The sequence below is a fragment of the Klebsiella sp. WP4-W18-ESBL-05 genome (assembly GCF_014169075.1).
In the GTDB taxonomy this organism is placed as follows: Bacteria; Pseudomonadota; Gammaproteobacteria; order Enterobacterales; family Enterobacteriaceae; genus Kluyvera; species Kluyvera ascorbata_B.
Genome location: NZ_AP022057.1, coordinates 1486315 through 1542060 on the forward strand (window position 1 = coordinate 1486315; position 55746 = coordinate 1542060).

At 55.6% G+C, this 55746-nt stretch carries 58 protein-coding genes, 7 tRNA genes and 1 riboswitch (2 of these 66 cut by a window edge); of the genes, 38 read left to right on the forward strand and 27 right to left on the reverse strand.

Annotated elements, in window-relative coordinates:
* From cydA to pnuC, 20 genes are all read left to right on the forward strand, one after another.
* Nucleotides 1–582: the final stretch of a cytochrome ubiquinol oxidase subunit I gene (gene cydA, locus H7R58_RS07135; RefSeq protein WP_106924638.1), read on the forward strand. The gene continues 987 nt to the left of window position 1, outside the view; only the last 582 of its 1569 coding nucleotides appear in the window; its start codon lies beyond the left edge, outside the window; it ends in the stop codon at nt 580–582.
* 15 nt (nt 583–597) lie between these two features.
* A complete protein-coding gene (cydB, locus tag H7R58_RS07140; protein ID WP_106924637.1) occupies nt 598–1737 on the forward strand; it encodes a cytochrome d ubiquinol oxidase subunit II in 1140 nt (379 codons plus the stop codon).
* Between the two features lie 14 nt (nt 1738–1751).
* The gene (gene cydX, locus H7R58_RS07145; protein ID WP_006177208.1) at nt 1752–1865 is read left to right on the forward strand and encodes a cytochrome bd-I oxidase subunit CydX; all 114 of its coding nucleotides are present in this window, start codon (nt 1752–1754) and stop codon (nt 1863–1865) included.
* Complete coding sequence (ybgE, locus tag H7R58_RS07150; RefSeq protein ID WP_106924636.1) at nt 1865–2161, forward strand: cyd operon protein YbgE; 297 nt, start codon at nt 1865–1867, stop codon at nt 2159–2161. The genes cydX and ybgE overlap by 1 nt, the downstream gene beginning before the upstream one ends.
* Nucleotides 2162–2306: 145 nt before the next feature.
* A complete protein-coding gene (ybgC, locus tag H7R58_RS07155) occupies nt 2307–2711 on the forward strand; it encodes a tol-pal system-associated acyl-CoA thioesterase (RefSeq protein ID WP_035892730.1) in 405 nt (134 codons plus the stop codon).
* Nucleotides 2708–3409: a Tol-Pal system protein TolQ gene (tolQ, locus tag H7R58_RS07160; protein WP_074398837.1), complete on the forward strand. Its 702-nt coding sequence runs from the start codon at nt 2708–2710 to the stop codon at nt 3407–3409. The genes ybgC and tolQ overlap by 4 nt, the downstream gene beginning before the upstream one ends.
* A 3-nt stretch (nt 3410–3412) precedes the next feature.
* Entirely contained in the window at nt 3413–3841 is a 429-nt protein-coding gene (tolR, locus tag H7R58_RS07165; RefSeq protein WP_064548352.1) for a colicin uptake protein TolR, read from the forward strand.
* 88 nt (nt 3842–3929) lie between these two features.
* Nucleotides 3930–5222 (forward strand): cell envelope integrity protein TolA, encoded by a 1293-nt coding sequence (gene tolA / locus H7R58_RS07170; protein WP_182934683.1) that lies wholly within the window; start codon nt 3930–3932, stop codon nt 5220–5222.
* Between the two features lie 132 nt (nt 5223–5354).
* Entirely contained in the window at nt 5355–6647 is a 1293-nt protein-coding gene (gene tolB, locus H7R58_RS07175) for a Tol-Pal system beta propeller repeat protein TolB (RefSeq protein ID WP_106924634.1), read from the forward strand.
* A 34-nt stretch (nt 6648–6681) separates the two neighbouring features.
* Nucleotides 6682–7203, forward strand: a complete 522-nt coding sequence (gene pal / locus H7R58_RS07180; protein WP_106924633.1) for a peptidoglycan-associated lipoprotein Pal — start codon at nt 6682–6684, stop codon at nt 7201–7203.
* A 9-nt stretch (nt 7204–7212) separates the two neighbouring features.
* Nucleotides 7213–8010 carry a cell division protein CpoB gene (gene cpoB, locus H7R58_RS07185; RefSeq protein ID WP_106924632.1) on the forward strand — a complete coding sequence of 266 codons (798 nt, stop codon included), beginning with the start codon at nt 7213–7215 and terminating at the stop codon, nt 8008–8010.
* A gap of 165 nt (nt 8011–8175) precedes the next feature.
* Nucleotides 8176–8251: transfer RNA gene (locus H7R58_RS07190), tRNA-Lys, on the forward strand.
* Nucleotides 8252–8388: 137 nt separating this feature from the next.
* Nucleotides 8389–8464, forward strand: a tRNA-Val gene (locus H7R58_RS07195).
* A 2-nt stretch (nt 8465–8466) separates the two neighbouring features.
* Nucleotides 8467–8542, forward strand: a tRNA-Lys gene (locus H7R58_RS07200).
* A gap of 50 nt (nt 8543–8592) precedes the next feature.
* Nucleotides 8593–8668: transfer RNA gene (locus H7R58_RS07205), tRNA-Val, on the forward strand.
* A gap of 3 nt (nt 8669–8671) precedes the next feature.
* Nucleotides 8672–8747: transfer RNA gene (locus H7R58_RS07210), tRNA-Lys, on the forward strand.
* A 44-nt stretch (nt 8748–8791) separates the two neighbouring features.
* Nucleotides 8792–8867 (forward strand) — tRNA-Lys (locus H7R58_RS07215).
* Nucleotides 8868–8897: 30 nt separating this feature from the next.
* Nucleotides 8898–8973 (forward strand) — tRNA-Lys (locus H7R58_RS07220).
* Between the two features lie 304 nt (nt 8974–9277).
* On the forward strand, nt 9278–10321 hold the full coding sequence (gene nadA / locus H7R58_RS07225) for a quinolinate synthase NadA (RefSeq protein ID WP_182930660.1): 1044 nt from the start codon (nt 9278–9280) through the stop codon (nt 10319–10321).
* 24 nt (nt 10322–10345) lie between these two features.
* Nucleotides 10346–11065 carry a nicotinamide riboside transporter PnuC gene (pnuC, locus tag H7R58_RS07230; RefSeq protein ID WP_182929270.1) on the forward strand — a complete coding sequence of 240 codons (720 nt, stop codon included), beginning with the start codon at nt 10346–10348 and terminating at the stop codon, nt 11063–11065.
* Here the strand turns inward: pnuC and zitB are convergent.
* Nucleotides 11062–12006 (reverse strand): CDF family zinc transporter ZitB, encoded by a 945-nt coding sequence (zitB, locus tag H7R58_RS07235; RefSeq protein WP_182929269.1) that lies wholly within the window; start codon nt 12004–12006, stop codon nt 11062–11064. The two genes, pnuC and zitB, sit on opposite strands and share 4 nt — an antisense overlap.
* A 332-nt stretch (nt 12007–12338) precedes the next feature.
* On the opposite strand from zitB, the gene aroG reads away from it, so the two are divergent.
* Nucleotides 12339–13391, forward strand: a complete 1053-nt coding sequence (gene aroG, locus H7R58_RS07240) for a 3-deoxy-7-phosphoheptulonate synthase AroG (RefSeq protein ID WP_106924628.1) — start codon at nt 12339–12341, stop codon at nt 13389–13391.
* A 114-nt stretch (nt 13392–13505) separates the two neighbouring features.
* Here aroG and gpmA read toward each other — a convergent pair whose 3' ends face one another.
* The 7 genes from gpmA to modE form a co-directional block, all read right to left on the reverse strand.
* Complete coding sequence (gpmA, locus tag H7R58_RS07245) at nt 13506–14258, reverse strand: 2,3-diphosphoglycerate-dependent phosphoglycerate mutase (protein WP_035892201.1); 753 nt, start codon at nt 14256–14258, stop codon at nt 13506–13508.
* Between the two features lie 250 nt (nt 14259–14508).
* Nucleotides 14509–15549 carry a galactose-1-epimerase gene (gene galM, locus H7R58_RS07250; RefSeq protein ID WP_106924625.1) on the reverse strand — a complete coding sequence of 347 codons (1041 nt, stop codon included), beginning with the start codon at nt 15547–15549 and terminating at the stop codon, nt 14509–14511.
* Complete coding sequence (gene galK, locus H7R58_RS07255) at nt 15543–16691, reverse strand: galactokinase (protein WP_182929268.1); 1149 nt, start codon at nt 16689–16691, stop codon at nt 15543–15545. The genes galM and galK overlap by 7 nt, the downstream gene beginning before the upstream one ends.
* Nucleotides 16692–16693: 2 nt before the next feature.
* Nucleotides 16694–17740 carry a galactose-1-phosphate uridylyltransferase gene (gene galT / locus H7R58_RS07260; protein WP_106924623.1) on the reverse strand — a complete coding sequence of 349 codons (1047 nt, stop codon included), beginning with the start codon at nt 17738–17740 and terminating at the stop codon, nt 16694–16696.
* A 10-nt stretch (nt 17741–17750) separates the two neighbouring features.
* Nucleotides 17751–18767 (reverse strand): UDP-glucose 4-epimerase GalE, encoded by a 1017-nt coding sequence (galE, locus tag H7R58_RS07265; RefSeq protein WP_106924622.1) that lies wholly within the window; start codon nt 18765–18767, stop codon nt 17751–17753.
* A 261-nt stretch (nt 18768–19028) separates the two neighbouring features.
* On the reverse strand, nt 19029–20498 hold the full coding sequence (gene modF, locus H7R58_RS07270) for a molybdate ABC transporter ATP-binding protein ModF (protein WP_106924621.1): 1470 nt from the start codon (nt 20496–20498) through the stop codon (nt 19029–19031).
* A gap of 67 nt (nt 20499–20565) precedes the next feature.
* Complete coding sequence (gene modE, locus H7R58_RS07275; protein WP_106924620.1) at nt 20566–21354, reverse strand: molybdenum-dependent transcriptional regulator; 789 nt, start codon at nt 21352–21354, stop codon at nt 20566–20568.
* Nucleotides 21355–21484: 130 nt separating this feature from the next.
* Between modE and H7R58_RS07280 the strand changes: the two genes are divergently transcribed.
* The 4 genes from H7R58_RS07280 (at nt 21485) to modC (ending at nt 24335) form a co-directional block, all read left to right on the forward strand.
* Nucleotides 21485–21634: an AcrZ family multidrug efflux pump-associated protein gene (locus H7R58_RS07280; protein WP_072129149.1), complete on the forward strand. Its 150-nt coding sequence runs from the start codon at nt 21485–21487 to the stop codon at nt 21632–21634.
* Nucleotides 21635–21810: 176 nt separating this feature from the next.
* Nucleotides 21811–22584, forward strand: coding sequence for a molybdate ABC transporter substrate-binding protein (gene modA, locus H7R58_RS07285; protein WP_106924619.1), 774 nt, complete (start codon nt 21811–21813; stop codon nt 22582–22584).
* Nucleotides 22584–23273: a molybdate ABC transporter permease subunit gene (gene modB, locus H7R58_RS07290; RefSeq protein WP_182929267.1), complete on the forward strand. Its 690-nt coding sequence runs from the start codon at nt 22584–22586 to the stop codon at nt 23271–23273. The genes modA and modB overlap by 1 nt, the downstream gene beginning before the upstream one ends.
* Before the next feature lie 3 nt (nt 23274–23276).
* Nucleotides 23277–24335: a molybdenum ABC transporter ATP-binding protein ModC gene (modC, locus tag H7R58_RS07295; protein WP_182929266.1), complete on the forward strand. Its 1059-nt coding sequence runs from the start codon at nt 23277–23279 to the stop codon at nt 24333–24335.
* Here modC and H7R58_RS07300 read toward each other — a convergent pair whose 3' ends face one another.
* Nucleotides 24336–25154, reverse strand: coding sequence for a pyridoxal phosphatase (locus tag H7R58_RS07300; RefSeq protein ID WP_182928310.1), 819 nt, complete (start codon nt 25152–25154; stop codon nt 24336–24338).
* A gap of 117 nt (nt 25155–25271) precedes the next feature.
* Between H7R58_RS07300 and pgl the strand changes: the two genes are divergently transcribed.
* Nucleotides 25272–26267 (forward strand): 6-phosphogluconolactonase, encoded by a 996-nt coding sequence (pgl, locus tag H7R58_RS07305; protein WP_182929265.1) that lies wholly within the window; start codon nt 25272–25274, stop codon nt 26265–26267.
* Nucleotides 26268–26310: 43 nt separating this feature from the next.
* On the opposite strand, the gene H7R58_RS07310 is transcribed toward pgl, so the two are convergent.
* The 12 genes from H7R58_RS07310 to bioA all read right to left on the reverse strand — a co-directional run bounded on the left by H7R58_RS07310 (nt 26311) and on the right by bioA (nt 39085).
* On the reverse strand, nt 26311–27618 hold the full coding sequence (locus tag H7R58_RS07310) for a PTS sugar transporter subunit IIC (protein ID WP_182929264.1): 1308 nt from the start codon (nt 27616–27618) through the stop codon (nt 26311–26313).
* Nucleotides 27615–27974 carry a PTS sugar transporter subunit IIB gene (locus H7R58_RS07315; RefSeq protein ID WP_182929263.1) on the reverse strand — a complete coding sequence of 120 codons (360 nt, stop codon included), beginning with the start codon at nt 27972–27974 and terminating at the stop codon, nt 27615–27617. Before H7R58_RS07315 ends, H7R58_RS07310 begins: the two co-directional genes overlap by 4 nt.
* Before the next feature lie 13 nt (nt 27975–27987).
* Complete coding sequence (locus H7R58_RS07320; RefSeq protein ID WP_106924605.1) at nt 27988–28290, reverse strand: PTS lactose/cellobiose transporter subunit IIA; 303 nt, start codon at nt 28288–28290, stop codon at nt 27988–27990.
* On the reverse strand, nt 28287–29009 hold the full coding sequence (locus H7R58_RS07325; RefSeq protein ID WP_182934684.1) for a 6-phosphogluconolactonase: 723 nt from the start codon (nt 29007–29009) through the stop codon (nt 28287–28289). Before H7R58_RS07325 ends, H7R58_RS07320 begins: the two co-directional genes overlap by 4 nt.
* A complete protein-coding gene (locus tag H7R58_RS07330) occupies nt 29009–30388 on the reverse strand; it encodes a family 4 glycosyl hydrolase (RefSeq protein WP_106924603.1) in 1380 nt (459 codons plus the stop codon). Before H7R58_RS07330 ends, H7R58_RS07325 begins: the two co-directional genes overlap by 1 nt.
* 71 nt (nt 30389–30459) lie before the next feature.
* Nucleotides 30460–31209: a GntR family transcriptional regulator gene (locus H7R58_RS07335; protein WP_182929260.1), complete on the reverse strand. Its 750-nt coding sequence runs from the start codon at nt 31207–31209 to the stop codon at nt 30460–30462.
* A 201-nt stretch (nt 31210–31410) separates the two neighbouring features.
* A complete protein-coding gene (locus H7R58_RS07340; protein WP_182929259.1) occupies nt 31411–32694 on the reverse strand; it encodes a putative acyl-CoA thioester hydrolase in 1284 nt (427 codons plus the stop codon).
* Between the two features lie 195 nt (nt 32695–32889).
* On the reverse strand, nt 32890–33447 hold the full coding sequence (locus H7R58_RS07345; protein ID WP_223878907.1) for an MltR family transcriptional regulator: 558 nt from the start codon (nt 33445–33447) through the stop codon (nt 32890–32892).
* A 171-nt stretch (nt 33448–33618) separates the two neighbouring features.
* Complete coding sequence (locus tag H7R58_RS07350; RefSeq protein WP_182934685.1) at nt 33619–34770, reverse strand: mannitol-1-phosphate 5-dehydrogenase; 1152 nt, start codon at nt 34768–34770, stop codon at nt 33619–33621.
* A 52-nt stretch (nt 34771–34822) separates the two neighbouring features.
* Entirely contained in the window at nt 34823–36793 is a 1971-nt protein-coding gene (locus H7R58_RS07355; protein WP_106924598.1) for a PTS mannitol transporter subunit IICBA, read from the reverse strand.
* Nucleotides 36794–37248: 455 nt separating this feature from the next.
* Nucleotides 37249–37725: a kinase inhibitor gene (locus H7R58_RS07360; RefSeq protein ID WP_182934686.1), complete on the reverse strand. Its 477-nt coding sequence runs from the start codon at nt 37723–37725 to the stop codon at nt 37249–37251.
* A gap of 70 nt (nt 37726–37795) precedes the next feature.
* The gene (gene bioA / locus H7R58_RS07365) at nt 37796–39085 is read right to left on the reverse strand and encodes an adenosylmethionine--8-amino-7-oxononanoate transaminase (RefSeq protein ID WP_106924596.1); all 1290 of its coding nucleotides are present in this window, start codon (nt 39083–39085) and stop codon (nt 37796–37798) included.
* Nucleotides 39086–39168: 83 nt separating this feature from the next.
* Here bioA and bioB point away from each other — a divergent pair, with 83 nt between their 5' ends.
* From bioB to uvrB, 5 genes are all read left to right on the forward strand, one after another.
* Nucleotides 39169–40209 (forward strand): biotin synthase BioB, encoded by a 1041-nt coding sequence (gene bioB / locus H7R58_RS07370; protein WP_182929258.1) that lies wholly within the window; start codon nt 39169–39171, stop codon nt 40207–40209.
* Nucleotides 40206–41363, forward strand: a complete 1158-nt coding sequence (gene bioF / locus H7R58_RS07375) for an 8-amino-7-oxononanoate synthase (RefSeq protein WP_182929257.1) — start codon at nt 40206–40208, stop codon at nt 41361–41363. Before bioB ends, bioF begins: the two co-directional genes overlap by 4 nt.
* Nucleotides 41347–42102 (forward strand): malonyl-ACP O-methyltransferase BioC, encoded by a 756-nt coding sequence (gene bioC / locus H7R58_RS07380; protein ID WP_182929256.1) that lies wholly within the window; start codon nt 41347–41349, stop codon nt 42100–42102. Before bioF ends, bioC begins: the two co-directional genes overlap by 17 nt.
* Nucleotides 42095–42772, forward strand: coding sequence for a dethiobiotin synthase (gene bioD / locus H7R58_RS07385; protein WP_106924592.1), 678 nt, complete (start codon nt 42095–42097; stop codon nt 42770–42772). The genes bioC and bioD overlap by 8 nt, the downstream gene beginning before the upstream one ends.
* Before the next feature lie 638 nt (nt 42773–43410).
* Entirely contained in the window at nt 43411–45435 is a 2025-nt protein-coding gene (gene uvrB, locus H7R58_RS07390) for an excinuclease ABC subunit UvrB (protein WP_106924591.1), read from the forward strand.
* Nucleotides 45436–45742: 307 nt separating this feature from the next.
* Here the strand turns inward: uvrB and pmrB are convergent, their stop codons facing one another.
* Genes pmrB through yvcK form a run of 4 tightly spaced genes read right to left on the reverse strand, consistent with a single transcriptional unit; the run spans nt 45743 to nt 50121 of the window.
* The gene (gene pmrB / locus H7R58_RS07395) at nt 45743–46822 is read right to left on the reverse strand and encodes a two-component system sensor histidine kinase PmrB (protein ID WP_106924590.1); all 1080 of its coding nucleotides are present in this window, start codon (nt 46820–46822) and stop codon (nt 45743–45745) included.
* A gap of 3 nt (nt 46823–46825) precedes the next feature.
* On the reverse strand, nt 46826–47497 hold the full coding sequence (gene pmrA / locus H7R58_RS07400; RefSeq protein WP_182929255.1) for a two-component system response regulator PmrA: 672 nt from the start codon (nt 47495–47497) through the stop codon (nt 46826–46828).
* 10 nt (nt 47498–47507) lie between these two features.
* A complete protein-coding gene (gene eptA / locus H7R58_RS07405; RefSeq protein WP_106924588.1) occupies nt 47508–49139 on the reverse strand; it encodes a phosphoethanolamine transferase EptA in 1632 nt (543 codons plus the stop codon).
* Between the two features lie 58 nt (nt 49140–49197).
* Complete coding sequence (gene yvcK, locus H7R58_RS07410) at nt 49198–50121, reverse strand: uridine diphosphate-N-acetylglucosamine-binding protein YvcK (RefSeq protein ID WP_182929254.1); 924 nt, start codon at nt 50119–50121, stop codon at nt 49198–49200.
* A 230-nt stretch (nt 50122–50351) separates the two neighbouring features.
* Nucleotides 50352–50490: riboswitch (molybdenum cofactor riboswitch) on the forward strand.
* Here yvcK and moaA point away from each other — a divergent pair.
* From moaA to H7R58_RS07445, 7 genes are all read left to right on the forward strand, one after another.
* Nucleotides 50478–51467: a GTP 3',8-cyclase MoaA gene (gene moaA / locus H7R58_RS07415; RefSeq protein WP_106924585.1), complete on the forward strand. Its 990-nt coding sequence runs from the start codon at nt 50478–50480 to the stop codon at nt 51465–51467. (Overlaps the previous riboswitch by 13 nt.)
* Before the next feature lie 22 nt (nt 51468–51489).
* Nucleotides 51490–52002, forward strand: a complete 513-nt coding sequence (moaB, locus tag H7R58_RS07420; RefSeq protein ID WP_065355567.1) for a molybdenum cofactor biosynthesis protein B — start codon at nt 51490–51492, stop codon at nt 52000–52002.
* Nucleotides 52003–52005: 3 nt separating this feature from the next.
* Nucleotides 52006–52491 (forward strand): cyclic pyranopterin monophosphate synthase MoaC, encoded by a 486-nt coding sequence (gene moaC / locus H7R58_RS07425; RefSeq protein ID WP_182929253.1) that lies wholly within the window; start codon nt 52006–52008, stop codon nt 52489–52491.
* Nucleotides 52484–52729 carry a molybdopterin synthase sulfur carrier subunit gene (gene moaD / locus H7R58_RS07430; protein WP_106924583.1) on the forward strand — a complete coding sequence of 82 codons (246 nt, stop codon included), beginning with the start codon at nt 52484–52486 and terminating at the stop codon, nt 52727–52729. The genes moaC and moaD overlap by 8 nt, the downstream gene beginning before the upstream one ends.
* 1 nt (nt 52730) lies before the next feature.
* Nucleotides 52731–53183 (forward strand): molybdopterin synthase catalytic subunit MoaE, encoded by a 453-nt coding sequence (gene moaE / locus H7R58_RS07435; RefSeq protein ID WP_106924582.1) that lies wholly within the window; start codon nt 52731–52733, stop codon nt 53181–53183.
* Nucleotides 53184–53224: 41 nt separating this feature from the next.
* Nucleotides 53225–53929 carry a Bax inhibitor-1/YccA family protein gene (locus H7R58_RS07440; RefSeq protein WP_182929252.1) on the forward strand — a complete coding sequence of 235 codons (705 nt, stop codon included), beginning with the start codon at nt 53225–53227 and terminating at the stop codon, nt 53927–53929.
* A gap of 203 nt (nt 53930–54132) precedes the next feature.
* On the forward strand, nt 54133–54543 hold the full coding sequence (locus H7R58_RS07445) for a YbhQ family protein (protein WP_106924580.1): 411 nt from the start codon (nt 54133–54135) through the stop codon (nt 54541–54543).
* Here H7R58_RS07445 and H7R58_RS07450 read toward each other — a convergent pair.
* Nucleotides 54505–55611: an ABC transporter permease gene (locus H7R58_RS07450; protein ID WP_182929251.1), complete on the reverse strand. Its 1107-nt coding sequence runs from the start codon at nt 55609–55611 to the stop codon at nt 54505–54507. The genes H7R58_RS07445 and H7R58_RS07450 overlap by 39 nt on opposite strands.
* Nucleotides 55612–55700: 89 nt before the next feature.
* A protein-coding gene (locus tag H7R58_RS07455) for an ABC transporter permease (RefSeq protein ID WP_106924578.1) crosses the window boundary here: on the reverse strand, nt 55701–55746 show its 3' end. It continues 1088 nt past the right edge of the window; only the last 46 of its 1134 coding nucleotides appear in the window; its start codon lies beyond the right edge, outside the window; its stop codon occupies nt 55701–55703.

Sequence of the window (55746 nt, forward strand, 5' to 3'; positions counted from 1 at the left end):
CAGCTGCGCGCGGGCGCGACCGATCCGGCGGTACGTGCGCAGTTCAATGACGTGAAGAAAGATCTGGGCTATGGCCTGCTGCTGAAACGCTATACGCCGAACGTGGCTGATGCGACTGAAGAGCAGATCCAGAAAGCGACCAAAGACTCTATTCCGCGCGTTGCGCCGCTGTACTTCGCCTTCCGTATCATGGTGGCGTGCGGTGTGCTGATGCTGCTGATTATTGGCGCCTCCTTCTGGACTGTTATTCGTAACCGTATCGGTGAGAAAAAATGGCTGCTGCGCGCTGCGTTCTATGGCCTGCCGCTGCCGTGGATTGCCGTTGAGGCGGGCTGGTTTGTCGCTGAGTATGGCCGCCAACCGTGGGCTATCGGTGAGGTGCTGCCAACGGCGGTCGCCAACTCGTCGCTGACGGCGGGTGACCTGATCTTCTCCATGGTGCTGATCTGCGGTCTGTACACGCTGTTCCTGGTGGCTGAACTGTTCCTGATGTTCAAATTTGCCCGCAAAGGACCAAGCAGCCTGAAAACCGGTCGCTATCACTTTGAACAGTCCTCCGCGACTATTCAGCCGGCACGCTAAGACAGGAGTCGTCAAATGATCGATTATGAAGTATTGCGTTTTATCTGGTGGCTGCTGATCGGCATTCTGCTGATCGGTTTTGCGGTCGCCGACGGCTTCGACATGGGGGTGGGCATGCTCACCCGCTTCCTCGGTCGCAATGACACCGAGCGTCGAATTATGATTAACGCCATCGCCCCGCACTGGGACGGTAACCAGGTATGGCTCATCACCGCCGGCGGCGCGCTGTTTGCTGCCTGGCCGATGGTCTACGCGGCAGCCTTCTCTGGCTTCTACGTGGCGATGATTCTGGTTCTGGCATCATTGTTCTTCCGCCCGGTGGGTTTCGACTACCGTTCGAAGATTGAAGATAGCCGCTGGCGTAACATGTGGGACTGGGGTATCTTCGTGGGCAGCTTTGTGCCGCCGCTGGTGATCGGCGTGGCGTTTGGTAACCTGCTGCAGGGCGTCCCGTTCCATATTGATGAGTACCTGCGTCTTTACTACACCGGCAATTTCTTCCAGCTGCTGAATCCGTTTGGCCTGCTGGCGGGCGTGGTGAGCGTGGCGATGATCCTGACCCAAGGGGCGACCTACCTGCAGATGCGTACCGTGGGCGAGCTGCATCTGCGCACGCGCTCCGTTTCGATGGTGGCTGCGCTGGTTACGCTGGTTTGCTTCGCACTGGCAGGCGTTTGGGTCTACTACGGTATCGACGGCTACGTGGTGAAATCCGTTCTGGATCACACCGGTCCGTCCAACCCGCTGACCAAAGAAGTGGCGCGTGAAGCCGGTGCGTGGATGGTGAACTTCAACAACATGCCGGCGCTGTGGGCGATTCCTGCTCTGGGCGTGGTGCTGCCGCTGCTGACTATCCTGTGCACGAAAGCGGATAAAGGCGCGTGGGCGTTCCTGTTCTCCTCACTGACGCTGGCCTGCATCATTCTGACCGCTGGTATCGCCATGTTCCCGTTCATTATGCCGTCCAGCACGATGATGAATGCGAGCCTGACCATGTGGGATGCAACGTCCAGCCAGCTGACGCTGAACCTGATGACCTATGTCGCGATTGTCTTCGTACCGATTATTCTGGCCTACACCACCTGGTGTTACTGGAAAATGTTCGGTCGCATCACCAAAGAAGACATCGAACGTAACACCCACTCTCTGTACTAAGTAAGGAGCTGAATATGTGGTATTTCGCATGGATTTTGGGAACGCTTCTTGCCTGTGCATTCGGCGTGATCACCGCGCTGGCGCTTGAGCACGTTGAAGCGTCCAAAGCGGGTGAAGAAAAACACTGATGAAAAATGTTATCGCAATGTTGTATGCGATAATGGACAAGCGCCCCCTGCGGGCGCTTTCCCTTGTGATGGCCCTGCTGCTGGCAGGCTGCATCTTCTGGGACCCGTCGCGCTTTGCGGCGAAGACCAGCGAACTGGAAATCTGGCACGGTTTTCTGCTGATGTGGTCGGTGTGCGCGGGCGTGATTCACGGCGTGGGCTTCCGCCTGCGGTCGATTCACTGGCAGGGGATTTTTTGTCCGCTTATCGCCGAACTGGTGCTGTTTGCCGGGCTGATTTTCTTCTTTTCCCGCTGAAAATTTTCATCTGAAAACGATGGGCTTGCTTAAGCCCATAAAAATTTACTCTCCGTTTACTTCCCCCCATTCCAAAGCATCATTCCCGCGCGTATAGTAGCGAAGTTCAAAAACCCAAAATTTTTTTGCATTACTGGGACGTAAAGTGAATACAACGCTGTTTCGATGGCCGGTTCGTGTCTACTATGAAGATACCGATGCCGGTGGTGTGGTTTATCACGCCAGCTATGTCGCTTTCTATGAAAGAGCGCGCACAGAGATGCTGCGTCACCATCACTTCAGCCAGCAGGTACTGTTGGCTGAGCGCGTGGCCTTTGTCGTGCGTAAAATGACGCTGGAGTATTTTGCGGCTGCCCGACTCGACGATATGCTCGAAGTCCAGACAGAAATTACATCAATGCGCGGTACCTCAATGGTGTTCACGCAGCGAATAGTCAACGCTGAGAATAAGGTTCTGAACGAAGCAGAAGTCCTGATTGTCTGTGTTGATCCACTCATCATGAAGCCTCGTGCGCTTCCCAAGTCTATTGTCGCGGAGTTTAAGCAGTGACTGACATGAACATCCTTGATTTGTTCCTGAAGGCTAGCCTTCTGGTTAAACTTATCATGTTGATTTTGATTGGTTTTTCAATCGCCTCCTGGGCCATCATCATCCAGAGAACGCGCATCCTTAACGCGGCAAGCCGTGAGGCCGAAGCGTTTGAAGATAAATTCTGGTCCGGCATCGAACTGTCTCGTCTGTATCAGGAGAGCCAGGGGCGTCGTGAAAACCTCGCGGGATCGGAACAGATCTTCTACAGCGGCTTTAAAGAGTTTGCGCGTCTGCATCGTGCCAACAGCCATGCGCCGGAAGCCATCGTGGAAGGGGCATCGCGTGCGATGCGTATTTCGATGAACCGCGAGCTGGAAACGCTGGAAACGCACATTCCGTTCCTGGGTACCGTGGGGTCCATCAGTCCGTATATCGGTCTGTTCGGTACCGTATGGGGGATCATGCACGCCTTTATCGCGCTGGGCGCGGTAAAACAGGCTACGCTGCAGATGGTTGCGCCGGGGATCGCCGAAGCGCTGATCGCTACCGCTATCGGTCTGTTCGCCGCGATCCCTGCGGTTATGGCGTATAACCGTCTGAACCAGCGTGTGAATAAACTGGAGCTGAACTACGACAACTTTATGGAAGAGTTCACCGCGATTCTGCACCGTCAGGCTTTTACCGCCAGCACCGCCAGCGAGAGCAACAAGGGGTAAGCCATGGCCAGAGCACGTGGACGCGGACGTCGCGAACTGAAGTCCGAAATTAACATCGTTCCGCTGCTGGATGTGTTGTTGGTGCTGCTGCTGATCTTTATGGCGACAGCGCCGATCATTACGCAGAGCGTGGAAGTGGATCTTCCTGATGCCACCGAATCACAGGCTGTCAGCAGTAATGATGAACCCCCGGTCATTGTTGAAGTGTCCGGCGTGGGGCAATACAGCGTGAACGTTGGCCCGGAAAAGATGCCGCAGCTGCCGCCTGAACAGGTGGTCGCAGAAGCGCAGCGCCGTTTGCAGGCGAATCCGAAGACGGTCTTCTTAATTGGGGGCGCGAAAGACGTGCCTTACGATGAAATAATTAAAGCGCTTAACCTGTTACACAGCGCCGGGGTGAAATCGGTCGGGTTGATGACCCAGCCAATTTAACCGCCGACATACCGTATTTGCCGCAGGCCGGGAACGGCCTGCACCGTGTACGGTAGGGTAACGGGGGAACAGTTTTTGGGAACCGAGAGTGTCAAAGGCAACCGAACAAAACGATAAGCTTAAACGAGCGATAATTATTTCAGCAGTGCTGCACGTCATTCTGTTTGCGGCGCTGATCTGGAGTTCGTTCGATGAGCATTTAGACGCCGCGGCCGGCGGGGGCGGTGGGTCATCCATCGACGCGGTCATGGTCGATCCGGGTGCGGTCGTCGACAACTATAATCGCCAACAGCAGCAGCAGGCCAGTTCGAAACGTGCGCAAGAGCAGCGTGAAAAACAGGCTCAGCAGCAGGCCGAAGAGCTGCGTGAAAAGCAGGCTGCGGAACAGGAACGTTTAAAAGCGCTGGAAAAAGAGCGTTTAGAAGCCCAGGAAGCGGCTAAGCAGGCGCAGGAACAGCAGAAGCAGGCTGAGGAAGCGGCGAAGAAAGCCGCCGCCGACGCCAAAGCGAAGGCCGACGCACAGGCTAAAGAAGCCGCAGAAGCTGCCGCGAAAGCCGCGGCCGATGCCAAGGCGAAGGCCGATGCTCAGGCAAAAGCCGCCGCTGAAGCGGCGAAGAAAGCCGGTGCTGACGCGCAGAAAAAAGCGGAAGCTGAAGCGGCAAAAGCCGCCGCCGATGCGAAAAAGGTTGCCGAAGCTGCCGCCGCGAAAGCTGCCGCAGATGCAGAGAAGAAAGCGACTGCGGAAGCGGCGAAGAAGGCTGCCGCTGAAAAGGCCGCTGCTGAGAAAGCCGCTGCCGCTGAAAAAGCGGCCGCCGAGAAAGCGGCCGCAGCTGCGGAAAAAGCCGCTGCTGATAAAGCTGCCGCTGCCGCGAAAGCTGCTGCAGATAAGAAGGCTGCTGCAGAAAAAGCCGCTGCGGACAAGAAAGCGGCTGGCGAGAAAGCGGCTGCCGCGAAAAAAGCCGCCGCTGAAAAAGCGGCTGCCGCTTCGGGGGTTGATGATCTGCTGGGCGATCTGAGTTCTGGTAAGAATGCGCCGAAAGGCAACACCAGCGGTAGCGCCGGTGGCTCTTCTCCTGCTAAAGGTAACAAGCCGGGGCAGGGTGGGGCGTCGCAGGCTGAAATTGCGTCCTATATTGCGCAGGTTCAGGCCGCGATTAAAGGTCACCTGTACGACTGGGATACCTATAAAGGGAAGACCTGTACGTTACGCGTGAACCTGGCTGAAGATGGTACCGTGCTGAGCGTGAAACAGGAAGGTGGCGATGAGGCGTTCTGTCAGCAAATGCTGGCGGCAACCAACCGCATGACCAAATTCCCGAAACCGCCGTCACAAGCGGTCTGGCAGACCTTTAAAAATGCGCCGCTGGACTTTAAGCCTTAAGCATTATTTTTCGTCGCAGTACGTGAAAAATAAAGGCGGAATCGTTGCAGGGTTTTGGTAGTTTTGTGTATTTTAGTTTGTTAACATTCTGCTAAATTATCGTGGGCTTTCCGCCTGGATAAGGGAGAAATGATGAAGCAGGCATTACGAGTAGCATTTGGTTTTCTGATGCTGTGGGCAGCGGTGCTGCACGCAGAAGTACGTATCGAGATCACCCAAGGGGTGGACTCGGCGCGTCCGATTGGCGTCGTTCCGTTCCAGTGGGCCGGGCCGGGTGCTGCGCCTGAAGATATCGGCGGCATCGTGGGCGCTGACCTACGTAACAGCGGGAAATTCAACCCGTTAGATCGTTCTCGTCTGCCGCAGCAGCCGGGCAGCGCTCAGGAAGTTCAGCCGGCAGCCTGGTCTGCGCTGGGCATTGATGCTGTGGTTGTCGGCCAGGTAAGCCCGAACGCCGACGGCAGCTATAATGTTTCTTACCAGTTAGTCGATACCGGCGGTGCGCCGGGTACCGTACTGGCGCAAAACACTTACAAAGTGAACAAGCAGTGGCTGCGCTACGCGGGTCACACTGCCAGTGATGAAGTGTTCGAGAAGCTGACCAGCATCAAGGGAGCATTCCGTACCCGTATTGCCTACGTCGTGCAGACCAACGGCGGTCAGTTCCCGTACGAACTGCGCGTTTCTGACTACGATGGTTACAACCAGTTTGTCGTTCACCGTTCTCCGCAGCCGCTGATGTCTCCGGCGTGGTCTCCGGACGGCTCGAAACTGGCTTACGTCACCTTCGAAAGCGGCCGTTCGGCGCTGGTTATCCAGACGCTGGCAAACGGTGCGGTTCGCCAGGTGGCTTCCTTCCCGCGTCACAACGGTGCGCCGGCGTTCTCTCCGGACGGCAGCAAACTGGCGTTCGCGCTGTCTAAAACCGGCAGCCTGAACCTGTACGTGATGGATATCGGCTCCGGTCAGATCCGTCAGGTAACCGATGGTCGCAGCAACAACACGGAACCGACATGGTTCCCGGACAGCCAGAACCTGGCCTTTACTTCCGACCAGGCCGGTCGTCCGCAGGTGTATAAAGTTAACGTCAACGGCGGTGCTCCGCAGCGTATTACCTGGGAAGGTTCGCAGAACCAGGATGCTGATGTCAGCAGCGACGGTAAGTTTATGGTAATGGTCAGCTCGGCTAACGGCCAGCAGCACATTGCTAAGCAGGATCTGGTAGCGGGTGGCGTACAAGTACTGTCGTCAACGTTCCTGGACGAAACGCCAAGTCTGGCACCTAACGGCACTATGGTAATCTACAGCTCTTCTCAGGGGATGGGATCCGTGCTGAATTTGGTTTCTACAGATGGGCGTTTCAAAGCGCGTCTTCCGGCAACTGATGGACAGGTCAAATTCCCTGCCTGGTCGCCGTATCTGTGATAATAATTAATTGATTAGTAAAGGAATCATTGAAATGCAACTGAACAAAGTGCTGAAGGGGCTGTTGATTGCTCTGCCTGTTATGGCAATCGCGGCATGTTCTTCCAACAAGAACGCCAGCAATGACGGCAGCGAAGGCATGCTGAACGGCGCCGGCACTGGTATGGATGCGAACGGTAACGGCAACATGTCTTCTGAAGAGCAAGCGCGTCTTCAGATGCAACAGCTGCAGCAGAACAACATCGTTTACTTCGATCTGGACAAGTACGATATCCGTTCTGACTTCGCTGCAATGCTGGATGCGCACGCAAACTTCCTGCGTAGCAACCCGTCTTACAAAGTCACCGTAGAAGGTCATGCGGACGAACGTGGTACTCCGGAGTACAACATCTCCCTGGGCGAACGTCGTGCTAACGCTGTTAAAATGTACCTGCAGGGTAAAGGCGTTTCTGCTGACCAGATCTCCATCGTTTCTTACGGTAAAGAAAAACCTGCAGTACTGGGTCATGACGAAGCGGCTTACGCCAAAAACCGTCGTGCCGTACTGGTTTACTAAGAGAATTGCATGAGCAGTAACTTCAGACATCATTTATTGAGTCTGTCGTTACTGGTTGGCATAGCGGCCCCCTGGGCCGCTTTTGCTCAGGCGCCAATCAGTAGTGTCGGCTCAGGCTCGGTCGAAGACCGCGTCACCCAACTCGAGCGTATTTCTAATGCTCACAGTCAACTTTTGACCCAACTCCAGCAACAACTCTCTGATAACCAGTCTGATATTGATGCCCTCCGTGGACAGATCCAGGAAAGTCAGTACCAGTTGAATCAGGTGATGGATCGTCAAAAGCAGATCATGCTGCAAATTGATAGCCTGAACAGCGGTGGCGGTGCATCAGCGGCGCCGCAGACTTCTGGCGATCAAAGTAACGCAGCGGCGGCTACGGCTGCGCCAGCGAGCGGAGGGACCGCCTCTGCTGGCGTTCCGGCGCAAACGGGCGATGCGAATACCGATTACAATGCGGCGATCGCGCTGGTGAAGGACAGTTCCCGCCAGGACGATGCGATTGCGGCGTTTCAGAATTTCGTGAAAAAGTACCCTGATTCAACCTATCAGCCCAATGCCAACTACTGGCTGGGGCAGTTGAATTACAATAAGGGTAAAAAAGATGATGCGGCGTACTACTTTGCGTCGGTGGTGAAAAACTATCCGAAGTCGCCAAAGGCGGCAGACGCAATGTTTAAGGTTGGGGTCATCATGCAGGACAAAGGGGATACCGCGAAGGCAAAAGCGGTTTACCAGCAGGTTGTCAGCAAATACCCAGGTACCGACGGTGCCAAGCAGGCGCAAAAACGTCTTAGCGGGCTGTGATGCGTGAAGTAAGACCAGAAATCGTTTTATTTCTGGTCTTGCCGCATGAAACATAAGCACTTAAACGATCTTTGTCGAAATACTTGTTGCGCTGAATTCTGAATTCAGTAATATATGCCGCCGTTGCCAAGGGATATCAAACATCCTGAAAGCGACAAAAAAAGTGGGTCGTTAGCTCAGTTGGTAGAGCAGTTGACTTTTAATCAATTGGTCGCAGGTTCGAATCCTGCACGACCCACCAATCGCTAAGGTGGAACGCGATTGTAAAACGTGAAGGATAACGTTGCGTAAGCAACGGCCCGTAGGGCGAGGCGAAGCCGAGTCATCCTGCACGACCCACCACTAACTTAGTTAGTAAGCAGTATCCAGCGTAGTATCGGGTGATTAGCTCAGCTGGGAGAGCACCTCCCTTACAAGGAGGGGGTCGGCGGTTCGATCCCGTCATCACCCACCACCGGGTCGTTAGCTCAGTTGGTAGAGCAGTTGACTTTTAATCAATTGGTCGCAGGTTCGAATCCTGCACGACCCACCATTTCTATGATGGGTCTGGTGGAAGTAGTCAGTAGTATCCAGCGCAGTTTCGGGTGATTAGCTCAGCTGGGAGAGCACCTCCCTTACAAGGAGGGGGTCGGCGGTTCGATCCCGTCATCACCCACCACTCGGGTCGTTAGCTCAGTTGGTAGAGCAGTTGACTTTTAATCAATTGGTCGCAGGTTCGAATCCTGCACGACCCACCATCTTTAGATGGTCCGAGTAAAAATCTTTCAGGCTGCACCCGTATGGGTCGTTAGCTCAGTTGGTAGAGCAGTTGACTTTTAATCAATTGGTCGCAGGTTCGAATCCTGCACGACCCACCATCCTGAAATGATTAAGTTGTTCCCCATAAGGGGTCGTTAGCTCAGTTGGTAGAGCAGTTGACTTTTAATCAATTGGTCGCAGGTTCGAATCCTGCACGACCCACCAGTGTAAAAAGGCGCCCTAAAGGCGCCTTTTTGCTATCCAGCGTTTACGGGTAAGTTAAGGTGCAGGCGAGCGGTAGGCCGGATAAGGCGTTTACGCCGCCATCCGGCAATCTGCCGCTGGCCGCCGGATGGCGCTTCGCCTATCCAGCCTACAGCGAAATTTCCCGAAGAGTGACCCAAAATTCACCACGACTTTTCCACCGCAATCGGCTATCTTGTTTAGCATATAAAACATATTTCCGTGGTAATGGTGAATCCACATCTTAAACCACGTATTTCGTTAAGCCAGTAAAACGAGAAGCATGATGAGCGTGATGTTCGATCCTGAAGCAGCGATTTACCCGTTTCCGCCAAAACCAACGGCGTTGAGCAGCGATGAAAAACAATTTTATCGTGAAAAAATTAAGCACTTGCTCAAAGCGCGCAACGCGGTGATGGTGGCGCACTACTATACCGATCCAGAGATCCAGCAACTGGCGGAAGAAACCGGCGGCTGCATTTCCGATTCGCTGGAGATGGCGCGCTTTGGTGCAAAGCATGCTGCTTCCACGCTGCTGGTTGCTGGCGTGCGGTTTATGGGAGAGACGGCCAAAATCCTCAGCCCGGAAAAAACCATCCTGATGCCAACGCTCAACGCAGAGTGTTCGCTGGATCTTGGCTGCCCGATTGAAGAGTTCAACGCCTTCTGTGATGCACATCCGGATCGCACCGTGGTGGTCTATGCCAATACCTCCGCTGCGGTAAAAGCGCGCGCTGACTGGGTCGTTACTTCAAGTATTGCCGTTGAACTCATTGAACACCTCGATAGCCTGGGCGAGAAAATTATCTGGGCTCCGGACCGTCACCTTGGTCGCTACGTGCAAAAACAGACCGGTGCCGACGTGTTGTGCTGGCAGGGGGCCTGTATTGTTCACGATGAGTTTAAAACCCAGGCGCTGAGCCGTATGAAAGCGCTGTATCCGCAGGCTGCGGTACTGGTTCACCCGGAATCGCCGCAGGCGATTGTCGACATGGCCGACGCCGTTGGGTCGACCAGCCAACTGATCAACGCAGCCAAAACGCTGCCGAACCAGCAGCTTATCGTGGCGACCGACCGAGGTATCTTCTACAAAATGCAGCAGGCGGTACCAGATAAAGAGTTGTTTGAAGCACCGACCGCCGGGGAAGGCGCGACCTGCCGCACCTGCGCGCACTGCCCATGGATGGCGATGAACGGCCTGAAAGCTATTGCGGAGAGCCTCGAGAACGGCGGTGCGGCGCATGAAATTCACGTCGATGAGTCTCTCCGCCAGGGGGCGCTGATTCCGTTGAACCGTATGCTTGATTTTGCGGCTACACTACGAGGATAAACTGTCTAACACGCTGGAGTTGAAATGGATTTTTTTAGCACGCAGAACATCCTGGTCCATATCCCACTGGGGGCAGGGGGTTACGACCTGTCGTGGATTGAAGCCGTAGGTACCGTCGCTGGCCTGCTGTGCATCTGGCTGGCAAGCCTTGAGAAGATCGTGAACTATCTGTTTGGTCTTATCAACGTCACGCTGTTTGCGATTATCTTTTTCCAGATCCAGCTGTACGCCAGCCTGCTGCTGCAGCTTTTCTTCTTTGCCGCCAACCTCTACGGCTGGTATGCGTGGTCGCGGCAAACCAGTCAGCATGAAGCCGAGCTGCAGATTCGCTGGCTGCCGCTGCCTAAAGCGCTCGGCTGGCTGGCGGCGTGCGTGATTGCTATTGCATTGATGACGCTCTATATCGATCCCGTCTTTGCCGTATTGACGCAGGTGGCCGTTAACGTGATGCAGGGGCTGGGTATGAACGTGGCGATGCCCACGCTGCAGCCGGATGCGTTTCCGTTCTGGGATTCGTGCATGATGGTGCTCTCAATTGCCGCGATGGTGCTGATGACCCGCAAATATGTTGAGAACTGGTTGCTTTGGGTGGTGATCAACGTTATCAGCGTGGCTATTTTCGCGCTCCAGGGTGTGTATGCGATGGCGCTGGAGTATCTGCTGCTGACCTTCATTGCCCTTAACGGCAGTCGGATGTGGATGAATAGCGCGCGTGAGCGTGGCTCTCGCGCGCTATCTCATTAATGGTGGTGATGATGCCCGTGTGCGGATTGCGCCTCGTTAAGGTGGCATTCCGGGCCGCTGCAGGGCTGATACTCCATCTGTACCGTCGCATGATCGACCTGATAGTGCTCCTCAAGGAAGTGATGAATCCTGTCGAGCAGCGCATCGTGGTCGTGCGGCGGTACGACCTGAACGTGCAGGGTCATGAGCGGTTTTTCACCGACTAGCCAGACGTGGACGTGGTGAACGTCGCGTACCTCCGGCAGCGAACGGCGCATGTTGCGCTTGAGGGCGGCGACGTCAATTGACTTCGGTGCGCCTTCCAGCAGCTCATTCATGCTCTCTTTCAACAGCGTCCACGCGCTGCGTAGCACCAGGCAGGAAACCAGGACGGACAGAATCGGATCGATAGGCGTCCAGCCGGTGGTCATGATCACCAGGGCAGCAATAATCGCGCCGACCGATCCCAGCAGGTCGCCCATGACGTGCAGCGCTGCGGCACGTACGTTGAGGTTTTTCTCTTCACTGCCGCGATGCAGGATCCAGAACGCCAGCACATTTGCCAGCAGCCCGGCGACGGCAATGACCATCATGGTTACGCCGGCAACCGGCTGCGGATGCGTGAAGCGCTGCACCGCTTCCCAGACGATCAGAATAATAATAAACAGCAGTGCGATGGCGTTAACGAAGGCGGCGAGGGTGGTCAGACGCAGCCAGCCAAAAGTGTGGCGCATACTTGGCGGCCGGCTGGCAAAGTGAACGGCCAGCAGTGCAAATAGCAGGGCAGCCGAGTCGGTGAGCATGTGCCCGGCATCGGCTAACAGGGCCAGTGACCCCGAAATCATCCCACCGATAGCTTCTACGATCATAAATCCGGCGGTGACGCCGAAGGCCAGCAGTAAACGCCGGGCGTTGCCCCGATCCTGCGTGGCGTGAGAATGTGAATCATGCCGGTGCGCCATGACGCTTTTCCTTCCGTATTGTGAATGTGACTCTCTGACATCATTGCAGATCTTTGCTTTTTACGCACAAAAATACGTGCGTTGACGCGATGGGGGAAAATAGTGCAACGGGGCGGAAGTGATACTGAATTATATTGTTTTTATGGTATTTATGAGTTTATATATCTGATATTGATTATTTATCAAGTTATTTCACTATTAAATTCTAAATAACGTGGTTTTTTTAGCTATTATCCGGTTAAAGTGTAAAATCCAGTTTACACTTTTTGACTGAGGATATAGATTGAGGGGATTGCACTCAATTATATAAGTATGGCAACACTGGAACAGTCATGAATTATCAGAACGACGATTTACGTATTAAAGAGATCAACGAGTTACTTCCGCCAGTCGCACTCCTTGAAAAATTCCCCGCTACCGAAAACGCCGCGAACACCGTGTCTCATGCGCGTAAAGCGATCCATCAGATCCTGAAAGGGGAAGACGATCGTCTGCTGGTTGTTGTGGGTCCGTGCTCCATTCACGATACCGTCGCGGCAAAAGAGTACGCCCAGCGTCTGCTGAAACTTCGTGAAGAGCTTAACGGTGAGCTGGAAATCGTCATGCGCGTGTATTTTGAAAAACCGCGCACTACCGTGGGCTGGAAAGGGCTGATTAACGATCCGCATATGGACAACAGCTTCCAGATTAACGATGGCCTGCGCATTGCCCGTAAGCTGTTGCTGGACATCAACGATACCGGCCTGCCGGCGGCGGGCGAGTTCCTGGACATGATCACCCCGCAGTACCTGGCCGACCTGATGAGCTGGGGCGCTATCGGCGCACGCACCACGGAATCTCAGGTACACCGTGAACTGGCCTCTGGCCTGTCTTGCCCGGTCGGTTTTAAAAACGGCACCGATGGCACCATTAAAGTCGCCATCGATGCGATTAACGCAGCGGGCGCGGCCCACTGTTTCCTGTCAGTCACCAAATGGGGCCACTCCGCTATCGTTAACACCAGCGGCAATGGCGATTGCCATATCATTCTGCGCGGCGGTAAAGCGCCGAACTACAGTGCTTCTCACGTGGCGGCGGTGAAAGATGGGCTCGAGAAAGCGGGCCTGCCGGCGCAAATAATGATCGACTTCAGCCATGCCAACTCCTGCAAGCAGTTCAAAAAGCAGATGGAAGTGGGCGCGGACGTCTGCCAGCAGATTGCCAGCGGCGAGAAAGCAATTATGGGCGTGATGATCGAAAGTCATCTGGTGGAAGGCAACCAAAACCCGGATAGCGGCGAGCCGCTGGTGTACGGGAAAAGCATCACCGATGCCTGCATTAACTGGGAAGATACCGACACCCTTCTGCGTCAGCTGGCGAATGCGGTAAAAGCGCGTCGCGGGTAAAAATGCATCCGGGCGATTCTCGCTCGGTAGGCCGGATAAGGCAACGTCGCCCTCCGGCAATAAAAAAGCGTGGAGCATTCCACGCTTTTTTCGTTTAAACAGCCCGGTCGAAAATTACTTCGCTTTACCCTGGTTTGCTACCGCAGCGGCTTTCGCGGCGATTTCATCCGCATTGCCCAGATAGTAGTGTTTGATAGGCTTGAAGTTTTCGTCGAACTCGTACACCAGCGGAACGCCGGTCGGGATGTTCAGCTCAAGAATTTCATCTTCGCCCATGTTGTCGAGGTATTTGACCAGCGCACGCAGGGAGTTACCGTGCGCAGCGATGATTACGCGCTCGCCGCTTTTCAGGCGCGGCAGAATGGTTTCGTTCCAGTAAGGCACCACGCGCTCAATGGTCAGCGCCAGGCTCTCGGTGGTCGGCAGCTCTTTATCGGTCAGCTTAGCGTAACGCGGGTCGTGGCCCGGATAGCGCTCGTCGTCTTTCGTCAGCTCTGGCGGGGTGACCGCGAAACCGCGGCGCCACTGCTTAACCTGCTCGTCACCGTATTTTTCTGCGGTTTCGGCTTTGTTCAGACCCTGCAGCGCGCCGTAGTGGCGCTCGTTCAGTTTCCAGGATTTCTCAACCGGCAGCCAGGCCTGATCCAGTTCATCCAGAACGTTCCACAGCGTGTGGATGGCACGTTTCAGCACAGAGGTATAAGCAAAGTCGAAGCTGAAGCCTTCAGCCTTCAGCAGTTTGCCTGCTGCTTTTGCTTCGCTAACGCCTTTCTCAGACAGATCAACGTCGTACCAACCGGTGAAACGGTTTTCGTTGTTCCACTGACTTTCACCGTGACGAACCAGTACCAGCTTAGTTACAGCCATACTCTCACTCCTCAAGCTTTATTGAATGATAACAATTCTCATTATATTGCCGCGATCGCCTCGCCAGCAACGCTTATGCATAACCATAGCGAAAATAGTGCCCCAGTGTAAGATGCATGTGAACTCAGCGTTATTATTTTGTCTGTTCGTGACGTTATTTTCAGCGATATGCTTAAAAGATCGGCGAGATGCCGCAGGGGAGAGAATAGCCCGGCGTCGCTTCGCTCGGCCGGGCGGGTAACATCGGTCACTACAGGGCAATAAACTGATATTCGGTCAGGCTAACGTACTCGTTGCCCGGCCGTAAAACGCAGTCCGGCTGCGGCCATTCCGGATGGTTAGGGCTGTCCGGCAGAAATTCGCTTTCCAGCGCCAGCCCCTGCCATGCGGCATAAGGTTGCGCGGTGCGGGAAAGGGTACCGTCGAGGAAGTTGCCCGAGTAGAACTGGATTGCGGGCGCCGAGGTGTAGACCGCCATCTGCAGCTTTTTGTCTTGCGACCAGACGTTGGCAACCACTTGGCTGGCGTCGCCGTTGGCCTGTAGCAGGAAGGCGTGATCGTAACCATTCACCTTTTTCTGATCGTCATCGCGCAAGAAGTCCTGTGCGACGGTCTTCGGCTCACGGAAGTCGAAGCCGGTGCCTGCTACCGCTTTCAGCCCTTCGTGCGGGATCCCGCTGGCGTCCACCGGCAGATAGTCATCTGCCAGCAGCTGCAGGGTGTGGTTGCGCACGTCGGTCTGCGCGCCGTCAAGGTTAAAGTAAACGTGGTTAGTCAGGTTCACCGGGCAGGCCTTATCAACCTTAGCGCGGTATTCAATAGAGATGCGGTTGTCTTCGGTCAGGCGGTAGATTGCGGTAGCCTGCAATTCGCCGGGGAAACCCTGGTCGCCGTCTGGCGAGGTCAGGGTAAAGACCGCTTCCGTCGCGTTCTGGGTGGTCACTAACCAGCGTCGCTTATCAAAGCCTTCCGGTCCGCCGTGCAGCTGGTGCTCTCCCTGGCTTGGCGCGACGTCTACCGTCTGGCCATCGAGCGTGAAGCGGCTGTTGGCGATGCGGTTGGCGTAGCGGCCAATAGACGCGCCGAGAAACGCCGCCTGCTGTGGGTACTGCGCTGGCGAAGCGCAGCCCAGCAACGCTTCACGCACGCTGCCGTCGCTAAGCGGAATACGCGCCGACAGCAGCGTGGCGCCCCAATCCATCAGGGTCACGACAACGCCGTTGGCATTGCGTAAGGTGATCAGACGGTACGGTTGGCCGTCAGCGGCCAGCTCGGGAGTTTCAGTTAGCACTGGCCAGCTCCTTGCGACGGTTTGCAAACATAGAAGGTTTCCTTGATGCCCGTTTTCGCTTCGTACTGTTCCGCTACCGCTTGTTTCACCGCCGGAACCAGCGCTTCTGGAATCAGCGCAACGATGCAGCCGCCGAAGCCGCCACCGGTCATACGCACGCCGCCCTGCTCGCCGACGGTCGCTTTGACGATATCCACCAGGGTATCAATCTGCGGTACGGTGATTTCAAAGTCATCGCGCATTGAGGCGTGTGATTCGGCCATAAGTTGGCCCATACGCAGCAGGTCGCCTTTCTCCAGCGCGGCCGCCGCTTCCACGGTGCGGGCATTTTCGGTCAGGACATGGCGTACGCGTTTGGCCACCACCGGGTCCAGCTCGTGGGCCACAGCATTAAATTCGTCGACGGTGACGTCACGCAGAGCCGCGCGCTGGAAGAAACGCGCGCCGGTTTCGCACTGTTCGCGACGGGTGTTGTATTCACTGCCAACCAGAGTGCGCTTGAAGTTGCTGTTGATAATCACGACGGCGACGCCTTCAGGCATCGAGACCGCTTTTGTGCCCAGTGTCCGGCAGTCGATCAGCAGCGCGTGGTCTTTTTTGCCCAGCGCCGAAATCAGCTGATCCATAATGCCGCAGTTACAGCCCACAAACTGGTTTTCGGCTTCCTGGCCGTTGAGCGCAATCTGCGCGCCGTCGAGCGGCAGATGGTAAAGCTGCTGGAAAACGGTACCGACCGCCACTTCCAGCGAGGCGGAGGAGCTTAAACCCGCCCCCTGCGGCACGTTGCCGCTGATGACCAGATCCGCCCCGCCAAAGGCGTTATCACGTTTTTGCAGATGCTTGACGACGCCACGAACGTAGTTGGACCACTGCTGAGTTTCGTGGCTGACGATCGGCGCATCGAGGGAAAAGGTATCGCTTTCGTTGTCGTAGTCGGCGGCGATCACGCGCACCGTACGGTCTTCACGCGGTGAGCAGCTGATAACGGTTTGATAATCAATGGCGCACGGCAGTACAAAGCCATCGTTGTAGTCGGTGTGTTCACCAATCAGGTTAACGCGGCCCGGAGCCTGGATGACGTGGGTGGCAGGGTAGCCGAATTTTTCAGCAAACAGGGCTTGTGTTCTTTCTTTCAGACTCATTGTTATTCTCCGGACTCGCGAAAGTGGATGTCGCTGACCGCGCGCAGGCGCTCGGCCGCTTGTTCTGCCGTCAGGTCGCGCTGGGTCTCTGCCAGCATTTCATACCCGACCATAAATTTGCGCACGGTGGCCGAGCGCAGCAGCGGCGGATAGAAGTGCGCATGCAGCTGCCAGTGAGCGTTATCTTCTCCGTTGAACGGCGCGCCGTGCCAGCCCATCGAGTAGGGGAAGGAGCACTGGAAGAGGTTATCGTAGCGGCTGGTCAGTTTTTTCAACGCCAGCGCCAGGTCTTCGCGCTGGGCGTCGGTTAAGTCGGTAATGCGCAGTACGTGCGTTTTTGGCAGCAGCAGCGTTTCGAACGGCCAGGCCGCCCAGTAGGGAACAACCGCCAGCCAGTGTTCGGTTTCAACCACCGTGCGGCTGCCATCGGCCAGCTCGCGGTTAACGTAATCCACCAGCATCGGCGACCGCTGTTCAGCGTAATAGTCGCGCATCAGGCGATCTTCACGCTCAATTTCGTTGGGCAGAAAACTGTTTGCCCAGACCTGGCCATGTGGATGCGGGTTAGAACAGCCCATCGCCGCGCCTTTATTTTCAAACACCTGAACCCACGGATAGCGCTGACCCAGTTCTGCGGTCTGCTCCTGCCAGGTTTTAACCACCGACTGCAGGGCGCTGAGGCTCAGCTCCGGCAGCGTTTTGCTGTGGTCAGGGGAGAAGCAAATCACCCGGCTGGTACCGCGTGCGCTCTGGCAGCGCATTAACGGATCGTTGCTTTCCGGTGCATCCGGTGTATCGACCATCAGCGCGGCAAAATCGTTAGTGAAGACGTAGGTGCTGGTGTAGTCCGGGTTCTTATCGCCCGTCACCCGGGTATTTCCCGGGCACAAAAAGCAGTCCGGATCGTGTGCGGGCAGCGTCTGTTTTGACGGTGTCTCTTGCGCCCCCTGCCAGGGGCGCTTTGCACGATGCGGTGACACGAGGATCCACTGGCCGGTTAACGGATTAAAGCGGCGATGCGGATGGTCGACGGGGTTAAATTGCGTCATTTCACAATCCTTAATCGGGATATCCCTGAGGATGGCGGGACTGCCAGTGCCAGGTGTCCTGCGCCATTTCATCAAGGTTACGGGTGACACGCCAGTTCAGCTCCTGGTCGGCTTTGCTTGCATCGGCCCAGTAGGCCGGGAGGTCGCCGTCACGACGGGGAGCGAAGTGGTAGTTAATGGGTTTGCCGCAGGCTTTGCTGAACGCGTTAACCACGTCAAGCACGCTGCTGCCGACGCCTGCACCAAGGTTGTAGATATGCACGCCGGCTTTGTTGGCCAGCTTTTCCATCGCCGCAACGTGGCCGTCGGCGAGGTCCATGACGTGGATGTAATCGCGCACGCCGGTGCCGTCAGGCGTCGGGTAGTCGTTACCGAAAATGGCCAGCGATTCACGACGGCCTACCGCCACCTGCGCAATGTACGGCATCAGGTTGTTCGGAATGCCCTGCGGATCTTCGCCCATATCGCCAGACTGATGCGCACCCACCGGGTTGAAGTAGCGCAGCAGCGCAATGCTCCAGTCCGGCTGCGCTTTTTGCAGGTCGGTCAGGATCTGTTCAACCATCAGCTTACTTTTGCCGTATGGGCTTTGCGGTGTACCGGTCGGGAAGCTTTCAACATAAGGGATTTTCGGCTGGTCGCCGTAGACGGTCGCGGAGGAGCTGAAAATGAAGTTTTTAACGTTCGCGGCGCGCATTGCGCTGATTAAACGCAGGGTGCCGTTAACGTTGTTGTCGTAGTACTCCAGCGGCTTTTGCACTGATTCACCGACGGCCTTCAGGCCCGCGAAGTGGATCACCGCATCAATGGCGCGATCGCGGAGGATCTCGGTCATCAGCGCTTCGTCACGGATATCGCCTTCGACGAACGATGGGGCTTTGCCGCCCAGGCGGGTAATGACGGGCAAAACGCTACGTTTGCTGTTGCACAGGTTGTCGAGAATCACCACTTCATGACCCTGCTGCAGCAGCTGTACGCACGTGTGGCTTCCAATGTAACCGCTACCACCTGTAACCAATACTTTCATTTTTAGCTCCGTTAAGCTTATGGCATGGAATAACCTTAGCATAACAGAACGGCTAAAAGTGTGACATGGGCTAAATTAGTGGTATCGTTTACACAGCAATGCGTTAAACAGGGAATCGAATAAAAATGATTTTAAATCAAAAGGGTAACTTGTTCATGTGAAAAAAATCTGAAAAAGGACCTTATTTGAGAACGGATTATTCTCTGCAGAGCGGTGTTTGTCCGGGCTACGCGTAGCACGCCGTAACCCGGACAAACGCGATTACAGCGGGCCGACCTCGTAGCGATAGCCGTCACCGTCGGCGACAAACGCCAACCGGTGGGTAATACACTCCGGCGCGTCTTCCGCATGATGCGAGACAAACAGCAGTTGGGTTTTTCCCTCACTTATCAACACGTCGATAAAACGGCGCACCACCTGACGATTGAGCGGGTCCAGCCCCTGCAACGGCTCGTCAAGAATGAGCAGCGTAGGATGCTTAACCAACGCGCGAACAATCAGCGCCAGCCGCTGCTGGCCCCAGGAGAGGCTGTGGAACGGCGCGTCGGCGGTACGCGCGTTCATGCCGAGTATCGCCAGCCATTCGTCCACCTGTTTACGCTGCTTATCAGAAACGGCCTGATAAATGCCAATGGAATCAAAATAGCCGGAAAGGATCACGTTGCGTACCGTCGTGCTGACGCGGTAGTCAAGGTGCAGGCTACTGCTGACATAGCCGATATGCTTTTTGATATCCCAGATGGTTTCGCCGCTGCCGCGGCGACGGCCGAACAGCGTAAGATCGTTGCTGTAGCCCTGCGGATGATCGCCGGTGACAAGGCTTAGCAGCGTCGATTTGCCGGCTCCATTGGGCCCGACAATCTGCCAGTGCTCGCCGGGTGATACCGTCCAGCTCAGGTGGTTAATGATCGGTCGATCGTTATACGACACCACGCCGTCGCGCAGCACGATACGTGGCTGGTCGTCGGGTAAGGAAAGGCGGGCCGAGGGGGCGTCCGGTTCGGGCAGCGTCATCCCGGCGAGCTTCTCGCTGTGGGCCAGCTGGGCAACCAGCGTTTGTTCAAGCAGCGTTTTTTTCTCGCCCATGTCGCTCAGCGTACAGTCGGCGAGCACGCCAGCAAAGGGCACGAAGTCCGGAATATCATCAAAGCGGTTGAGCACCAGCACCAGGGTATAGCCTGACTGGTAAAGCGTGGCCAGATGATCGGCCAACTGACGGCGTGAGGCAACGTCGAGACCATCAAACGGTTCATCAAGGATCAGCAGGTCGGGCTGTGCCATCAGCGCCTGGCAGAGCAGGGTTTTGCGAGTTTCGCCGGTAGAGAGGTATTTAAAGCGTCTGTCCAGCAGGTGGTCAATGCCGAACTGGGCGGCCAGCTGCGCGCATCGCGCAGCGTCCTTGACCTCATCCTGAATAATTTGTGCGGCGGTGCGTCCGGTGTCGTCTTCGTCGGCGCTGAGCATGTCGGTGTTGTTACGCTGCCATTCGTCGCTGACCAGTTTTTGTAGCTGCTCGAAGGAGAGGCGGGTGATGCGACTGAAGCCGCACGTCCGGCTGCCGGACAGCAACGGCAGCTCCCCCGCCAGCGCGCGGGCCAGCGCTGATTTTCCGCTCCCGTTGCTGCCGACGAAAGCCCAGCTTTCGCCAGCGCGCAGCGTCAGCTGGTCAATATGGAGCGTTTTGGTGTCGCTAAGACGAAACGTGCCTTGCGAAATTTGCAATGATGACATTATGTATCCCGTTTTTTGCAGCGTTATACATCAGGGATACGTCTTCCTCAGCGCAAAGTCAATGCCATCAGCACAACGTAGCAAGAATGATGCGATCGGCATTGAAGTATGCTGTGACATCGCTCCCTTCTTCCAGCGTTTCGGCATCCTGAAGCGGCAGCGTGGCGCACAGGGTTTGCCCGTCGGGCAGCGCCATCAGAACTTCGCACTGCTCTGCGCCGCGCTGAATGTGGCTAATACGGCAGGCGAGCTGGTTGTCAGCGGCAGCGGCTAGTGCGGGATCGCGAGTGACGTTGACCCACGGCGCTTTCAGCAGCACCAGTACTTCCTGACCTTCATCGAGCCCCAGGCGCTCGCCGCTTTGTGCGGTAATCGCCACCTTGAGACGGGTTGTGCCATCAGCCAGTAAAATATCGACATGCTGTTGTACCTGCTGGTGGTCACGGCGGGTAACCGTACCAAACCACTGGTTGCGAGCGCTGGTTTGCAGCGAGAAGCGAGAGATAGCCGCCAGCAGGCTGTCGAGCGGCAGCGCATCGTCGTCACTCAGCACATCAAAGGCTTTTTGTTGAATTTGCGCCAGCAGATCGTAGAGCTGAATCAGACGCTGACCGTAGCGGGTGAGCACCGCGCCGCCGCCGCCTTTGCCGCCGGTTGCGCGGTCGACCAGCGACTGCTCGCTGAGCTGATTCATTTCGTTAATGGCATCCCATGCGCTCTTGTAGCTGATGCCGGCGTTTTTGGCCCCCTGGCTGATTGAGCCGGTCTGTGCTATTTGTTTGAGGAGCGAGATGCGGCGCGGATCGGCAAACAGGCGCTGCTGGAGCTTAAGGGTCAGAAGGATTTCAGCCTGCATAACAGTGTCCTGGAGTCAAAAAGGGTATTCTGACCCAAATGTTAGCCTGCGCAAAGCTCACCGCACAAAAGGGCGTGTTTTTCTGCGTTATCCGGTTACAATAGCGGCATCACATTGTATGGAGTAAACCATGTTAGAGCTGTTGAAAAGTCTGGTATTTGCCGTAATCATGGTACCCGTAGTGATGGCTATCATCCTGGGGTTAATTTACGGTCTGGGTGAAGTGTTCAACATCTTCTCCGGCGTTGGTCATAAAGACAGAAGCCAGCAAAACCACTGATTCCTCAAAAACGCCCGGTTCCGCCGGGCGTTTTGCTATCAAGTTCCCCACCTTTGTGCCGATAATCAGTCCTGTACGCTGCGATCGTTGATGTATCTGTAATGCATTAATGTCAGAAAACCCCTATACTCTTCGCTGTATTTTACTTTATATAACGACATTTACAGGAGTTTCAAATGGCAGGTTCATGGTTACGCTTGTTTGCAGGGGCGACATTATCGCTTTCCGTTGTGGGTCACGCGCTGGCGGATGACGCGAAGATTACCGTTTTCGCCGCGGCGTCGTTGACGAATGCGATGCAGGATATTGCGAAGGCCTATAAGAAAGAGAAAAACGTAGACGTGGTCTCCTCTTTTGCGTCTTCCTCAACGCTGGCTCGCCAGATTGAAGCCGGCGCGCCGGCAGACCTGTTTATCTCCGCTGACCAGAAGTGGATGGACTATGCGGTGGATAAAAAAGCGATTGATACTGCGACACGTGAAACGCTGCTGGGCAACAGCCTGGTCGTTGTTGCGCCGAAGGCCAGCGAGCAGAGCGATATTACTGTCGATGCAAAAACCAACTGGACCAGCCTGCTGAAAGGCGGCCGTCTGGCGGTAGGCGATCCGGATCACGTACCGGCAGGCATCTACGCGAAAGAAGCACTGCAGAAGCTGGGCGCATGGGAAACGCTGTCGTCGAAACTGGCCCCGGCAGAAGACGTGCGTGGCGCGCTGGCGCTGGTGGAACGCAACGAAGCACCGTTGGGTATTGTGTACGGTTCTGACGCGGTCGCCAGCAAAGGTGTTAAAGTTGTCGGCACGTTCCCGGAAGACTCTCATCAGAAAGTGGAATACCCGATTGCCATTATCGATGGCCATAAAAATGCCACCGTCTCGGCGTTCTATGATTATCTGAAAGGCCCGCAGGCGTCTGAGATTTTTAAACATTACGGATTTACGACTCGCTAATGATATTGACCGATCCCGAATGGCAGGCGGTAATGCTGAGCCTGAAAGTATCTTCCCTGGCTGTGGTATTTAGCCTGCCGTTTGGGATTTTTTTTGCCTGGCTGTTGGTACGGCGCAACTTCCCCGGAAAAGCCCTGCTCGATGGGCTTCTTCACCTCCCGCTGGTGCTCCCGCCGGTGGTTGTGGGGTATCTTTTGCTGGTAGCGATGGGCCGCCGAGGCTTTATCGGTAGCTGGTTGTATGACTGGTTTGGCCTGACCTTCGCTTTTAGCTGGCGCGGCGCGGTGATTGCGGCGGCGGTGATGTCGTTCCCGCTGATGGTCAGGGCGATCCGTCTGGCGCTGGAAAACGTCGACGTTAAGCTTGAACAGGCGGCACGCACCTTAGGGGCGGGGCGCTGGCGGGTATTTGGTACCATTACGCTGCCGTTGATGCTGCCGGGGATTATTGTCGGTACCGTACTGGCGTTTGCCCGCTCGCTCGGCGAGTTTGGTGCCACGATCACCTTTGTGTCGAATATTCCCGGCGAAACACGCACCATTCCTTCGGCCATGTATACCCTGATTCAGACCCCCGGCGGCGAAAGCGCTGCGGCGCGTCTGTGTCTGATTTCTATCGTACTGGCGCTGATTTCCCTGATGATTTCCGAATGGCTGGCAGGCATTAGCCGCCGCAGGATGGGGACGTAAATCATGCTGGAGCTGAATTTTAGCCAGACGCTGGGCACGCACTGTCTGGAGATCAATGAATCGCTGCCGGCTTCCGGCATTACCGCCGTTTTCGGCGTCTCGGGCGCGGGAAAAACTTCCCTGATTAACGCCATCAGCGGACTGACGACGCCGCAGCAAGGGCGCATTGTGCTCAACGACCGCGTGCTGAATGATGCCGAACGGGGAATTTGCCTGGCACCGGAGAAACGACGCATCGGCTATGTGTTCCAGGATGCGCGCCTGTTCCCGCATTACAAGGTACGCGGCAATCTGCGCTATGGGATGGCAAAAAGCATGGCTGAGCAGTTCGATAAGCTGGTCTCGTTGCTCGGTATTGAGCCGTTGCTCGACCGGCTGCCGGGCAGCCTGTCCGGCGGCGAAAAACAGCGCGTGGCGATTGGCCGTGCGCTGCTGACCGCGCCGGAGCTGCTGTTGCTCGATGAGCCGCTGGCCTCGCTGGATATCCCGCGCAAGCGCGAGCTGCTGCCGTATCTTCAGCGTCTGGCGCGAGAGATCAATATACCGATGCTCTACGTCAGCCACTCGCTGGATGAAATTTTGCACCTGGCTGACAAGGTGCTGGTGCTGGAAGGCGGCAAGGTGAAGGCGTTTGGCAATCTGGAAGAGGTGTGGGGCAGCAGCGTAATGCATCCGTGGCTGCCGCAGGATCAGCAGAGCAGCATTCTGCGCGTGACGGTGCTGGAACACCATCCGCACTACGCGATGACGGCGCTGGCGCTGGGCGATCAGCACATCTGGGTGAATAAACTCGACAAGCCGCTGCAGAGCGCCGTTCGCGTGCGTATTCAGGCAACCGATGTGTCGCTGGTGCTACAGCCTTCGCCGCACACCAGTATTCGCAACGTACTGCATGCGAAAGTCCAGCAGTGCTATGACGACAACGGTCAGGTCGAAGTGCAGCTGGACGTCAGCGGCCGCACGCTGTGGGCGCGCATTAGCCCGTGGGCCCGCGATGACCTGGCGGTGAAGCCAGGCCAGTGGCTCTATGCGCAGGTGAAGAGCGTATCGATTACCGCCTGATTACAGCAGGTGGGTATTGATATAGTCGGCGATAGCATCAGTGGTGTTGTCACCGATCACCACGTTAGCGCGCGCCTTCACCGCGTCATCCGCGTTGCCCATCGCTACGCCGGTGCCGGCCGCTTCAAGCATACTGATGTCGTTAAAGTTATCACCGAAGGCCACCACGTCGCGCATCGACCAGCCCTGTGCGGTGATGAACTGCGTCAGACGGTTACCTTTGCTGTTACCCTGGCGCGCAATATCGACCTGATCGTGCCACGACCACTCGCATTCCAGCTGTAGCGTCTGTTCAACGTGCTTGGCAAAGTTTTGCAGTTTTTCGCCATCTTCATCGGTCAGGGCAAACTTCCAGACGTTTTTTACCTCGCGTGCCGCCTGTGCCAGCGAGTCGACCTGGGTAAACGACGGGCGCTGCGCCTCCGGCAAGCTCTGCGCCCAGTTGCTGGTTCGCACCACATGGCCGGTTGGGTACTGGTACATCATGGTATCGTCGACGTACATCAGGCCATGCACCTTGTGTTCATCAAGCAAAGCGATCAGCTGCTGGGCTTTATCAACCGGCATAGGATCGGCATCCAGTACTTTTTTCGCTTGATAATCATACAAGTAAGTGCCATTACAACAAATTGCAGGTGTATCCAGCGCCAGTGCCTGATAAAAAGGATGAATGGCAACGTGATGACGACCGGTGACGATCATTAAGTGATAGCCTGCCGCTTTGGCGCGATTCAGCGCCTCCAGCGAAGAGGGCAGTAAGGTTTTCTTTGGTGTCAGGAGCGTTCCGTCCAGATCCAGGGCAATCACACGTGCAGTCATAATGTTGTCTCGCGTTAAAGAGAAAATTTGCTGTGCAGGATGGTACACCGAGATACCTGCGCGGCAAAATGGTGTGATAAATAGCCGCAAATTATGTGTTTTCAGAAAGGAGTGTTCATGAAACAGACCGTTTATACCGCCAGCCCCGAGAGCCAGCAGATCCACGTCTGGACGTTGAACCATGACGGCAGCCTGAAGCTGGTCCAGGTGGTGGATGTTCCGGGGCAGGTGCAGCCGATGGTCATCAGCCCTGATAAACGCTATTTGTACGTCGGCGTGCGCCCGGAGTTCCGCGTGCTGGCCTACCGTATTGCACCGGACGACGGTGCGTTGACCTATGCTGCCGAAGCGCCGCTGCCGGGTAGCCCGACTCACATTTCCACCGATCGTAAAGGCAACTTTATCTTCAGCGCCTCTTACAACCAGGCCAACGTGGCGGTGATTCGCCTGCAAGACGGTCTTCCGCGCGATACCGTGACGGTGGTGGAAGGGCTGGGAGGCTGCCACTCGGCGAATATCTCACCGGATAACCGTACCCTGTGGGTACCGGCGCTGAAGCAGGATCGTATCTGCCTGTTTACCCTCAGCGACGACGGCTTCCTGGCGGAGCAAACGCCGGCGGAGGTGACCACCGTAGAGGGCGCGGGCCCGCGTCACATGGTGTTCCATCCGAACGAGCAGTATGGCTATTGCGTCAACGAGCTAAACAGCACCGTTGATGTGTGGGAGCTGAAAGATCCGTACGGCAAAATCGAATGCGTTCAGACGCTGGATATGATGCCGCATGATTTCACCGGTACGCGCTGGGCGGCGGATATCCACATCACTCCGGATGGCCGTCACCTGTACGCCTGCGACCGTACCTCTAGCCTGATCACCGTCTTTAGCGTCTCTGAAGATGGCAGCGTACTGTCGCTGGAAGGCTTCCAGCCGACCGAAACCCAGCCGCGTGGCTTCAATATCGATCACAGCGGTAAATACCTGATTGCCGCTGGGCAGAAATCGCATCACATTGCGGTGTATGAAATTGCCGGTGAGCAAGGGTTGCTACAGGAAAAAGGGCGCTATGCCGTAGGGCAGGGCCCGATGTGGGTGGTGGTGTACGCGCACTAATCGTGGCGGTTAAACCACCTGCTTGCGCAGGTGGTTTACGTCATCAGAAGTCCAGATTCAACGCATCATATTTATCCCGCTGTGCCTGCATTTCACTCTCTTTGTTGAGAATGCTGCGTTCATACATCTTAAAAAATGGGTAATACATCAATAATCCCGCCAGAATCACCAGTACCGCGACGATCGGCGCACGCCAGTCCATCGTGATAAAGTACTGGGCAATAGGTGTTGGTATTCCGCCAACCTGGGCCACCGGCCCGCCAACAAAGCCCATGTCGAAAACTAAATACGTCAGTGACGCCAGGATCGGTGTCCCGAGCACGAACGGAAAGAAAAAGTAAGGGTTAAAGGCGATTGGAAAACCGTAGACCACCGGTTCAGAAATACCAAACAGAGAGGGGACGATGGCTGCTTTCCCTGCCGCCTTCAGCTGCGGTGCTCTGCTCATTAAGCCAAGAAGGGCGATGGCACCGGTAATCCCTGAGCCCGTACAGGCGGCAAATGCGCCCCACCAGCCTTCGGTAAATACGTGTTCCGTCGGCAGGCCCTGCGCAAAGTTTGCTGCATTCAGCGACAGGTATTGCGTCATAAATGGCAGCGTAAAACCGATGAGAATCGCGTAACCGTTGAGGCCGAAAAACCAGAAAATCATCTCCAGCAGAATGATGATGAAGACCCCCCAGACGGAATCGATGCCACTGACGGCCGGCGCCACCGCAGTCGTGAACAGTTCGGGCACAATCTGCTGGTTGAACAGGCTCTGGCTGGTAATGGTCATTGCGCAGGCTGCTATAACGACAAAAAGCAAAGGGGATATTGATTCGAAGGTTTTGGCAATCATATCTGGCAATCCGCCGATGCGGATGGTGATTTTCTTGCGATAGGCCCAGCTAATAAATTCCACGGTTGCCAGTGAGGCAATAATGGCAACGAACAGGCCGCGAGAGTCTAAAAACGCAATATTAATATTACCCTCAACAATCTTGCTGTTCAGAATCATCGTTACCATCACCGAACTGATAATGGGGTAAAGGGGGGCAACGTTGATTTTTTGCGTGTGGTGGTAGCTAATGGTAATGGCACAATAAACCGAAAGCAGACCGAAGGTATAGGTAAAAGGCAGTTGAAATAAAGCCCCGTATTGCGCAAAAACATGGCTGATAGCCGTATCGGGGGAAAACAAACTGCCTAACCCCGTAATGATTAAGCTGATGGAACCTACCATCAGAATCGCCATTAAGCTAATCATTCCATTTTTTATCGATGAGATAAAACGATTCTGCTCAATCCGGGTTGCAATATAGACCATGTGTTGCTCAAATTTCTTGAGAAACGGCTGTGAGGCTGTCATTTTACACCTTCCTTGGCAGGCCGATTAAGATGATATAAATAGAGTGCTTGTTTCAATATTAATGCGCCATCAGCAAGCCCGTAGGCCTGGCTGTCGATAACTTCAATGGGTTTAGCATATTTCCCGGCGATGGCCGCAAGCTCGGGAAATTTATGCTTCATCTGCGGGCCGACCATCACCAAATCGTAATCAGCGATATAGGTATTTAGATCGCCAGCGCTGCGGGCATCGATACGAATATTCTGGCCTTTCAGTACTTCACTGTTATCGACAACCTCGCGCATTTTACTCACCATCACGCTAGTCGATGCTCCGAGGTTACAGACGAGAAGAATGGATAAATTCTGATAGTTCATATTGGGGCCTCGATTATTTATTTTTATACAGTTCGATAAATTCGCGATAAATATTCTGCGCCAGCAGGACGTTCATTAAATGATCCTGGGCATGAACAAAAAGCAGAGAAAATGCGATCGGTTGGCCGCTGATTTCCCCTTGTAACGATTCACTTTGAATATGATGGGCCCGCTGAAGGTTAACTTCCGATTCGTGAAAATAAGCCTCAGCCTGCGTGATATCGCCGCTTTTAGCGGCCTGTAACGCGGCATTAAGCTGCGAAAAGCTTTCTCCGGCGCAGGCTATAATGCTGAACCACCGTTGTTCGTCGGTCATAGAATACTCTCCACGTTAAACACGGCATCATCCAGCAGCAGTAGCGTATTGGCGTGCTGTTTTAAGCTGGTGGCCGGGAAGTTTTCGTTCGGGGGCGTAAACAGCAGGCGCTGCACAATATTGCGTTTATGCGCGCCGCTAGCGGCAATGATAATGTGTTCACTGGCAAGAATATTACCAATGCCAAGCGTAATGCCCTGATGCAGGCGGGTGGCTGTCGGGAAATACTTCTGTGCAACGCGAATGGTTGTTTCGCTAAGGTTGGATATGTGCGCCAGCGAGTTGAATGCGCTGCCGGGCTCATTGAGACCAAGATGGCCATTCTGACCTATCCCGAGTAGCGTCAGGCGCAGCGGCCGTTCGGCCAGCAGCTGGTTTATGCGGTGGCACTCGTGTTCCAACGCCTCTCCGGTATGCGTAGCGTCGAACTGCTGGAGTTGGCCGGGGCGCAGCGCTAAATGTTGATACAGGTCGTGATGCATTGCGTACTGGCAGCTGCCTTCATCCTGCTGACCGAGCCCGACCCACTCATCAAGCCCAACGAGCGTTGCGCGCAGCGGGAAGCGGCGACGTTGATATTCTGCGGCAACGTACTGATAGGCTCGCTGAGGCGTATCGCCCGAAGCCAGGCATACGGTGCCTTCTTGCTGAAGAGCATCAATGATGGCGTCGCCGAGCACGCGGGAAAACTGCTGTTGAGAACATATCGCCAGTTCCATTAGCGCCACTCCCCGGTGTAGGCCTGATATTCGGCGAGTAGCTCATTGAGAATCTGCGTGGCGATGGTGTAGTCATTAATCAGCGGATGTACCATGAGCGCCCGAATTGCGCTCTTTTTACAACGCTGCTCAATCGCGTGAATCGTCAGGTTTTCAAAGCGTTTGATCGTACTGATGATGTGGCTCTGATAGGCCGGCAGATCGTCGACGCGTCGCGGCATTATTTTGCCGTCATGCATATCGCAGGTTATCTCAATGACATCATCGGGATGCAACTGGCGGATGCTGTCGTTGTTTTTCACCAGAATCGTCATTGGCCACGCAGGTTTATTCTGTAATCCCCTGATAATATTCAGCGCGATTCCCGAGTAGCCGCCGGTATCTGGAGCGGCAATAAACTCCGGGAGGCTGAGTGCTTTATAGTGGTTATCCCGGCGGCCGTCGCTTTCAATCGCAAAGTAAGAGTTTTCTCGCTCCAGCAGATGGTGCGCAAAAATAGCAAATTGCTGCTCTATACTGGCTGATTGATTCGCGCGCAGCTCGTCCAGCATCCGCTGATTAATGTTTTGAATCGTCTCACCGCGCGCGCAACCGTGGCGAGCTATCGAGGTAATAATGGCCTGATGGTTGAAATAAAAGTAGAGATACTCATTGGGGAGCTCTTGTTGTAAAACGTCGATGGTTGCTTCGTCGAACAGCTTCATCTCCGTCTCTTTGAACAACTGCTGATGGGCCAGGATCTGCGCGCTGACGTCTTTACCGTCGACGGTGAAATCGCGGTAGAACGAGAGATGATTCAGACCATAGCAGGTTGCTGAGAAACGCATAATGTCGACGTCCAGCAGTTTTGCTATTTCACGCATGAAGCTCGCAGGGCCATCACAAATGCCATAAACATTGTCGTAACCGGCATTAATCAACGCCTGGGTAACCAGCCCTGATGGGTTGGTGAAATTGAAGAACAGTACCCCTTTGGCGGAAACCTGGCGGGCCAGTTCGAGATACTCTTTTAAGACAGGAATGGATCGCAGGGCCATCGCAAATCCGCCAATGCCGGTGGTTTCCTGGCCCAGAATATTGTATTTCTGAGCCAGTTTTTCATCAAAAACGCGCCCGGCATCCCCTTCAACGCGTAGCGTGGTGATAACATAATTTGCGTCGGTCAGTGCAGTCCGTGGGCTGGTGGTCAGGGAAATCGTTAAATCAGGATTTATTTTCTTTGCAATAGCCCGGGCAAGCCCGCCATAAATAGTCAGTTTCTCTTCGTTAATATCCATAAAGCATATTTCAGTCAGTGCGAGCTGCTTTGACTGTAATGCTAACGTCTTGGCAAGATATGGCGCGCGAACGCCGCCACCGCCTAATACGGTTAATTTCATTCAGGTCACTCCTTTATAATACGGTTAAATTAATTAACGGCTTATTAAAAAGGCGTGTGAGCAGGAATTGATCAAACAGCTGTAATTGATGAGTTCAGCGTCACGCCTTGTAATTCAATGGTGTATTCGAATTGACTACCGCGAGCTATTTCGACGGTGTATTCAATTGGTGTATTATCTAAAAATGCAATGCGCTCAATCTGCAAGCCAGGCGCACCAGGAGTTTCATTCAGATGTCTGGCAATATCTGGTTTAATATTTATCGCTCTAAATGTATCAATCGCCCGGCGAACGGAAATGTTATACTTTTCTTTTATAGCATTATATAAACCACACGTTTCAATATCCTCCTGCGTTAGCTCAGGGAAAAGAACACTAGTAAGATAGGTTTCTTCATATAAGATAGGCTCATAGTCGGCGGAGCGTAGACGAATAATATGATAAACAGGATTTTCAGTATTCAGTTTTTGCGCGATCCGCGTTGGCGCGCTGGTCAGACTGAAGTGGAGCAGGGTGGTGCCTGGCGTTTTATTTAAACGCATCATTTCTTCATGAAAACTATAAACGGTAATGAGGCTTTGCTTCACCGCTTGCTCGCGAACAAAAATACCTTTGCCGTGTATTTTTTTGATAAACCCTTCTTTTTCCAGCTCGGCCATCGCCTGGCGCACGGTAGTGCGGCTGATTTCATACTGCAAGCATAATTCTCGCTCAAAAGGTAATTGTTGGCCCGCCTTGAGTTCGCCAGCGTTAATTTTCTGCGTGACAATTTCAAAGAGCTGCGCATACATGGGCAATTTGCTTTTTTTATTGATCTTCATTGCACGACATCCTTAACAAGACCTGAGCTTTGATGTTGTAAGGATGTCATGATCTCTCATTGTCATGATGTTATCGCTGTCACAGTACAGCGTTATTTTTTAAGTTTTTTTCTTTTAAAACAATGCGTTAGTTGATTCCGTTAAAGCTTCAGATATAAAAAAGGCCCATGATGTCATGGGCCTTTTTCTATTGATGGCGGATTATTTCTTCGGCTCGGCCACGATATGACTTCCCACGCCGCGGTTGTTGTATTCCCACATGCGGTTGAAGTTACGGTCGTTGAGGTCGCGCTTCAGCTGACCTTTTTCGTCCTGCGCGCCGGTGTTGCCGCTGAACGGACGTTTAGAAACGGCGGCGTCAGCCCATGGTTTCGCGACGTTAAAGCCTTCGTTAATCACGCTATCGCGGATCACGACCTGGCCGTTGGTGTTGCTGTCGACGTCGAGCGAGCGGCCCAGCTGCGCTACGCCGTCACCGGAAGCGGTGAAGCGGCTGTTAGTGGCGAGGAAACCGTAGAAGATGTTGGATGACGTCGCCGGTGCGAAGACATAGCCTTCCTGCTGGGTACGCGAGTTCACTACGCGGAAATCGGTGTTGTCGAACACCACCGCGCCGCGGCCGGAAACGATATCCACATCGCCTTCGAGGTAGCTGTTGCTGACCAGCGTACGGGTCTGGCGATTGTTCTGCAGACGGTTATCAACACCGCTGTTGGTGACGAAGAACGTATTCTGACGGCCCAGCACATTGACGTTGTTAAGCTGGGTTTTATCGCCATCGGTACGCAGCGCGACCGCCTGGTGAGTCCCGGCATCGACGCTGTCGCCCAGGGTATTTTGAATCGTCAGGTTTTGCAGCTGCAGACCGTTGTTCTGCGACCAGACGACTGCCGAGCACATGACGCCAATCGTGGCGCTGCGCTTGCTCTGGCAGCTGTCAAACATGTACCACGCCGGTTTGCCCGGCATGTATTTACCGCCTGGGTTAACCAGCTTACGCCAGCTTGCCGGGTCGATTTCAGAATCGATGGCCAGACCGATTTTGACATCAATCGCTTTCTCGCCGGTACCGTAGATGGTCAGGCTGCCCGGAGCGGCCGGCACATAAACGGTGCCCTGATACTCACCTGGCAGCACGGCAATATAGATGCGTGAGCTGCTGTGGCGCGCGATAGCGGCATCAACGGCGGCCTGAATGCTGGTGTGCGTCACGCCCTGGGTACCGGCCGGGCCAACCACGAAGTCTGCTTTCGCCGGCACGGCGATAGACGACGGCGACCAGGCTGCAGCGTTAGGGTCAAGCGAAGCGAAGTAACGCGCGGCGGTAAAGTTTTGCGCTTCATCTGTCGACAGCACCGGGCGGGAAGAGGTCCCAGGCGCGGTCTGATCGGACGGACGCTGATCCGCAGGGGTTGAGCTGCAAGCCGTCAGTGTCACGCCAAAAGCCAATGCCAGCGCCAGACGAGAAACCGAGAAAGTGTTCATGTTGCTCCAGGCTAAGTAAGTGAAAGAGAATCCTGTAAAAGCAGCCTTTTTATACTAAGTTGAGCGAAACGGGAAGATGCGCTGATAAAAAAAACGCCGGTTTTTTGCCGACTTATGTCAACGAAAAGCAAAGAACTGCGGATGGCAAAGGCGAGGGCCCTATTACGGGTATTATCCATCCGCTGTCGACAGCGTTTAAAACGCTTTCTTATGCGCCAGACTGGTCACTAAATCCGTAATGCTGAGCACCAGCGTTGAGCGGACCATCTGCTGATAGCGCTGTTCCTGCATGGTTCTTAGCGCATCATCAACCACGTCTTCCGGCAGGTGTAGCGTAGGCGGCGGCGGGAGTGCTGTCATGCAGTGCAGCATATTGATAGGGCCCAGGATTTCATCGTCGGTAAAGCTGTAGATTTTGTTCTCATGCGCCAGCTCGTTATTCAGCGCCAGCAGCAGTTCGACGTCTTCGTATTCATCGCGGCTGATCACGCCCAGAGCGTAGATAAGCTTGAGCCGCACCGGCAGGTTTGCCAGCGGCCCGCTGCCTTCCAGCAGCGGCTCTACCGCGTATTTAACGGCGTAATCATCTTTACGAAAGGCCTGGAGGATGAGCTGATCCACCGCTTCGGACAGCAGCCCGACGGCGGTCTGAATAAAACCGGTCAACGTCTGGCGGGCGTTCAGCCGCTCCAGGATGCGGTTTTCCACCGCCTGATTCTGATTAAGGTGTGCGTCGTCCATTGGGGCCATCATCGTTGCGTTGCTTTTTGCAAATGGTGGCTTCTCTGGAGCCGAGTCCTTTGGGTGTGGCTTTTCGCTTTCGGGTTGCGCGTTCATGCGCAGGCGATTCAGTTTCATTTTACCCTTCTTATCGGCAGCGGCCGCCTACGGCAGCCGCGCCTGTCCTATGGGGTGACATCGTCGTTAACGTTGCATGGCGTTATACACATTCACGATCTGTGCGACAAGCTCTGGCTGGTCATGCAGCCCACAAACCTGATTAACCGTGCTTGTTACCCCTTTTTCCTCCAGCAGGTTTGCCATTTCTTGCGCCTGCGGGTCCTGGTGGCTGCGATAGCGTAACGCGGCGGCAATGCCGATTATCAGGTGCCGGTTCGGCAGCGCGTACTCCAGCGTGCCGCGCAGCGGTTTGATTAAGCGATCGTTCTCGCTCAATTTACGCAGCGGCTGACGGCCTACGCGTTCGACCTCATCGTGCAGGTACGGGTTTTCGAAGCGGGTCAGAATTTTGTCGATGTAGGCGGCATGCTGCTGCGAATCGAAGGCGTAGCGCTTAATCAGCACGTCGCCGCTTTCGGTCATGGCGTTTTTCACCACCTCACGAATAGCCGGGTCCAGAATGGACTCGCGAATGGTCCGGTAGCCGGCCAGTTGACCAAGGTAGGCCGTGATAGCGTGACCGGTGTTGAGCGTGAACAGTTTACGTTCGATGTAGGCCATCAGATTGCTGGTGGGTTCCATACCGGCAATCTCCGGTAGCGCCCCCTTGAACTGGGTGCTGTCGACGATCCACTCGCTGAAGGTTTCAACGGTGGCGTCCAGTGGATCGTCGTTTGCCGCGGTCCCCGGTGGTACGATGCGATCGACCGCCGAATCGACAAAGCCAATGTGTTCTTCCACCCACCCGTGCAGCGCGATGGGCATTGCCTGCAGCACGTGCTGCTTGAGCTGGCTGGTACCGCGCACCATGTTTTCGCAGGCGATAATATTCATCGGCTGCGCGTTGCCGCGCTCAAAGCGGGCGATCAACCCCTGGGCCAGGGTGCTGGCGATTTTGCTGAGCACCTGCGGGCCTACGGCGGTGGTGATGATATCGGCCTGCGCAATCTGCGCGATAGCGTCCGGGCTGTTACTGTAGATGGCGCTAATGCGGCTGACCTGCTCGACGCGCGCATTTTCACCCACTACGTTGACCTGATAATGCTGCTGGTGCGCCAGCTGATCGACCAGCGGTTGATTAACATCGGCGAAGGTGAGCTCCGCCTGGGCGTCCGCCAGCAGTTTACCGATAAAGCCGCGGCCAATATTCCCTGCGCCAAAATGAATTGCTTTCATTGCTGTTTACCTCGAAAAAAATCCGTAGCCGGGGGCTGAGGCCCCCGAGACCTTATGCCGCTTGCTCGCCGGACAGGAGTTGTAAAATCTCCTGGACGCTGGTGGTTTGCGCCAGGCGCTCAATCACGTCCTTATCGTCCAGCGCGTTGGCCAGACGGGCGATAACCTGAACGTGCTCGTTGTTGCGTGCGGCAATGCCGATGACCAGGCGGGCGATATCGTCCGGTTCATCGCCAAAGCGGACGCCCTGCGGGTACTGGCAAATAACAATCCCGGTGCGCAGCACGCGGTCTTTGGCTTCTACGGTGCCGTGCGGCACGGCAATGGACTCTCCGAGGTAGGTGGTGGTTAACGCTTCCCGCGCCAGCATGGCGTCAACGTAATCCGGCTCGACGTAGCCGCCGGATACCAGCATTTCGCCAGCAAAACGAATGGCCTGTTCTTTATTGGCGGCGGTCAGGTTGAGGAAAATGTTATCGGCGCTGAGCTTAAACAGGTTTTCCTCGCGCTCGCCAGGCGTGAATGCATCGTCGTTGGCGGCGATAATGGTCTGATTAATCAGTCGGCTATCGTTGGCTGCGGGCGGTAGCTTCGCGGCCAGCAGACGGGTGGTGAGATCGGTGTACAGGCCGCTGTCGAGGAAGTTGCTCAGCGACATATGCATCGCCTGCGGCGCAAAGCGCATGGCGCGTTCGGTAAGGTCCTGGTGGGTGATGACCAGGTCGACATCCTCCGGCAGGCTATTGATGGCGCAGTTGGTCACCGAAATATGGTTCAGACCAGCATCCTTCACCTTTTTGCGCAGTACGCCTGCACCAAGGGCGCTCGAGCCCATTCCGGCATCGCAGGCTACGATAATTTTACGCACGTGGTGCAAATCTTTCGCCAGATCCAGCGCCGGCTGCGGGATTTCGCCAGACGGTTTGCCGCCGGTTTTAGACTGCTGTTTCAGGCTCTGCATACGGCGGGTGGCTTCCGCCAGGCCGTTGCTCTCTTCATCACCCACGCGAACGCGTTTAAGCAGCATCGAGGCCGTGAGGAAAGAGACCAGCGTTGACGCCAGAATCGACAGTACTACGCCAATCAGCGACGCTTTCGGCGTCATCAGCAGCACCGCAAAGATAGAGCCCGGAGAGGCCGGGGAAACCAGGCCTGCGTTGAACAGCGTCAGGGTAAAGACGCCGGTCATGCCGCCAAGAATGACCGCCAGAATTAAACGCGGGTTCATCAGCACGTATGGGAAATAAATTTCGTGAATACCGCCGAAGAAGTGAATGATCGCTGCACCGCCTGCCGACTGCTTGGCGCTGCCTTTACCGAAGAACATGTATGCCAGCAGAATACCCAGACCCGGACCCGGGTTGGCTTCAATCAGGAAGAAGATAGACTTGCCGGTTTCCGTTGCCTGCTGAATGCCCAGCGGTGAGAAAATGCCGTGGTTGATCGCATTATTGAGGAACAGAATTTTCGCCGGTTCGACAAAGATCGAGGTTAACGGCAGCAGGTTGTTCTGTACCATCACGTTGACGCCGGTCGCGAGTGCTTTAGACAGCAGCTCGACCATTGGCCCGATGGCCAGGAAGGAGAGCATTGCCAGCAGCATGCCGATAATCCCGGCGGAGAAGTTGTTCACCAGCATCTCAAAGCCGCTTTTGATCTTACCGTCGACCCAGCGGTCAAAGCGTTTGATTGCCCAGCCGCCCAACGGCCCGGCAATCATGGCTCCCATAAACATCGGCATATCGGCACCGACGATCACGCCCATGGTAGTAATTGCGCCAACGACGCCGCCGCGCTCGCCGCCAATCAGGCGACCGCCGGTGTAGCCGATGAGCAGCGGCAGCAGATAGGTGATCATCGGGCCGACCAGTTTGGCCAGCGTCTCATTCGGCAGCCAGCCGGTAGGAATAAACAGTGCGGTAATCAAACCCCAGGCAATGAATGCGCCAATATTGGGCATCACCATATTGCTGAGGAAGCGGCCAAAATTCTGTACCTTGACCTTGATATCTGGTGATAACATAAAAACACCCCTTGTGGTGCGCGTTAGATGTTGCGCGCGTAATAGTTGTGGTGGTTTCGCCAAAAACCATCCAGTCGTTCTGTATGCAAAATCGACTCTATCACGCCGTTTTCGTCTCGCGTACCCCAGGGGGTGTTTGTGATCTGCGTCACTATCATGGGGCCGATTAAAGGGTGTTTTTGGTGATGCTCGTCACATAAAAAGCCTGTAAGTCGGCTACAAAGTTAAAATATCGCGCATGTTGAGCTTATTTTTGTGACTAAAATCACTTTTTGTGTTGGTGTGTTTGTTTTTGAATTGTGATCATATTCACAAGATAATTTTACCTTCTTCTCGCCCCGTCTTTTGACTCTCCTGGTTCATCGTTTTTTCGTCAGAAAATTACACCGTGCGGCTGTCGGCATAAAAAAGCCCCGCGAGGTTTCCCTGCGGGGCTCAAAGTATAGGCCGTGAGATTAGCTAAAAAGCGCGGTCAGCGATGCGCTGCCCAAACTATGGAAATGGACGTTAAAGCTGACCATTGCGCCGCTTGCACCTTCATCGACGTCTATCTTATCTACGTCCAGCGCGTGGACGGTAAAGATATAGCGGTGAGTTTCGCCTTTCGGTGGTGCTGCGCCACCATAGCCTGCTTTACCAAAATCGGTGCGGGTTTGCAGCGCGCCGGCGGGCAGGCCGACCAGACCAGAGCCAGCGCCGGTGGGCAGTTCGCGGGTGTCCGCTGGCAGGTTGGCAACAATCCAGTGCCACCAGCCCGAGCCGGTTGGCGCGTCCGGGTCGAAGCAGGTCACAACAAAGCTTTTGGTCCCCGCCGGCACGTCATCCCATGCCAGATGCGGTGAAAGGTTTTCGCCGTCGTAGCCCATCCCGTTGAACACCTGGCGCTGGGGGAGTTTCTCGCCGTCACGCAGGTCGTGGCTGACTAATTTCATCAACTGCCTCCTTGGTTAATCTACTGATTAACCAAGGAGTGTAGCGGTTAGCCGCGCAGATTACCGCAGCTTATTGGATAAAAAATGTTTCCTGCTCGACGGCGAGGCAGACCGCACGGGTCAGGCGCGTCAGCTGCTGCGTGGTGATGAGGTACGGCGGCATCAGATAAATAAGGCGGCCAAACGGGCGAATCCACACGCCTTGCTCCACGAAGAAACGCTGAAGCTGGGCCATGTTCACCGGGTAGCGCGTTTCCACGACGCCAATAGCACCCAGTACACGCACATCGGCAACCAGCGGTGCATCGGCAGCAGGGGCCAGTTCGCGCTTAAGCTGTCGCTCGATGGCGGCGACCTGCGTTTGCCATTCGCCGCTTTCCAGCAGCGCCAGACTTTCGGCAGCCACGGCGCAGGCCAGCGGGTTGCCCATAAAGGTCGGCCCATGCATAAAGCAGCCGGCTTCGCCGTTGCTGATGGTTTCGGCCACCTCGCGGGTAGTGATGGCCGCTGACAGCGTCATCGTTCCGCCGGTTAACGCTTTGCCCAGGCACAGAATATCGGCGCTGATGCCCGCATGTTCGCAGGCGAAAAGCTTGCCGGTGCGGCCAAATCCGGTGGCGATTTCGTCAGCAATCAGCAAAATTCCCTCCCGGTCGCACATTTTACGGATCCGCTTCAGCCACTCAGGATGGTACATCCGCATGCCCCCTGCGCCCTGCACGACCGGTTCGAGGATCACTGCCGCAATTTCATGGCGATGTGCGGCCATCAGGCGGGCAAACGCCACCATATCGTATTCGTCAAATTCGCCGTCAAAGCGGCTGTGCGGTGCGGGTGCAAACAGGTTCTCCGGCAGATAGCCCTTCCACAGACTGTGCATGGAGTTATCCGGATCGCACACCGACATCGCGCCAAAAGTGTCACCGTGGTAGCCGTTACGGAAGGTGAGGAAACGCTGGCGCGGCTCGCCTTTGGCCTGCCAGTACTGCAACGCCATTTTCATCGCGACTTCGACCGCAACGGAGCCAGAGTCAGCAAGGAAAACGCACTCCAGCGGCGCGGGGGTCATCGCGACCAGTTTACGGCACAGCGCCACGGCAGCAGGGTGGGTAATGCCGCCAAACATCACATGCGACATCTGGTCAATCTGCGTTTTCATCGCCGCGTTCAGGCGCGGGTGATTGTAGCCGTGAATCGCCGCCCACCACGATGACATACCGTCAACCAGGCGTTCGCCGTCGGCCAGCTGCAGTTCGCAGCCTTCGGCAGAAACCACCGGATAAACCGGTAACGGAGTGGTCATGGAGGTATAGGGATGCCAGATGTGGCGGCTATCAAAGGCGAGATCGTCCGTTGTCATAATCGACTTGTAAACCATTTTGAAAAGTTTTAGGTTTACGAGTATAAACCGAACCGAAAATTAACAAAACCCCGGAGAAGCCAATGGCTCACCCTTTACGCTGGACAATGTCGCAGGTCACCGCTCTTTTTGAAAAACCGCTGCTGGATTTACTGTTTGAAGCTCAGCAGGTTCACCGTCAGCATTTTGATCCCCGCCAGGTGCAGGTCAGCACGCTGCTGTCGATTAAAACCGGCGCTTGCCCGGAAGACTGTAAATATTGCCCGCAGAGTTCGCGCTACAAAACGGGCCTGGAAAGCGAACGTCTGATGGAAGTGGAGCAGGTGCTGGAGTCAGCGCGTAAAGCCAAGATGGCGGGCTCAACCCGTTTTTGTATGGGCGCGGCGTGGAAGAACCCGCACGAGCGCGATATGCCTTACCTCGAGCAGATGGTACAGGGCGTGAAAGCGATGGGACTGGAAGCCTGTATGACGCTGGGGACGCTCTCCGACGGTCAGGCGCAGCGTCTGGCTTCGGCCGGGCTGGATTATTACAACCACAACCTCGATACCTCGCCGGAGTTTTACGGCAACATCATCACCACCCGTACCTACCAGGAACGCCTGGATACGCTGGATAAAGTCCGCGATGCCGGGATCAAAGTGTGTTCTGGTGGGATTGTCGGGCTGGGAGAAACTGTTACCGATCGCGCGGGCCTGCTGCTGCAGCTGGCGAACCTGCCGACGCCGCCGGAAAGCGTACCCATCAACATGCTGGTGAAGGTGAAGGGGACGCCGCTGGCCGATAACGAAGACGTCGATGCGTTTGATTTTATTCGCACCATTGCCGTTGCTCGCATCATGATGCCAACCTCGCATGTGCGTCTATCCGCTGGCCGCGAGCAGATGAACGAGCAGACGCAGGCCATGTGCTTTATGGCCGGAGCCAACTCTATTTTCTACGGCTGCAAGCTGCTGACTACGCCGAACCCGGAAGAAGACAAAGATTTACAGCTGTTCAGTAAGCTGGGCATTAATCCGCAGCAAACCACGGTGACGGCCGGTGATAATGAACAGCAGCAGCGTCTGGAACAGGCGTTGATGACGCCGGATACCGACGATTATTACAACGCGGCGGCGGTATGAGCTGGCAGCAGCGAATAGAACAGGCCGTCACTGAGCGACGCGACGCGCAGGCTTTTCGCCAGCGTCAGCCGCTGGAACAGGGGGCGGGGCGCTGGCTGCTGCACGCCGGGCGTCGCTACTGCAACTTTTCCAGCAATGATTATCTTGGCCTCAGCCAGCATCCGCAGGTGATTCGCGCCTGGCAGGACGGGGCTGAACGCTACGGCGTCGGCAGCGGCGGGTCCGGTCACGTCACCGGCTATCATCTGGCGCATCAGCGGCTGGAAGAGCAGCTCGCTGACTGGCTGGGCTACGACCGCGCGCTGCTGTTTATCTCAGGCTTTGCCGCCAACCAGGCGGTCATTGCCGCGCTGGCCGGGCGTGAAGATCGGATAGTCGCAGACCGGTTAAGCCACGCTTCGCTGCTGGAGGCTGCCAGCCAGAGCCCGGCTCAGCTGCGCCGTTTTCAGCACAACGATAGCCATCATCTGGCTTCGCTGCTGGCCGCTTCTGTCAGCGGCCAGCAGTTGGTTGTGACGGAAGGTGTTTTCAGTATGGACGGCGACAGTGCGCCGTTGGCCAAAATCGCCGCCGCCGCGCGCACTGCTGATGCCTGGTTAATGGTCGATGATGCGCACGGTATTGGCACGACCGGTGAGCGCGGGCGCGGCAGTTGCCATCAGCAGGGCGTTCACCCTGAACTGCTGATCGTTACCTTCGGCAAAGCTTTTGGCCTGAGCGGCGCCGCCGTGCTCTGCAGCCATGCGGTGGCCGATTATTTTGTGCAGTTTGCTCGCCATTTGATTTACAGCACCGCCATGCCGCCCGCTCAGGCGCAGGCGCTACAAATGGCGCTGGCGGTGATTCAGAGTGACGATGGTCAGCAGCGTCGGGAAACGCTGGCGCAGCACGTGGCTGACTTTCGCCTCGGCGCCCGCGGCCTCGCTTATACGTTAACCGACTCAGCGAGCGCTATTCAGCCGCTTATCGTCGGCGATAACGGGCAAACCCTGCGGTTGGCCGAGCGTCTGCGCGAGCGGGGATGCTGGGTCACCGCGATTCGCCCGCCGACCGTTCCGGCTGGCACCGCCCGTTTGCGCCTGACCCTAACCGCAGCGCACGACGCACAGGACATCATGCATCTGCTGGAGGTGCTGCATGGCGAGCGTGGATAAACAGGCGGTCGCGGCGGCGTTTGGTCGCGCGGCAACGTCGTATCATCAACACGATGAACTACAGCGTCTTAGCGCGACGCAGCTGCTGTCCCAGCTACCAGCGCAGGCGTTTCCTCGCGTGCTGGACGTCGGCTGCGGGCCGGGCGGCTACAGCCGCTACTGGCGAGAACGCGGCAGCCACGTTACCGCGCTGGATCTCAGCGAAGAGATGCTCCAACAGGCACGCAAGCAGCAGGCCGCGGATTGCTACCTGCTCGCCGACATGGAGGCCATTCCATTGCCCGGCGACGGCTTCGAGCTGGTGTGGAGTAACCTGGCCATTCAGTGGTGCAACGATTTGCCCGCTGCGCTAGCCGGGCTTTATCGCCAGCTCGCCCCCGGCGGGACGCTGGCGTTCACCACGCTGACCGCAGGCTCGCTGCCGGAGCTGAACCAGGCCTGGCAGGCGATTGATAACCATCCGCACGCCAACCGTTTTTTGCCTGAATCGGCGCTCTCCGAGGCGCTGGCGGGGTACCGCAGCCGAAGTCGTGCAACCACCATCACGTTGTCATTCCCCAATGCGCTGAGCGCCATGCGTTCGCTGAAGGGGATTGGCGCGACGCACCTGCACCAGGGGCGCAGCCGTCAGCCGTTAACGCGCGGCAGGCTACAGCAGCTCGAGCTGGCCTGGCCATCGCAGGCGGGAAAATGCCCGCTGACTTACCACCTTTTTACTGGAGTGATTACGCGTGACTGAACGCTTTTATGTAACCGGAACCGATACGGAAGTGGGCAAAACCGTGGCCAGTACCGCGCTATTGCAGGCTGCGCGTTTGCTGGGGCGTCGAACGGCAGGCTATAAGCCGGTTGCCTCCGGCAGCGAAATGACTGAGGAAGGGTTGCGCAACAGCGACGCGCTGGCGCTACAGCGTAATAGCGTCGTGCCGCTGCGCTATGAACAGGTCAACCCCTATACCTTTGCGGAGCCGACCTCTCCGCATATCGTTAGCGCCGATGAGCAGCGGCCGATCGAGGCCAGCGTACTGTCTGCCGGGCTATGCGCGTTGGAATCGCAGGCTGACTGGGTGTTGGTCGAAGGGGCTGGCGGCTGGTTCACGCCGCTTTCCCCGACCTTGACTCTCGCCGACTGGGTGCGAGATGAACGGCTACCGGTGATTCTGGTGGTCGGGGTGAAGCTCGGCTGCATTAACCACGCGGTTCTGACTGCGCAGGCGGTACAGCAGGCAGGGCTGCGGCTGGCGGGCTGGATAGCGAATGACGTCACGCCGCCGGGACGTCGCCATGCCGAATATCTCAGCACCCTTCAGCGAATGCTGCCAGCCCCGATGCTGGGGGAAATTCCCTGGCTGGGTGAGGCGGTCGATACCCAGCCGCTGGGCGGCTATCTTGACCTTAGCGCACTGTGAGTCCTGCTGTCGGGGGCGGGATTCGCGCCGGTGGTCATCTTCATTCGTAAATGCTAAACCGTGGAAAACGTAAGGGAAAAGGCGCAGAAACGAAGGAAAACAAGCGCGCTTTTTCGCTGATACATATCAAAATTGGCGAGAAAATATTTTTTTGCTCGAGCATTGACAGGATGTTGCGCAAATCGCCGTGTGGCGGGGGATAGGGGCTAGCGGCAGTTATCCACTATTCCTGTGGATAACCCTGTGTATTAGAGTTAGAAAACCCACGGTAAACGAGAGAGCATGCGGTCTGCGCCTGAATTGATGCGAAACGCGGCTTTTCTGTGTTTTTGTTGTTAATCAATAAGTTAAAATAAAGCAATGGCGTAATAAAAAGTGCCTTAGGTTGCCATAAAACTTTCATGACCTATATTGACAAATGTTAAAAGAGAAAAAATTCTGGGGATAACCCAATTTGGCCAGCGTTTTATCTTGTCACGGGTTAAATTTTCGCGGCGTGCGTCCGCCATTTCGTCGATTGTGCAAACTACAATAGGTGATTACTGTTTTTATATCCAGTATTTTTTATTGGCAATTCGGCGGGCGGCGAGTAGAATTAATTCCCAGCCCGGCCCATTCGTCATCAGGTAGCGTCGCCCATGAGTAAACCGTTTAAGTTACATTCCGCATTCAGCCCTTCCGGCGATCAGCCGGCTGCCATCGCGCGCCTTAAAGAGGGGCTTGAGGACGGCCTGGCCCACCAGACGCTGCTTGGGGTGACCGGCTCGGGGAAAACCTTCACCGTCGCCAATGTGATTGCCGACTTACAGCGCCCAACGATGGTGCTGGCGCCGAACAAAACGCTGGCTGCGCAGCTGTATGGTGAAATGAAGGCCTTCTTCCCGGAGAATGCGGTAGAGTATTTCGTTTCTTACTACGACTACTATCAGCCTGAAGCCTACGTCCCAAGCTCGGACACCTTCATCGAAAAAGACGCCTCGGTGAACGAACACATCGAGCAGATGCGTTTATCCGCCACCAAAGCGCTGCTTGAACGCCGGGACGTGGTCGTCGTGGCATCGGTGTCGGCGATTTATGGCCTGGGCGACCCGGATCTTTATCTTAAAATGATGCTGCACCTGACCGTGGGCATGATTATCGACCAACGTTCTATTCTGCGTCGTCTGGCCGAGCTACAGTACACCCGCAACGATCAGGCGTTTCAGCGCGCAACCTTCCGCGTACGCGGCGAAGTCATCGACATTTTCCCGGCCGAGTCGGACGATCTGGCGCTGCGCGTAGAGCTGTTTGACGAAGAGGTTGAACGTCTTTCGCTGTTCGACCCGCTGACCGGTCACGTCGAGTCGACGATTCAACGCTTTACCATCTACCCTAAATCGCACTACGTCACGCCGCGTGAACGTATCGTGCAGGCGATGGAAGAGATCAAAGACGAGCTGGCAGATCGCCGCAAGGTGCTGCTGGCCAACAACAAGCTGCTCGAAGAGCAGCGCCTGAGCCAGCGCACCCAGTTTGACCTGGAAATGATGAACGAGCTTGGCTACTGCTCGGGCATTGAAAACTACTCGCGCTTCCTGTCCGGGCGCGGGCCGGGCGAGCCGCCGCCGACGCTATTTGACTATCTGCCTGCCGATGGCCTGCTGGTGATTGACGAATCACACGTCACCATCCCGCAAATCGGCGGTATGTATCGCGGTGACAGGGCGCGTAAAGAGACGCTGGTCGAATACGGTTTCCGTCTGCCGTCGGCGCTGGATAACCGTCCGCTGAAGTTTGAAGAGTTTGAGGCGCTGGCGCCGCAAACTATCTACGTTTCGGCAACGCCGGGCAACTACGAGCTGGAGAAATCCGGTGGCGAAGTGATAGACCAGGTCGTGCGCCCAACCGGGCTGCTCGATCCGCTGATTGAAGTGCGGCCGGTGGCGACACAGGTCGACGACCTGCTGTCTGAAATTCGCAAGCGTTCGGTGATTAACGAACGCGTGCTGGTCACCACCTTGACCAAGCGCATGGCGGAAGACCTCACCGAATATCTCGAAGAACACGGCGAGCGGGTACGCTACCTGCACTCGGATATCGACACCGTCGAGCGCATGGAGATCATTCGCGATTTGCGCCTCGGCGAGTTTGATGTGCTGGTCGGCATCAACCTGCTGCGTGAAGGGCTGGATATGCCGGAAGTATCGCTGGTGGCGATTCTCGACGCCGATAAAGAAGGTTTCCTGCGCTCTGAACGTTCACTGATTCAGACCATCGGCCGCGCCGCGCGTAATATCAACGGTAAGGCGATTCTTTACGGTGACAAAATTACCCCGTCCATGGCGAAAGCTATCGGTGAAACTGAACGTCGTCGCGAGAAGCAGGAACGCTACAACGAAGAGCATGGCATCGTGCCGCAGGGGCTGGTGAAAGACGTCGTCGATATTCTGGCGATGGGCGAGGGGCTGGCGAAGACCAAAGCGAAGGGCCGCGGTAAGTCGCGCTCCGCGTCGCCAATCGTTGAGCCGGACGTTCAGGCGCTGACGCCGAAAGCCTTGCAGCAGCAGATTCAAACGCTGGAAGCGCAGATGCTGAAACACGCACAGAATCTTGAGTTTGAGGAAGCGGCAGACATCCGCGATCGCCTGCACCAGCTGCGCGAGCTGTTTATTGCAGCGTCATGAGTCGGTGCATGAATATCGCGTCGGCCTGATAAGCGTTGTGCTATCAGGCCGCGTGGCGGAGGGGGGCAAAGCCTTCTCCGGCCTGCTGGCTAGAGATGAGGCACTATTTTTCTGAATTGCGGCATCCATCACGAGCCAGCAGCCAGCCTTAATGTTCACTTAATAAATTGTGCTGATACTATCTGCAAAATCATTGAGGGTAGTGTCATGTCAAAACTGAATATCCAGCAGCTGTTCACCTTACTCATCTCTGTTGCCATCGTTGCCGGTTTCCTGAGCCACTGGATGCTGACCTTCTGAGCGCGCTTTAGCGCCTGGTGAGCTGAAACTCTACCCATGCCCGCGTACCGGTTCCGGTCTCGCGGTTTTGCAGGAAGAATGCGGCTTCATGGAGTTGGGCAATGCGCGTGACGATGCTCAGCCCAAGCCCAATTCCGCCGTAGCGGCTGTCCATACGTACAAACGCCTGGCTAAGCTCACCCACCTTCGACTCATCAATCCCCGGCCCCTCATCTTCCACAATAAGCATCGGCTTTGAATCCCTCGCCAGCGACACCGTGATGGTTGACGATGGCGGGCTATAGCGGTGAGCATTCTCAATCAGATTACGCAGCAGCAGCCGCAGCAGCGTGGCGTCACCGGCCACGGTCACCGTCGGTACGGGCTCAGCGATGGCTAATGTCTGCTCACGTGATGCGAGCATCGTTTCCAGCTCTCCCTTCAGCGGTTCAATCACATCGCTCAGCAGATTAACCTGCTGATAGCTGCCTGCTGAGAACGATTGTCCGACGCGGGCCAGCAGTAAAAGTTGCGCAACGCTTTCGGTCATCTGGTCCAGACGCTGTAGCAGCGGCGCCAGATTCAGGTGCTGGGTTTTCTCCAGTAGCTCCAGATGCAGCTTCAGGCCCGCCAGCGGCGTGCGCAACTCGTGGGCGACATCGGCGGTAAACAGGCGTTCGCGATCGAGCGTCTGGGTCAGGTTTTCCACCAGTTGGTTGATGGCATGGGTAACGGCTTCAACCTCAACGGTGGTCTGCTGCAGGAAAATGGGCTGCAAATTCCCCGGGGTGCGCGCATCCAATTCCCGCTGCAGGTCGGCGAGCGGCTGGGTGATGCGTTTTACCGCCTGCAGACACAGATACAGCGCCAGGCCGATAATCACCACGCTAGGAACCAGCAGGCTGGCGATGGCTTCACGAACCTCATGACGGATATGTTTAACGTTATTGTGGTTGTGCATCAGCATCGCCACTTCCAGCTCAATCTGCTCTTTGCTTTCATGCCATAGCCAGAACACGCTGATGAGCTGGAACACGACCAGAATCAGGCCAATTGCCAGCAGCAGCTGGTGGCGCATCGGCCATTTACGGACGGAAAAAAGCGCCATGCGTTATTCTGCCTTACCGATATTCACCAATTGATAGCCAAAGCCTCGTACGGTACGAATCCGTGATTTTCCCACCTTGTCGCGCAGGTTATGGATGTGCACTTCCAGCGTGTTGGTGGCCGGTTCGTTGTCCCAGTTATAGATATCGTTGTAGAGAATTTCACGATGCACCGGGCTACCGGCCTTCAGCATCAGACGCGAAAGCAGGGCGTACTCTTTCGGCGTGAGCTCCAGCAGCGCGTCATCCAGCCACACCTGACGGCGCGTAACGTTGAGGCGCAGGTTTTCCACCGTCACTTCATTATCGCCCTGGTTCAGGTTGCGGCGCAGCAGCGCGCGGATACGGGCGTTCAGTTCTTCCAACGCGAACGGCTTGATTAAATAGTCGTCGGCGCCGGTATCAAGACCGCTGACGCGGTCCTCCAGCGTATCGCGGGCGGTCAGAATCAGCACCGGCGTGGTCATTTTCTCCTGCCGCATACGGTGGAGGAAATGCAGCCCGTCTTCATCCGGCAGGCCGAGGTCCAGCACGATCAGGCTATAGTGCCCGTTGGCCAGACTCAGCGCAGCCTGCTGCGCCGTGGCGACGCCGTCACAGGCATACCCTTCACTCTGCATGGCCAGAATCAGCCCCTGCAATAATAGGGTGTCATCTTCAACGACTAATATTTTCATCTGTTCGCCTCTATTTGCACGTCGCTAATATATCATCCGCTGCGCGATACTCTTTGGTCTCTACGCCGGTCATCCCCAGCACGGTAGAAAACAGATTATCCTGCGAGTAGTCATTCTCTTTGGCCTGTTTCTGCAGGCAGTCGTAATTCACACCGTAACGCTGCTGATAATCCTTGGATAGCCATAATAACATTGGTACATGTTTTTGCGTTTCCGGAGCAATAGAATACGGTAATCCGTGCAGATAAACGCCATTTTCCCCTAGCGATTCGCCGTGGTCGGAAAGATAAACCAGGCTGGTGGTAAATTTATCCTGTCTGGATTGCAGCAGCTTGATGGCCTTATCGACAATATAATCGATATACAGAATGGTATTGTCGTAGGTATTTTTCAGCTGCTCCTGGGAACAGGATTGAATTTCGCTGGTGTCGCAGGTTGGCGTAAAGCGGCGGAACTGCGGCGGGTAGCGATTGTAATAGGTCGGGCCATGGCTACCAATGGTATGCAGCACAATGACGCCGTCGCCCTGTAGGCTATCGATGGTTTTTTCCAGATCGTGGAACAGCACTTCGTCGTAGCATTCACCGTTAATGCACTGGCCTGGCAGATTCAACGCCGTCACGTCCTGATGCGGCACGCGGTCACAGGCGCCTTTACAGCCGCCGTCGTTGTCGTTCCACTGCACCTGAATCCCCGCGCGCTGGAGGATATCCAACAGCCCTTCCTGGTGATAGGCCAGCGCTTCGTCGTAGCGTGCTCGCGGCATATTCGAGAACATACAGGGAACGGACACCGCGGTAGCGGTACCGCAAGAGGTCGTGTTAGGGAAGTAAACCACATTATCTTGTGCTAACCGCGGGTTGGTATCGCGGTCGTAGCCGCCCAGCGAGAAATTGGCGGCGCGTGACGTTTCGCCCAGTACGATAATGGTTAAATTCTTACGCGGGCCATTTTTCATCAACGCTTTTTGCTGCGCATCTTCGCCAATTTTAACCAGCGGAAGATTGGCCATTTTGTGGTGATAATACCAGGAGTTAAGCGCAACAATACTGTTTGACGGGTTCAGTGATTTCACCAGTTCTTTATTATTACGGAACAGCGATGCGTAATCTTTATAGAACAGGCCTGCAACCAGCAGAATTAATAGGGTAGAGACAATAATTGTGCCCGCGCGCGTTAGCGCACCGCGCCACAGCGTTGTGGCGGGCTTAATTTTTACCCACCAGGCCAGCGCAATAAACAGCAGTGCGGTGATCCCCAGTACGATAATCATCTGGCCGGAAAGCAGGGCATAGCTCTCGGCGGGGGTGGTATCAAAAATATTGGTGACCATCGAGCGGTCAACAATAATACCGAAATTCATCATGAAATATTGTGCGCTGGCGCCGAGCAGAATAAACAGCGTCACGAGCACTTTCTCAAGACGAACGATGGACGCGAGCGCCAGACAAATCGCCATCACCGCAAAGGCGACGATCGGCATGGTCAGAAAGACCAGCGCGTTATGCAGGCTATCAACTGGCAGCAGGGTAAACGCCTGGCGATAAAATACGACGTTGAGCGCCAGGGCAATGTAGAGCGCGAATAAAACAATGTAGGCCAAACGGCTAATCGTAGGGCGTTGACGTAACAGGCGAAGCATAGCAGTAACCTAATAAGATTGATGCTCGCTATGCTGCCCGACCTATTTTAAGACAACCTTAAGATTTTAAGGAATCGCCGCCTAAAGCCTGAAGCGCCTCTTCCAGCGCGGCGCGTAACAGGGCGCGATCGTGACGATACGGAATGTCGCTCGCTTCCAGCGCCTGCTGAATCACTACTTTATCTGCCGTACCGCTGATGTCCGCTTTCGGACTCACTACCACGGCATCAATAACCGATTTACCAATGTAATGCTCCAGCAGGCTCAGCCGGTCTCCCAGACTCAGATGACCGGCAGGGCTGTGCTCACGGCCCAGGTTTTCGATGTAAACCATTGGGGCAGGCGTGCGACGCAGCGCCTGAGCAATGTCCGGCAGCAGCAGAATCGGCAGCAGGCTTGTGTAGAAACTGCCCGGGCCGATGAGGATCAGATCGGCTTCGGCAATGGCCTGTACCGCTTCGCGAGTGGCGCTAACCGACGGCGTCAGCAGCAGCTCCTGTGGAGGCAGTGTGAGCTGGTCAATATTAACCTCGCCGTAGATTTCGTGGCCCTCGCTGTCGATTGCCATTAAATCGACCGGCTGCTCCGACATCGGGATCAAGGATGCCTCTACTTTCAGCAGGTTTCTGATTAAATTAATCGCCTCTAAAGGCCTTACGCTCAGGTGATCCAGCGCCTTTAACATAAGATTTCCGAGGTTATGCCCGGAAAGTTCGCCATTACCGCCAAAACGATACTCAAACATGGTCGATGCGACGCTGGGTTCGGTGATTAATTGATTGAGACAGTTACGCATGTCGCCCCAGGCGATACCGCCTTCCGAACGGCGAATACGCCCTGTAGAACCGCCGTTGTCGGTCGTGGTGACGATGCCGGTGAGGCGAGAACCCAACGATGACAGGGATGACATCACGCGTCCAAGGCCGTGCCCGCCGCCGAGCGCGACAACGCGGTAGAGATCGGCAAAAGTGCGATTGCGCATACAGCTTCCTTATGTCCTGAAAATGGGCTTACATTAGCCTAACTACCTCTAAAAGACGATGCCCCGTACCGGTCAAAATGACGTATATCAATGCAAAAACATGATTTTTACGTATTCTGTAGGGAAAGTGCACGATCGTCTCGTTATGTACATGTTTATATAGCGAAAGCGAAAATGGCGAAACCGTTATTCTCGCGCTACTATTCGGCATAACATGGTTCAGTATTACCGACTGAACAACACACTCTAGCCTCTGCGCCTAAGTCAAAAGATAGGGCGTTTTGGCCGCGGCAGGTTCTCCTGTCGCCAGGGCGAAGGAAGAAATGATCTCGCCTCCCGTATTTGGAAAGGTGTCTATGGCTTCACAACTCACTGATGCGTTTGCGCGCAGGTTTTTCTATCTGCGCCTGTCGATTACCGACGTATGCAATTTTCGCTGCACCTACTGTCTGCCTAACGGCTACCAGCCTAATGGGGTCACCAATAAAGGGTTTCTGTCGCTTGACGAAATTCGCCGTGTGACGCGCGCCTTTGCGGCTCTGGGGACCGAGAAAGTGCGGCTGACCGGCGGCGAACCGTCGCTGCGTCGCGACTTTACCGATGTGATTGCCGCAGTCAAAGAGAACGCCGCCATTCGCCAGATCGCGGTCACCACCAACGGTTACCGTATGGCGCGAGACGTTGCCGCCTGGCGTGAGGCAGGACTGACGGCGCTGAACGTCAGCGTCGACAGCCTTGACGCGCGCCAGTTCCACGCGATAACCGGGCAGGATAAGTTCCGCCAGGTGATGGACGGCATCGACGCCGCCTTTACCGCAGGCTTTGATAAAGTGAAGGTCAATACCGTGCTGATGCGCGATGTTAACCATCACCAGCTCGACACCTTTCTGGCGTGGATCAAACCGCGCCGTATTCAACTCCGCTTTATTGAACTGATGGAAACCGGCGAGGGCAGCGAGCTGTTCCGCAAACACCATATTTCCGGCATGGTGCTGCGCGACGCGCTGCTCAGACGCGGCTGGATCCATCAAATCCGTCAGCGCAGCGACGGCCCGGCACAGGTCTTTTGCCACCCCGACTACGAAGGGGAAATCGGCTTAATCATGCCGTATGAAAAAGACTTCTGCGCCAGCTGTAACCGCCTGCGCGTCTCGTCCGTTGGGAAGCTGCATCTGTGCCTGTTTGGCGACGGCGGCGTTGATCTGCGCGAGCTGCTGGCCGAAGACGCCCAGCAGCAGGCGCTGGAAGCGCGCATTGCCGAAGCCTTAACGCACAAAAAACAGACCCACTTCCTGCATGAGGGCAATACCGGGATTACCCAGAATTTGTCCTATATTGGTGGATAATTCGTTATCAAGGAGCTATCAAATGAGTCAGGTGAGCGCTGAATTTATCCCGACCCGCATTGCTATTCTTACCGTTTCCAACCGTCGTGGCGAAGAGGATGACACCTCCGGCCATTTCCTGCGTGACGCCGCGCACGAGGCGGGGCATCAAATCGTCGACAAGGCGATTGTTAAAGAAAACCGCTACCAGATCCGCGCTCAGGTTTCCGCCTGGATTGCTCGCGATGATGTACAGGTGGTTCTCATCACCGGCGGTACCGGCCTGACCGACGGCGATCAGGCGCCGGAAGCACTGCTGCCGCTGTTCGATCGCGAAATTGAAGGCTTCGGCGAAGTGTTCCGCATGCTCTCGTTTGAAGAAATCGGCACGGCCACGCTTCAGTCTCGCGCCGTGGCCGGCATGGCCAACCGGACGCTGATTTTTGCGATGCCGGGTTCCACCAAAGCCTGCCGCACCGCGTGGGATAACATCATCGCGCCGCAGCTGGATGCCCGTACGCGTCCGTGTAATTTTCACCCTCATCTGAAGAAATAAACGATGTCGCAACTGACCCATATCAACGCGGCGGGCGAAGCCCATATGGTGGATGTATCCGCCAAGGCGGAAACCGTTCGTGAAGCGCGCGCGGAAGCGTTCGTTACCATGCTGCCGGAAACGCTGGCGATGATCATCGATGGCAGCCACCATAAGGGGGATGTCTTCGCAACCGCGCGTATCGCCGGTATTCAGGCCGCCAAGCGCACCTGGGATCTCATTCCGCTGTGCCACCCGCTGATGCTCAGTAAAGTGGAGGTGAATCTCCAGGCTCAGCCGGAGCATAACCGCGTGCGCATCGAGTCTTTATGCCGACTGACCGGCAAAACCGGCGTGGAGATGGAAGCGCTGACCGCCGCCTCGGTGGCCGCATTGACCATTTACGATATGTGTAAAGCGGTGCAAAAAGATATGGTTATCGGCCCGGTTCGTCTGCTGGCGAAAAGCGGCGGTAAATCAGGTGATTTTAAGGCGGAACATCATGATTAATGTGCTTTTTTTTGCGCAGGTGCGTGAGCTGGTGGGGACCGACTCGCTGGCATTAGCGCCGGAATTCGCCACCGTTGAAGCCATACGTCAGCACCTGGCTGCGCAGGAAGGGCGCTGGTCGTTGGCCCTGGAGGAGGGCAAACTCCTCGCGGCGGTCAACCAGACGCTGGTCAGCTTCGACCATCCGGTGACCGATGGCGATGAAGTGGCGTTTTTCCCGCCGGTAACAGGAGGTTAAAATGAGCGAAACGCGTATTTGCGTTGGGCATGAACCATTTAGCGTCGGGGAGGAGTATCCCTGGCTTGCCGAGCGCGATGAAGACGGCGCGGTAGTGACGTTTACCGGCAAGGTTCGTAACCACAACCTCGGTGACAGCGTGAAGGCGCTGACGCTCGAACATTATCCGGGCATGACCGAGAAAGCGCTCGCCGAAATCGTAGAGGCGGCGCGTGAACGCTGGCCGTTGGGGCGTGTGACCGTGATTCACCGCATTGGTGAGATGTGGCCCGGTGACGAAATTGTGTTTGTCGGTGTGACCAGCGCGCATCGTAGCAGCGCCTTTGACGCCGGTGAATTTATCATGGACTATCTCAAGACCCGCGCGCCTTTCTGGAAGCGTGAAGCGACGCCGGAAGGCGATCGCTGGGTGGAAGCGCGCGACAGCGATAAACAGGCAGCCGAGCGCTGGTAGAGTACACTTACTGTTGATACCTATTGATTCAGGAGACTGTCATGGAACGATTCCCTCGGTCCGATTCTATCGTCCAGGCCCGTAGCGGCCTGCAAACTTACATGGCACAGGTCTACGGCTGGATGACCTGTGGGTTGCTGTTAACCGCGTTTATTGCGTGGTACGCGGCGAATACCCCTGCGGTGATGATGTTTGTCTTCTCCAGCAAAATCACCTTTTTCGGCCTGATTATCGCCCAGCTGGCGCTGGTGTTTGTGCTCTCCGGTATGGTGCAGCGTCTGAGTGCGGGCATGGCGACGACGCTGTTTATGCTCTATTCGGCGTTGACCGGGCTGACGTTATCCAGCATTTTTATCGTTTATACCTATTCTTCTATTGCCAGCACCTTCGTGGTGACGGGCGGGATGTTCGGCATCATGAGCCTGTATGGTTACACCACCAAGCGTGACCTGAGCGGGCTCGGCAGCATGCTGTTTATGGGGCTGATTGGTATCGTGCTGGCTTCGTTGATTAACTTCTGGCTGAAAAGCGACGCGCTGATGTGGGCGATTACCTATATCGGGGTGATTATCTTCGTCGGGCTGACCGCCTATGACACCCAGAAGCTGAAAAACATCGGCGAGCAGATTGACGTGCGCGACACCTCAAATCTGCGTAAATACGCGATTCTTGGTGCACTGACGCTGTATCTCGACTTTATCAACCTGTTCCTGATGCTGCTGCGGATTTTCGGCAACCGCCGCTAAGCGCAAAGAGAAAAGCACAATCCCGGACGAGTTCCGGGATTTTTTTTGCTTACAACCTGGATGGGTAGCCTGAAAAATGCACAAACTGCTCTCTTCCTGAGCGAAATAGTGACACGGATGTCACAAAAAGAGGCACATTTACGGAATTTTCCGTAGACTCGGGTACTCTGAATAAGCAAATAAAATTCTTCAGGAGAGAAGCCATGAAGTGGCAACAACGAGTTCGTGTCGCAACGGGGCTAAGTTGCTGGCAGATTATGTTGCATTTGCTGGTCATCGCCGTGCTGGTGATGGGCTGGATGAGCGGCGCGCTGGTGCGCGTGGGTTTGGGCCTCTGCGTTGTGTATGCCGTCACCGTTTTACTGATGCTGGCCTTACAGCGTCACCCTGAGCAGCGCTGGCGCGACGTCGCCGATGTGCTCGAAGAATTGACCACGACCTGGTATTTTGGCGCCGCAGTTATTGTCGTCTGGCTGCTGTCGCGCGTGCTGCAAAATAACTACCTGCTGGCGGTGGCCGGGCTGGCTATCCTTGCCGGGCCCGCGGTGTTCTCGCTGCTGGTGAAAGAAAAAGCCTCAGGCGATCTTGCGGCGAAACATCGCGTACGCCACTGATCCCGTCGTGGCCGCTATAAACAGTAGCGGCCACAGGCTCCCCCAGACAATCGACAGACTCGCATCCTTCAAATAAATCTGCTTGGTAATATCGGTAAAATGCCGAATCGGGTTAATCCACGTCAAATGCTGGAGCCATACCGGCATGTTTTCGACCGGTGATACATAGCCCGACAGCAGAATCGCCGGCATCATAAAGACGAACACGCCGATAAACGCCTGCTGCTGGGTCGAGCACAGCGCAGAGATTAGCAGCCCAAACCCGACCAACGACAGCCCATAAATCACCATCGTGAAGTAGAACAGCGCCAGCGAACCGGCGAAGGGAATCTGATAGGCCCAGATACCGACGGCCAGCACGATAGTGGCCTGGAAGGTGGCGACGATCAGCGCAGGCACCGCCTTGCCGACGAAAATTTGCCAGGTGGCCAGCGGCGAAACCAGTAGCTGATCCAGCGTGCCCTGTTCGCGTTCGCGGGCGACCGACAGTGAAGTGACGATCATCACACCGATGGTAGTGATCATGGCGATCAGCGACGGTACCACAAACCACTTGTAGTCGAGGTTCGGGTTGTACCAGTTACGCACCACCAGCTCGCTGTTATTGGGCTTGGCCTTGCCTTCCATGAGCTCCTGCTGGTAGTTCTTCACAATCTGCTGGAGGTAGTTAGCGGCAATCTGCGCGCTGTTAGAGTTGCGTCCGTCGAGCAGCAGCTGCATTGGCGCGGTCTGGAAGGTGTCGAGGTTACGCGAGAAGTCGGCCGGGAAGCGTACCAGCAGCAGGGCCTTTTGGGTGTCGAGGGTCGGCTGAATGTCCTGCGGGCTTTTTAGCACCAGCACGTGGGTAAAGGCTTTCGCGCGCGCAAAGCGTTGGGTCAGCTCGATAGCGTGTTGACCGTTGTCTTCGTTATAGATGGCGATGGTGGCGTTAGTGACCTCCAGCGTGGCGGCAAAGGGGAACAGCAGCACCTGAATCAGCACCGGCATAATCAATATGGCGCGGGTCTGCGGTTCGCGCAGCAGCGACTGTAGCTCTTTGCGGATAAGCGTCCATAAACGATAAAACATAGTACCGTCCTCATGTCGGGTGGCGCTGCGCTTACCCGACCTATAAGGCCCGGTAAGCGCAGCGTCACCGGGCAAAAAACGCGCCAGAGTTAATCCAACCGACGTTTGGTTTTCATCCACGTCAGGCCAATAAAC

What these genes read in the sequence shown, in the direction of transcription:
- moaE (WP_106924582.1), top strand. Translation starts at nt 52,731, where the DNA reads ATGAGCGAAACGCGTATTTGCGTTGGGCATGAACCATTTAGCGTCGGG.
- cydX (WP_006177208.1), top strand. Translation starts at nt 1,752, where the DNA reads ATGTGGTATTTCGCATGGATTTTGGGAACGCTTCTTGCCTGTGCATTC.
- modC (WP_182929266.1), top strand. Translation starts at nt 23,277, where the DNA reads ATGCTGGAGCTGAATTTTAGCCAGACGCTGGGCACGCACTGTCTGGAG.
- H7R58_RS07320 (WP_106924605.1), bottom strand. Translation starts at nt 28,290, where the DNA reads ATGACCGACGAACAACGGTGGTTCAGCATTATAGCCTGCGCCGGAGAA.
- galE (WP_106924622.1), bottom strand. Translation starts at nt 18,767, where the DNA reads ATGAAAGTATTGGTTACAGGTGGTAGCGGTTACATTGGAAGCCACACG.
- yvcK (WP_182929254.1), bottom strand. Translation starts at nt 50,121, where the DNA reads ATGCGCAATCGCACTTTTGCCGATCTCTACCGCGTTGTCGCGCTCGGC.
- pgl (WP_182929265.1), top strand. Translation starts at nt 25,272, where the DNA reads ATGAAACAGACCGTTTATACCGCCAGCCCCGAGAGCCAGCAGATCCAC.
- H7R58_RS07360 (WP_182934686.1), bottom strand. Translation starts at nt 37,725, where the DNA reads ATGAAATTAGTCAGCCACGACCTGCGTGACGGCGAGAAACTCCCCCAG.
- H7R58_RS07310 (WP_182929264.1), bottom strand. Translation starts at nt 27,618, where the DNA reads ATGACAGCCTCACAGCCGTTTCTCAAGAAATTTGAGCAACACATGGTC.
- pmrA (WP_182929255.1), bottom strand. Translation starts at nt 47,497, where the DNA reads ATGAAAATATTAGTCGTTGAAGATGACACCCTATTATTGCAGGGGCTG.
- aroG (WP_106924628.1), top strand. Translation starts at nt 12,339, where the DNA reads ATGAATTATCAGAACGACGATTTACGTATTAAAGAGATCAACGAGTTA.
- H7R58_RS07280 (WP_072129149.1), top strand. Translation starts at nt 21,485, where the DNA reads ATGTTAGAGCTGTTGAAAAGTCTGGTATTTGCCGTAATCATGGTACCC.
- nadA (WP_182930660.1), top strand. Translation starts at nt 9,278, where the DNA reads ATGAGCGTGATGTTCGATCCTGAAGCAGCGATTTACCCGTTTCCGCCA.
- galT (WP_106924623.1), bottom strand. Translation starts at nt 17,740, where the DNA reads ATGACGCAATTTAACCCCGTCGACCATCCGCATCGCCGCTTTAATCCG.
- uvrB (WP_106924591.1), top strand. Translation starts at nt 43,411, where the DNA reads ATGAGTAAACCGTTTAAGTTACATTCCGCATTCAGCCCTTCCGGCGAT.
- tolB (WP_106924634.1), top strand. Translation starts at nt 5,355, where the DNA reads ATGAAGCAGGCATTACGAGTAGCATTTGGTTTTCTGATGCTGTGGGCA.
- pmrB (WP_106924590.1), bottom strand. Translation starts at nt 46,822, where the DNA reads ATGGCGCTTTTTTCCGTCCGTAAATGGCCGATGCGCCACCAGCTGCTG.
- H7R58_RS07450 (WP_182929251.1), bottom strand. Translation starts at nt 55,611, where the DNA reads ATGTTTTATCGTTTATGGACGCTTATCCGCAAAGAGCTACAGTCGCTG.
- moaD (WP_106924583.1), top strand. Translation starts at nt 52,484, where the DNA reads ATGATTAATGTGCTTTTTTTTGCGCAGGTGCGTGAGCTGGTGGGGACC.
- moaB (WP_065355567.1), top strand. Translation starts at nt 51,490, where the DNA reads ATGAGTCAGGTGAGCGCTGAATTTATCCCGACCCGCATTGCTATTCTT.
- H7R58_RS07335 (WP_182929260.1), bottom strand. Translation starts at nt 31,209, where the DNA reads ATGAAGATCAATAAAAAAAGCAAATTGCCCATGTATGCGCAGCTCTTT.
- ybgE (WP_106924636.1), top strand. Translation starts at nt 1,865, where the DNA reads ATGAAAAATGTTATCGCAATGTTGTATGCGATAATGGACAAGCGCCCC.
- moaC (WP_182929253.1), top strand. Translation starts at nt 52,006, where the DNA reads ATGTCGCAACTGACCCATATCAACGCGGCGGGCGAAGCCCATATGGTG.
- H7R58_RS07315 (WP_182929263.1), bottom strand. Translation starts at nt 27,974, where the DNA reads ATGAACTATCAGAATTTATCCATTCTTCTCGTCTGTAACCTCGGAGCA.
- modF (WP_106924621.1), bottom strand. Translation starts at nt 20,498, where the DNA reads ATGTCATCATTGCAAATTTCGCAAGGCACGTTTCGTCTTAGCGACACC.
- cydB (WP_106924637.1), top strand. Translation starts at nt 598, where the DNA reads ATGATCGATTATGAAGTATTGCGTTTTATCTGGTGGCTGCTGATCGGC.
- bioF (WP_182929257.1), top strand. Translation starts at nt 40,206, where the DNA reads ATGAGCTGGCAGCAGCGAATAGAACAGGCCGTCACTGAGCGACGCGAC.
- H7R58_RS07440 (WP_182929252.1), top strand. Translation starts at nt 53,225, where the DNA reads ATGGAACGATTCCCTCGGTCCGATTCTATCGTCCAGGCCCGTAGCGGC.
- galK (WP_182929268.1), bottom strand. Translation starts at nt 16,691, where the DNA reads ATGAGTCTGAAAGAAAGAACACAAGCCCTGTTTGCTGAAAAATTCGGC.
- H7R58_RS07355 (WP_106924598.1), bottom strand. Translation starts at nt 36,793, where the DNA reads ATGTTATCACCAGATATCAAGGTCAAGGTACAGAATTTTGGCCGCTTC.
- modB (WP_182929267.1), top strand. Translation starts at nt 22,584, where the DNA reads ATGATATTGACCGATCCCGAATGGCAGGCGGTAATGCTGAGCCTGAAA.
- modE (WP_106924620.1), bottom strand. Translation starts at nt 21,354, where the DNA reads ATGCAGGCTGAAATCCTTCTGACCCTTAAGCTCCAGCAGCGCCTGTTT.
- H7R58_RS07345 (WP_223878907.1), bottom strand. Translation starts at nt 33,447, where the DNA reads ATGATGGCCCCAATGGACGACGCACACCTTAATCAGAATCAGGCGGTG.
- eptA (WP_106924588.1), bottom strand. Translation starts at nt 49,139, where the DNA reads ATGCTTCGCCTGTTACGTCAACGCCCTACGATTAGCCGTTTGGCCTAC.
- cpoB (WP_106924632.1), top strand. Translation starts at nt 7,213, where the DNA reads ATGAGCAGTAACTTCAGACATCATTTATTGAGTCTGTCGTTACTGGTT.
- bioC (WP_182929256.1), top strand. Translation starts at nt 41,347, where the DNA reads ATGGCGAGCGTGGATAAACAGGCGGTCGCGGCGGCGTTTGGTCGCGCG.
- H7R58_RS07330 (WP_106924603.1), bottom strand. Translation starts at nt 30,388, where the DNA reads ATGAAATTAACCGTATTAGGCGGTGGCGGCGTTCGCGCGCCATATCTT.
- tolR (WP_064548352.1), top strand. Translation starts at nt 3,413, where the DNA reads ATGGCCAGAGCACGTGGACGCGGACGTCGCGAACTGAAGTCCGAAATT.
- H7R58_RS07350 (WP_182934685.1), bottom strand. Translation starts at nt 34,770, where the DNA reads ATGAAAGCAATTCATTTTGGCGCAGGGAATATTGGCCGCGGCTTTATC.
- H7R58_RS07340 (WP_182929259.1), bottom strand. Translation starts at nt 32,694, where the DNA reads ATGAACACTTTCTCGGTTTCTCGTCTGGCGCTGGCATTGGCTTTTGGC.
- H7R58_RS07300 (WP_182928310.1), bottom strand. Translation starts at nt 25,154, where the DNA reads ATGACTGCACGTGTGATTGCCCTGGATCTGGACGGAACGCTCCTGACA.
- bioB (WP_182929258.1), top strand. Translation starts at nt 39,169, where the DNA reads ATGGCTCACCCTTTACGCTGGACAATGTCGCAGGTCACCGCTCTTTTT.
- pal (WP_106924633.1), top strand. Translation starts at nt 6,682, where the DNA reads ATGCAACTGAACAAAGTGCTGAAGGGGCTGTTGATTGCTCTGCCTGTT.
- modA (WP_106924619.1), top strand. Translation starts at nt 21,811, where the DNA reads ATGGCAGGTTCATGGTTACGCTTGTTTGCAGGGGCGACATTATCGCTT.
- moaA (WP_106924585.1), top strand. Translation starts at nt 50,478, where the DNA reads ATGGCTTCACAACTCACTGATGCGTTTGCGCGCAGGTTTTTCTATCTG.
- zitB (WP_182929269.1), bottom strand. Translation starts at nt 12,006, where the DNA reads ATGGCGCACCGGCATGATTCACATTCTCACGCCACGCAGGATCGGGGC.
- H7R58_RS07445 (WP_106924580.1), top strand. Translation starts at nt 54,133, where the DNA reads ATGAAGTGGCAACAACGAGTTCGTGTCGCAACGGGGCTAAGTTGCTGG.
- H7R58_RS07325 (WP_182934684.1), bottom strand. Translation starts at nt 29,009, where the DNA reads ATGGAACTGGCGATATGTTCTCAACAGCAGTTTTCCCGCGTGCTCGGC.
- gpmA (WP_035892201.1), bottom strand. Translation starts at nt 14,258, where the DNA reads ATGGCTGTAACTAAGCTGGTACTGGTTCGTCACGGTGAAAGTCAGTGG.
- bioA (WP_106924596.1), bottom strand. Translation starts at nt 39,085, where the DNA reads ATGACAACGGACGATCTCGCCTTTGATAGCCGCCACATCTGGCATCCC.
- pnuC (WP_182929270.1), top strand. Translation starts at nt 10,346, where the DNA reads ATGGATTTTTTTAGCACGCAGAACATCCTGGTCCATATCCCACTGGGG.